Annotated in this window: 59 protein-coding genes and 1 riboswitch (2 of these 60 cut by a window edge); of the genes, 15 read left to right on the forward strand and 44 right to left on the reverse strand. The window is 47.0% G+C overall.

Going from position 1 to position 57671, the window contains the following annotated elements:
* On the forward strand, positions 1-119 hold the 3' portion of the coding sequence (locus FB479_RS23715; protein ID WP_106654140.1) for a hypothetical protein. The gene continues 61 nt to the left of window position 1, outside the view; 119 of the gene's 180 nt are visible here — the last part of the coding sequence; its start codon lies off the left edge, out of view; its stop codon occupies positions 117-119.
* A gap of 18 nt (positions 120-137) precedes the next feature.
* Here FB479_RS23715 and FB479_RS23720 read toward each other — a convergent pair whose 3' ends face one another.
* The 3 genes from FB479_RS23720 to FB479_RS23725 all read right to left on the reverse strand — a co-directional run bounded on the left by FB479_RS23720 (position 138) and on the right by FB479_RS23725 (position 1226).
* Entirely contained in the window at positions 138-455 is a 318-nt protein-coding gene (locus FB479_RS23720) for a hypothetical protein (RefSeq protein ID WP_142066921.1), read from the reverse strand.
* Between the two features lie 33 nt (positions 456-488).
* Positions 489-635 (reverse strand): hypothetical protein, encoded by a 147-nt coding sequence (locus FB479_RS30630; RefSeq protein WP_185746407.1) that lies wholly within the window; start codon positions 633-635, stop codon positions 489-491.
* A gap of 282 nt (positions 636-917) precedes the next feature.
* The gene (locus FB479_RS23725; protein WP_106654138.1) at positions 918-1226 is read right to left on the reverse strand and encodes a DUF3139 domain-containing protein; all 309 of its coding nucleotides are present in this window, start codon (positions 1224-1226) and stop codon (positions 918-920) included.
* A gap of 114 nt (positions 1227-1340) precedes the next feature.
* On the opposite strand from FB479_RS23725, the gene FB479_RS23730 reads away from it, so the two are divergent.
* The 6 genes from FB479_RS23730 to FB479_RS23750 all read left to right on the forward strand — a co-directional run bounded on the left by FB479_RS23730 (position 1341) and on the right by FB479_RS23750 (position 6204).
* Positions 1341-1823, forward strand: a complete 483-nt coding sequence (locus FB479_RS23730) for a C40 family peptidase (RefSeq protein WP_106654137.1) — start codon at positions 1341-1343, stop codon at positions 1821-1823.
* A 479-nt stretch (positions 1824-2302) separates the two neighbouring features.
* The gene (locus FB479_RS30635) at positions 2303-2479 is read left to right on the forward strand and encodes a hypothetical protein (RefSeq protein WP_164724526.1); all 177 of its coding nucleotides are present in this window, start codon (positions 2303-2305) and stop codon (positions 2477-2479) included.
* 188 nt (positions 2480-2667) lie between these two features.
* Entirely contained in the window at positions 2668-3024 is a 357-nt protein-coding gene (locus tag FB479_RS23735; RefSeq protein ID WP_142066964.1) for a DUF3905 domain-containing protein, read from the forward strand.
* A gap of 141 nt (positions 3025-3165) precedes the next feature.
* Positions 3166-3468 (forward strand): iron-sulfur cluster biosynthesis family protein, encoded by a 303-nt coding sequence (locus FB479_RS23740; RefSeq protein WP_007724750.1) that lies wholly within the window; start codon positions 3166-3168, stop codon positions 3466-3468.
* Between the two features lie 68 nt (positions 3469-3536).
* Positions 3537-4649, forward strand: a complete 1113-nt coding sequence (locus FB479_RS23745; RefSeq protein ID WP_142066922.1) for a site-2 protease family protein — start codon at positions 3537-3539, stop codon at positions 4647-4649.
* Positions 4650-4866: 217 nt separating this feature from the next.
* Positions 4867-6204, forward strand: coding sequence for a hemolysin family protein (locus FB479_RS23750; protein ID WP_142066923.1), 1338 nt, complete (start codon positions 4867-4869; stop codon positions 6202-6204).
* A gap of 84 nt (positions 6205-6288) precedes the next feature.
* On the opposite strand, the gene FB479_RS23755 is transcribed toward FB479_RS23750, so the two are convergent.
* The 6 genes from FB479_RS23755 to atoS all read right to left on the reverse strand — a co-directional run bounded on the left by FB479_RS23755 (position 6289) and on the right by atoS (position 13123).
* Positions 6289-7266 (reverse strand): cation diffusion facilitator family transporter, encoded by a 978-nt coding sequence (locus FB479_RS23755; RefSeq protein ID WP_106654133.1) that lies wholly within the window; start codon positions 7264-7266, stop codon positions 6289-6291.
* 146 nt (positions 7267-7412) lie between these two features.
* Positions 7413-7727: a DMT family transporter gene (locus tag FB479_RS23760; RefSeq protein ID WP_142066924.1), complete on the reverse strand. Its 315-nt coding sequence runs from the start codon at positions 7725-7727 to the stop codon at positions 7413-7415.
* Positions 7724-8077, reverse strand: a complete 354-nt coding sequence (locus tag FB479_RS23765; protein WP_142066925.1) for a DMT family transporter — start codon at positions 8075-8077, stop codon at positions 7724-7726. The genes FB479_RS23760 and FB479_RS23765 overlap by 4 nt, the downstream gene beginning before the upstream one ends.
* Before the next feature lie 143 nt (positions 8078-8220).
* Positions 8221-8324, reverse strand: a riboswitch (guanidine-I (ykkC/yxkD leader).
* Between the two features lie 80 nt (positions 8325-8404).
* Positions 8405-9730, reverse strand: coding sequence for a short-chain fatty acid transporter (locus FB479_RS23770; protein ID WP_142066926.1), 1326 nt, complete (start codon positions 9728-9730; stop codon positions 8405-8407).
* 166 nt (positions 9731-9896) lie between these two features.
* Positions 9897-11300 (reverse strand): sigma-54-dependent transcriptional regulator, encoded by a 1404-nt coding sequence (locus FB479_RS23775; protein WP_142066927.1) that lies wholly within the window; start codon positions 11298-11300, stop codon positions 9897-9899.
* Positions 11300-13123, reverse strand: coding sequence for a two-component system sensor histidine kinase AtoS (atoS, locus tag FB479_RS23780; RefSeq protein ID WP_142066928.1), 1824 nt, complete (start codon positions 13121-13123; stop codon positions 11300-11302). The genes FB479_RS23775 and atoS overlap by 1 nt, the downstream gene beginning before the upstream one ends.
* Positions 13124-13191: 68 nt before the next feature.
* On the opposite strand from atoS, the gene FB479_RS23785 reads away from it, so the two are divergent.
* Positions 13192-13662 carry a low molecular weight protein-tyrosine-phosphatase gene (locus FB479_RS23785; protein ID WP_106654128.1) on the forward strand — a complete coding sequence of 157 codons (471 nt, stop codon included), beginning with the start codon at positions 13192-13194 and terminating at the stop codon, positions 13660-13662.
* A 27-nt stretch (positions 13663-13689) separates the two neighbouring features.
* Here the strand turns inward: FB479_RS23785 and FB479_RS23790 are convergent, their stop codons facing one another.
* Positions 13690-14508, reverse strand: a complete 819-nt coding sequence (locus FB479_RS23790; RefSeq protein WP_142066929.1) for an alpha/beta hydrolase family protein — start codon at positions 14506-14508, stop codon at positions 13690-13692.
* 204 nt (positions 14509-14712) lie between these two features.
* On the opposite strand from FB479_RS23790, the gene FB479_RS23795 reads away from it, so the two are divergent.
* On the forward strand, positions 14713-15093 hold the full coding sequence (locus tag FB479_RS23795; RefSeq protein ID WP_142066930.1) for a winged helix-turn-helix transcriptional regulator: 381 nt from the start codon (positions 14713-14715) through the stop codon (positions 15091-15093).
* A gap of 579 nt (positions 15094-15672) precedes the next feature.
* On the opposite strand, the gene motB is transcribed toward FB479_RS23795, so the two are convergent.
* The 11 genes from motB to FB479_RS23855 all read right to left on the reverse strand — a co-directional run bounded on the left by motB (position 15673) and on the right by FB479_RS23855 (position 26260).
* Positions 15673-16482 carry a flagellar motor protein MotB gene (gene motB, locus FB479_RS23805; protein WP_106654125.1) on the reverse strand — a complete coding sequence of 270 codons (810 nt, stop codon included), beginning with the start codon at positions 16480-16482 and terminating at the stop codon, positions 15673-15675.
* Complete coding sequence (gene motA / locus FB479_RS23810; protein ID WP_106654124.1) at positions 16475-17290, reverse strand: flagellar motor stator protein MotA; 816 nt, start codon at positions 17288-17290, stop codon at positions 16475-16477. The genes motB and motA overlap by 8 nt, the downstream gene beginning before the upstream one ends.
* 91 nt (positions 17291-17381) lie before the next feature.
* On the reverse strand, positions 17382-18113 hold the full coding sequence (locus FB479_RS23815; protein WP_048031286.1) for a ZIP family metal transporter: 732 nt from the start codon (positions 18111-18113) through the stop codon (positions 17382-17384).
* A 123-nt stretch (positions 18114-18236) separates the two neighbouring features.
* Positions 18237-18752, reverse strand: coding sequence for a peptide deformylase (gene def / locus FB479_RS23820; RefSeq protein WP_142066931.1), 516 nt, complete (start codon positions 18750-18752; stop codon positions 18237-18239).
* 4 nt (positions 18753-18756) lie between these two features.
* Entirely contained in the window at positions 18757-18999 is a 243-nt protein-coding gene (locus FB479_RS23825; RefSeq protein ID WP_007722000.1) for a helix-turn-helix domain-containing protein, read from the reverse strand.
* Positions 19000-19313: 314 nt separating this feature from the next.
* Positions 19314-19901 carry a hypothetical protein gene (locus tag FB479_RS23830; RefSeq protein ID WP_142066932.1) on the reverse strand — a complete coding sequence of 196 codons (588 nt, stop codon included), beginning with the start codon at positions 19899-19901 and terminating at the stop codon, positions 19314-19316.
* A 25-nt stretch (positions 19902-19926) separates the two neighbouring features.
* Positions 19927-20196, reverse strand: a complete 270-nt coding sequence (locus FB479_RS31045; RefSeq protein ID WP_255438583.1) for a M43 family zinc metalloprotease — start codon at positions 20194-20196, stop codon at positions 19927-19929.
* A 535-nt stretch (positions 20197-20731) separates the two neighbouring features.
* On the reverse strand, positions 20732-21334 hold the full coding sequence (locus tag FB479_RS23840; RefSeq protein WP_106654121.1) for a flavin reductase family protein: 603 nt from the start codon (positions 21332-21334) through the stop codon (positions 20732-20734).
* 103 nt (positions 21335-21437) lie between these two features.
* A complete protein-coding gene (locus FB479_RS23845) occupies positions 21438-22226 on the reverse strand; it encodes an ankyrin repeat domain-containing protein (protein ID WP_142066933.1) in 789 nt (262 codons plus the stop codon).
* An 89-nt stretch (positions 22227-22315) separates the two neighbouring features.
* Positions 22316-24334 carry a hypothetical protein gene (locus FB479_RS23850; RefSeq protein ID WP_142066934.1) on the reverse strand — a complete coding sequence of 673 codons (2019 nt, stop codon included), beginning with the start codon at positions 24332-24334 and terminating at the stop codon, positions 22316-22318.
* Positions 24335-24532: 198 nt separating this feature from the next.
* The gene (locus tag FB479_RS23855; protein WP_142066935.1) at positions 24533-26260 is read right to left on the reverse strand and encodes a methyl-accepting chemotaxis protein; all 1728 of its coding nucleotides are present in this window, start codon (positions 26258-26260) and stop codon (positions 24533-24535) included.
* A gap of 176 nt (positions 26261-26436) precedes the next feature.
* Here FB479_RS23855 and solA point away from each other — a divergent pair, with 176 nt between their 5' ends.
* Positions 26437-27579 carry an N-methyl-L-tryptophan oxidase gene (gene solA, locus FB479_RS23860; protein ID WP_142066965.1) on the forward strand — a complete coding sequence of 381 codons (1143 nt, stop codon included), beginning with the start codon at positions 26437-26439 and terminating at the stop codon, positions 27577-27579.
* 89 nt (positions 27580-27668) lie between these two features.
* Here the strand turns inward: solA and FB479_RS23865 are convergent, their stop codons facing one another.
* The 10 genes from FB479_RS23865 to FB479_RS23915 form a co-directional block, all read right to left on the reverse strand.
* Positions 27669-28499 carry a protein-glutamine gamma-glutamyltransferase gene (locus FB479_RS23865; protein WP_106654116.1) on the reverse strand — a complete coding sequence of 277 codons (831 nt, stop codon included), beginning with the start codon at positions 28497-28499 and terminating at the stop codon, positions 27669-27671.
* Between the two features lie 382 nt (positions 28500-28881).
* Complete coding sequence (locus FB479_RS23875; protein WP_164724527.1) at positions 28882-29793, reverse strand: DMT family transporter; 912 nt, start codon at positions 29791-29793, stop codon at positions 28882-28884.
* A 124-nt stretch (positions 29794-29917) separates the two neighbouring features.
* On the reverse strand, positions 29918-30616 hold the full coding sequence (locus FB479_RS23880; protein ID WP_048031276.1) for an LrgB family protein: 699 nt from the start codon (positions 30614-30616) through the stop codon (positions 29918-29920).
* Complete coding sequence (locus tag FB479_RS23885; protein ID WP_106654108.1) at positions 30594-30983, reverse strand: CidA/LrgA family protein; 390 nt, start codon at positions 30981-30983, stop codon at positions 30594-30596. The genes FB479_RS23880 and FB479_RS23885 overlap by 23 nt, the downstream gene beginning before the upstream one ends.
* Positions 30984-31097: 114 nt before the next feature.
* The gene (locus tag FB479_RS23890) at positions 31098-31994 is read right to left on the reverse strand and encodes a LysR family transcriptional regulator (RefSeq protein WP_106654107.1); all 897 of its coding nucleotides are present in this window, start codon (positions 31992-31994) and stop codon (positions 31098-31100) included.
* Positions 31995-32105: 111 nt separating this feature from the next.
* Positions 32106-33218: an Ig-like domain-containing protein gene (locus FB479_RS23895; RefSeq protein WP_142066937.1), complete on the reverse strand. Its 1113-nt coding sequence runs from the start codon at positions 33216-33218 to the stop codon at positions 32106-32108.
* Positions 33219-33304: 86 nt separating this feature from the next.
* Complete coding sequence (locus FB479_RS23900) at positions 33305-34492, reverse strand: ROK family transcriptional regulator (protein WP_106654105.1); 1188 nt, start codon at positions 34490-34492, stop codon at positions 33305-33307.
* 135 nt (positions 34493-34627) lie between these two features.
* A complete protein-coding gene (gene metA / locus FB479_RS23905) occupies positions 34628-35548 on the reverse strand; it encodes a homoserine O-acetyltransferase MetA (RefSeq protein ID WP_142066938.1) in 921 nt (306 codons plus the stop codon).
* Positions 35549-35690: 142 nt separating this feature from the next.
* A complete protein-coding gene (locus tag FB479_RS23910; RefSeq protein ID WP_142066939.1) occupies positions 35691-36935 on the reverse strand; it encodes a Glu/Leu/Phe/Val family dehydrogenase in 1245 nt (414 codons plus the stop codon).
* Between the two features lie 198 nt (positions 36936-37133).
* Positions 37134-38582: a nicotinate phosphoribosyltransferase gene (locus FB479_RS23915; protein WP_106654102.1), complete on the reverse strand. Its 1449-nt coding sequence runs from the start codon at positions 38580-38582 to the stop codon at positions 37134-37136.
* 145 nt (positions 38583-38727) lie between these two features.
* On the opposite strand from FB479_RS23915, the gene FB479_RS23920 reads away from it, so the two are divergent.
* The 3 genes from FB479_RS23920 (at position 38728) to FB479_RS23930 (ending at position 40495) form a co-directional block, all read left to right on the forward strand.
* Entirely contained in the window at positions 38728-39378 is a 651-nt protein-coding gene (locus tag FB479_RS23920; protein ID WP_142066940.1) for an MOSC domain-containing protein, read from the forward strand.
* A gap of 15 nt (positions 39379-39393) precedes the next feature.
* Positions 39394-40080: a 23S rRNA pseudouridine(2604) synthase RluF gene (rluF, locus tag FB479_RS23925; protein WP_142066941.1), complete on the forward strand. Its 687-nt coding sequence runs from the start codon at positions 39394-39396 to the stop codon at positions 40078-40080.
* Between the two features lie 214 nt (positions 40081-40294).
* Positions 40295-40495 (forward strand): cold-shock protein, encoded by a 201-nt coding sequence (locus FB479_RS23930; RefSeq protein ID WP_048031267.1) that lies wholly within the window; start codon positions 40295-40297, stop codon positions 40493-40495.
* 199 nt (positions 40496-40694) lie between these two features.
* Here the strand turns inward: FB479_RS23930 and FB479_RS31305 are convergent, their stop codons facing one another.
* The 5 genes from FB479_RS31305 to FB479_RS23955 all read right to left on the reverse strand — a co-directional run bounded on the left by FB479_RS31305 (position 40695) and on the right by FB479_RS23955 (position 47043).
* Entirely contained in the window at positions 40695-40901 is a 207-nt protein-coding gene (locus tag FB479_RS31305; protein ID WP_370511700.1) for a cyclic nucleotide-binding domain-containing protein, read from the reverse strand.
* 246 nt (positions 40902-41147) lie between these two features.
* Positions 41148-42734: a SagB family peptide dehydrogenase gene (locus FB479_RS23940; RefSeq protein WP_142066942.1), complete on the reverse strand. Its 1587-nt coding sequence runs from the start codon at positions 42732-42734 to the stop codon at positions 41148-41150.
* Between the two features lie 23 nt (positions 42735-42757).
* Complete coding sequence (locus FB479_RS23945; RefSeq protein ID WP_142066943.1) at positions 42758-44701, reverse strand: TOMM precursor leader peptide-binding protein; 1944 nt, start codon at positions 44699-44701, stop codon at positions 42758-42760.
* Positions 44701-46617 carry a putative thiazole-containing bacteriocin maturation protein gene (locus tag FB479_RS23950; protein ID WP_142066944.1) on the reverse strand — a complete coding sequence of 639 codons (1917 nt, stop codon included), beginning with the start codon at positions 46615-46617 and terminating at the stop codon, positions 44701-44703. Before FB479_RS23950 ends, FB479_RS23945 begins: the two co-directional genes overlap by 1 nt.
* A gap of 171 nt (positions 46618-46788) precedes the next feature.
* Positions 46789-47043, reverse strand: a complete 255-nt coding sequence (locus FB479_RS23955; protein WP_164724529.1) for a hypothetical protein — start codon at positions 47041-47043, stop codon at positions 46789-46791.
* Between the two features lie 266 nt (positions 47044-47309).
* Here FB479_RS23955 and FB479_RS23960 point away from each other — a divergent pair, with 266 nt between their 5' ends.
* Entirely contained in the window at positions 47310-48017 is a 708-nt protein-coding gene (locus FB479_RS23960) for a matrixin family metalloprotease (RefSeq protein ID WP_142066945.1), read from the forward strand.
* 79 nt (positions 48018-48096) lie between these two features.
* Here the strand turns inward: FB479_RS23960 and FB479_RS23965 are convergent, their stop codons facing one another.
* Complete coding sequence (locus tag FB479_RS23965; protein ID WP_142066946.1) at positions 48097-49524, reverse strand: aminotransferase-like domain-containing protein; 1428 nt, start codon at positions 49522-49524, stop codon at positions 48097-48099.
* 111 nt (positions 49525-49635) lie between these two features.
* Here FB479_RS23965 and FB479_RS23970 point away from each other — a divergent pair, with 111 nt between their 5' ends.
* Complete coding sequence (locus FB479_RS23970; protein ID WP_142066947.1) at positions 49636-50559, forward strand: DMT family transporter; 924 nt, start codon at positions 49636-49638, stop codon at positions 50557-50559.
* 64 nt (positions 50560-50623) lie between these two features.
* On the opposite strand, the gene FB479_RS23975 is transcribed toward FB479_RS23970, so the two are convergent.
* The 7 genes from FB479_RS23975 to FB479_RS24005 form a co-directional block, all read right to left on the reverse strand.
* Entirely contained in the window at positions 50624-51616 is a 993-nt protein-coding gene (locus FB479_RS23975) for a hypothetical protein (RefSeq protein WP_142066948.1), read from the reverse strand.
* Complete coding sequence (locus FB479_RS23980; protein ID WP_142066949.1) at positions 51597-52163, reverse strand: RNA polymerase sigma factor; 567 nt, start codon at positions 52161-52163, stop codon at positions 51597-51599. The genes FB479_RS23975 and FB479_RS23980 overlap by 20 nt, the downstream gene beginning before the upstream one ends.
* 104 nt (positions 52164-52267) lie before the next feature.
* Positions 52268-53245: a DUF4367 domain-containing protein gene (locus FB479_RS23985; protein ID WP_142066950.1), complete on the reverse strand. Its 978-nt coding sequence runs from the start codon at positions 53243-53245 to the stop codon at positions 52268-52270.
* Complete coding sequence (locus FB479_RS23990) at positions 53223-53795, reverse strand: RNA polymerase sigma factor (protein ID WP_142066951.1); 573 nt, start codon at positions 53793-53795, stop codon at positions 53223-53225. The genes FB479_RS23985 and FB479_RS23990 overlap by 23 nt, the downstream gene beginning before the upstream one ends.
* A gap of 232 nt (positions 53796-54027) precedes the next feature.
* Entirely contained in the window at positions 54028-54354 is a 327-nt protein-coding gene (locus FB479_RS23995) for a DUF1904 family protein (protein ID WP_047073417.1), read from the reverse strand.
* Between the two features lie 67 nt (positions 54355-54421).
* Complete coding sequence (locus tag FB479_RS24000; protein ID WP_142066952.1) at positions 54422-56479, reverse strand: ABC transporter ATP-binding protein; 2058 nt, start codon at positions 56477-56479, stop codon at positions 54422-54424.
* Between the two features lie 4 nt (positions 56480-56483).
* Positions 56484-57671, reverse strand: partial view of an ABC transporter ATP-binding protein gene (locus FB479_RS24005; RefSeq protein ID WP_142066953.1) — the 3' portion only. The gene runs 564 nt beyond the window's last position; only the last 1188 of its 1752 coding nucleotides appear in the window; its start codon lies beyond the right edge, outside the window; the stop codon is at positions 56484-56486.

Genomic DNA, 57671 nt, shown 5'->3' on the forward strand with positions numbered 1-57671 from the left:
TTTTCCGATCAATCAAGGAGAAAAGACTACTAAATCCGCCTAACTATACCCCTTACGATGATGTAATGTCTGGAAAAGTACGCTCGGATGAAACCCGTGAAACAAATAAGGAAAACTAGACGGGTTTCCACTTTCATTTATTCAATCGATTTTAGATCGATTGAATATGTCTTTGTTAATGTTTTTACAAATTCTTCCCAAGCTTCGTTTCTCTTAGTCTGATCCTCAATGCCTTCTAAAACCTCACTACGGAGCTTGCTGATCGTATTTTGCTTCATGTATCCTTCAACGACATAGTCAGTCCAATATTCCTCTTCAGAGATTCCCAGACCTTGAATCAGACCATCAATTGCCTTTTGGATTTCTTCGGCATTTGAGCTTTTGTCTATTTCCTCTCGTTGCTTTTTAGCAAATTCCCTAGCCCTCGATGTGCTCATAAAACATCTGTAAAGCATGAACCTCTTTCGCGTTAATGACTTCATCATTTGCTAAACCGGTGACTTTTGCACTTCTTTATCATAGGCCGAGATGCTTTGCCCAAATTTGTAAAAGGAATTGTCTTCACTGGCGAAACCTACTATTGCACTAGACAAAATTGCAATGGTCATAAATCCCAAGCCAACTAACTTCTTCATAGTCTAAGCCTCCTTTGTACTACTCAGCGAAAAAAACTGTTATACAATATGGTTGGCCAGAAACGGGTTGGTAATGAAAATTAACCCCATGGAGACGTTCAGATGATTGGGCAGTCCACTAAAAAAGAACCCGATCACGACCTGATTATAAACAAGAGCCCCAACTAAAAAGTTGAGGCTCTTGTTTATAAAAGCAGTAACCGAAGTTTTACATAAAACCTATTATCGGGACCCAATAAAGCTGAGGTGACAGGGGATGGGGTAGTACCAGCGTCCAGGGACTCATTTATGTTTGTATTCGTATTCTTTGGGTTTAAGCGTTGAATGTAAAGTTATTATTTTTCCTTTTTTTTCAGTATAAAAGTATTTTACATCGGGTTCATCAGCAAAAATAACTTCTACACTAAAGAGCGGAAGCTTCCCAAAAACGCCATCTACACTAACTATTGTTTTCTCATCAATATTTTTCTCGGTAATGAGATGTTGGCGTACCTGATTCTCTAAGCTTAACAAAGTTCCTTGAACATATATAACGGGAACAGAGATAAGGATTAAGCCTAGGAAAACTATAATCATTATTTTTTTGTTCATTTTCGTTATCCCCCCAAAAAAGTGGTTGTAAAATGATGCTTTTTTTTCCGTAAAGAGTGAAAGCGATAATGGGCGCCCTACTATCGTTAATCAACTTTATAGGAGGAATTTTATATGGCATCTGATAAACCACAATATCCTGGTACTAACACGGATATGAAGCCAGGAGACGTATTGTACTCGAAAAAAAGCCTTTCGACTTTTTTTGTTGGACACGTGGCAATTGTAGGGCCGGACTACGATATAATTCACGTTCATCCAAAAGGACCCGGGATCGTTGAAGATATCGATTCCTATGTATCTCGATTTAGTGACGGCGATAAGATCAAAGTTCTCCGTCCCAGGAAAGGAGCTTCTAAAGCTGCTAAATGGGCAATCAACCATATTAATGACGTAGAGAAATACTACTTCAATATGGATTTGGATAATATCGAGCTTAGTTATTGTTCTAAGTTCATCTGGCACGCATTTTACTATGGTTATGATCTCGATATTACCGGCAGAGGTCTTACCGATCGTAGTAGAGCAACCCATATCTATCCAAATGATGTTCGAGATTCAGAGGACTTTGCATCAACAGTAACTATCAACGTTTAGAATTAAGAAGGTCGAATAAAACCTCGCATTAGCGGGGTTTTATTCTTTGCTCTGATTTCCGACCTCTGTAATTTAGACTGACTTTATGGGGTTCAGCCAAGATATACACGCCGTATCTCGATTATACCCCAAGTGAAGAGGAGAAGCCTGATTTTTTCCATCAAACGAGAAAAATGTAATAATTTATTAAAATAAGTTGCTTTTTACCTTATGTTGGCGTTCTCCTTAATTGGACGAGGTTATTGGAAAAATAAGGAGAAACATATTAGAGAAAAATGAGAAAGACTCCCAAGAACTTGAGCAACTCCCAAATGGTGTACACAGAGAACTATCTAAACGAAGTACGTAATGATATTAGCGGACCACAATAAAAAATGCAGCCCACTCTCCCTTGAGAGGCTGCCTGGGCAACCGCCAACATGATTTTGTACGCTAAGAATTGATAGAACAAGCGAAACAGTTAATAAGGAGGTCATTGCATGTTTTTGGGAATAATATTGGCTTTTATTGTACCAGTGCTTGTTCTTGGATATGTGGCTGATAGACAACGTAAAAAGAAAGTACACTTAAATGAAATTAATTATGCCGGAAAAGGAAATATAAACCATACATCCGAGGCAGAAGCTGTAAGTAAAACTTTCATGGATAGACCATAAAAAGGGTAACACGGAATTACTCTCATACTTTCTCTGACGGGAATGATCACACTCGTTACCATCGGATCTTCCCCCTTTTTTTAGCATATGCGGCTGTGTCTCATTTGGGCTGGGCGCGGGCTCCCCTCCGAAACCGAATAAGGGGTCAATGACTGATGCATGCTATGGGATAAAAGGAGGTCCAGATGATGGATAACGATAAGCAAAAGAACGACAAGACGAAGGATATTTCCCTCGATGGGACGCTGCCGCATCAAATCAGTGCTCCTGACTTCAAAAACTCGTCCCGTACGATTCAAAAGCCATTCGTCAATGAGTTCGGAGTCGTCATCGGTGACAGCTTGTACGAGTCCAAGGAATCTCCCTTACACAACTGGAGTACGGAAACCGATCCCTTCTTCATGGCAGGAGACCAGTGGGTTCACCCGACTAACGACATTGGCTGGAACTCGATAGAAAATCGTGAGCTCCTCGAGGATCAAGAAGAACCAGATAAAGCGCGTTTTATGCACCCTACCCTCGATTCGAGCAAAGGCAAGGACTAATGCCAGCTTTTTCATGCAGCCCGTTCGGCAGAAGCACTTCTGACCGGACGGGTGTTTTTGGTTGCGCTTGCACTTCGAGCTTCAGGACACTACTCTGACTTGTGTTACAATGGGAGACAAGTAGCAGAAAGGAGCTAGTACATGAGTATCACACTTGCGATAGAGCCAGCGTTTTCCCTTGCCTATCAACGTTATGCCGGCTTTGTACCGGGAGATACGCTTCGATTGTATGTACGAACAAGCGGCCCCGGGACCGGTGGTATGTTTTATGCGATTGAAAAAGATGAGGCCCTCACCGATGATGCTGTGTTTGAAGTAGAGGGGTTGCGATTTGTCATTCGTCCAACTGATTTCTGGTATTTCGACGGGGGACATCTGAGCTACAATCCGCTCTATGGCGAGTACGGCTTTCACTTCACCAACCCTCGTCTGGATGGCAACTAGAACAGAAACTTCTCTCGGCTTGATTCGTAAGAAGGAATATCTGCCTATATCTTCTGGGAGGAAAAACAATGAAAAAAAGCCGTTCAGTCCTTTTGGCGATCGGTGCTTTCTTACTTGCCAATTTAAAATGGATACTTAGCATACTGAAGTTTTCGAAATTCGGGACCACCATTATATCCATGGGAATTACCTTGTGGGCGTATGCCGCTTTTTACGGATGGAAATTCGCCGTGGCTCTCGTCTATCTGATCTTCGTCCACGAAATGGGCCATGTGATTGCCGCCAAGCGAAAAGGAATCGCGACCTCACCCGCTGTCTTTATACCTTTTGCCGGGGCCTTCATTGCCATGAAAGACATGCCGCGTGATGCAAAAACAGAGGCGTACTTAGCCTATGGGGGACCCTTGGCAGGGATGATTGCTTTCTTGCCTGCACTCCCGCTGTATTGGTATACACAGGACCCCTTCTGGGGGTTGGTTATCTACTTGGGCGCCATGCTCAATTTATTTAACCTGCTCCCCATCTCCCCGCTCGATGGCGGCCGCATCGTTTCGGTATTGTCGACGAAAATTTGGTTGATCGGGTTAGTCGGGCTGGGTGTTATGCTGTTCGCCAACCCTGGACCGATTACTGTGTTCATTTTCATCATCGGCTTGATTACGTGGTACAACCGCCTACGTGGCAGCTATCAACAAAAGCTCCTGAAATACGAGCGCGAAAGGATTGCAGACTTCCAGCAAAGCATAGCCAAGTGGCCCGCATTGGAATCGACATGGGATATTCGCATGCAAATGAATGCCGAAGTAAATGCGATCAATCAGGAAGATTTGAAGAAATTTTATGTTCCATTTTTGCAGGACAAAAAACGTCTTCAGCGAGACTTTAAAAGACTCGATAAAGTGTATGTGAACAGAAAATGGGAACTGTTCAAACTGTGGGAACGAGAACCCGTTTTGTATTACGACTCGGATCCGAATCGACCAGTCCCTTCGGATACGCTTCGTGATGGGGAACGTGCGGCGCAAGAGAGATTAGCCGAACTGGATGAGCAAATGCACCAGCTCACAACGTACTACGATGCACCTGCCTCTACGAAGTGGAAAGTGTTAGTAGCCTATCTCGGTCTAGCTGCCGTTCTGTCAGGTTTTTTTGTCTACGCCCAACAAATTCTGCACAGGTAACCGCTTGCACTTTGCGTTGCTTGACAGAAACGGATGCCTATCTGCGGCCTTCTCCGGACGCAAAAACGTGCGCTACGGTTATCTGAGGGTCGCTCTTCCCGACCCAAAGGGCGTAAAACGCCCCCTACGGTGGTATATCGCTTTTGTGCGTTCCACCCGATCAGAGTAAAATAGAAAATAGTACTTTCATAAAATTCCAGAGAGGATGACTTTTTACTTGGACACCGTCCCGATAGTGCTCAACCTACTGCTTGTTATATTTCTTGTTTTTCTCAACGGCTTTTTCGTAGCCGCAGAGTTCTCACTCGTGAAGGTGCGGCAAACGCGCCTGACACAGATGGTGAATGAAGGTAACAGACGTGCAGTCTATGCCCAAAAAGTAACGCATAAGCTAGACGCCTACCTATCTGCCTGCCAGGTCGGGATTACTCTCGCCTCGCTGGGACTGGGTTGGGTCGGGGAACCGGCCATTGCCCATATGATTGTGGAGCCTTTGCTTGGATCTTCCGGATTGCCTGATTATGCGATCTCCGCGATTTCTTTTGGTGTAGCCTTTGCGATTATTACGTTCCTCCACATTGTCTTGGGTGAGTTGGCTCCGAAATCATTGGCCATTCAAAAAGCAGAAATAACCTCGTTGTGGGTTGCCGCGCCATTGATGTTTTTCTATAAATTGCTTTACCCTGCAATCTGGTTCTTGAACGGAACCGCCAACGCCCTTTTGAGACGTCTGGGACTCGAAGCCATCTCAGAACATGAAGCGGCGCATACAGAAGAAGAAATTCGTCTTCTGGTCAACCAAAGTCACCAAAGTGGCCATATTGACCAAACCGAATTGGCTCTTGTGGAACAAGTTTTTGACTTCTCCGAAACCGTTGCTCGGGAAACGATGATCCCGCGCATTGACATGGTTTGCTTATATACGACGAATACCTTTGAAGAAAACCTGGAGATTATCCGCTCGCAGCGCCATACGCGTTTTCCGGTTGCAGCTGAGGACAAGGACGACATCATCGGTTTTGTCCATGCGACAGACTTCTACCTTTCTGCCCTGCAAGACGGAAGCGTTGAGCTGGATTCGTTGGTCCGCCCTGTCCTGACCGTGCCAGAGACCATGGAAATCAGCACAGTATTGCGCCTGATGCAGAAAAACCGTTCGCAGCTCGCGATTGTCATCGACGAATACGGCGGAACAGCTGGTCTCGTGACGATGGAGGATATTCTGGAAGAAATCGTTGGGGATATCCAAGACGAGTTTGACGAGGAAAGACCAGAGATTGAGAAGCTGGACAATGGCCTCTCCGTATCCGGTATGCTCGTGTTGGCTGACCTGAATGACCATCTTCCGTTCGAGCTCGAATCCGAAGATGTAGACACAATCGGCGGTTGGTTGTACAGCCAGCTGGAAGAAGACATTGCTGTTGGCGCGACAGTAGAATGGGAAAACCACCTGTTCACCGTCAAGCAGATGGATCATCACCGTGTCACACGCGTCCTGATTACGCGTTTTGAAAAAGATGAATCGGAGCAACAAGAACTGTTGACCGTCTCCTAATCATCACACCTTGGCACAAACCAAAGCCCCACACCTGCTTACTTGGCTGGTGCGGGGCTTTTCTATTTCGCCGCTCTCTTTCGTCTATGTGGTTCCCTGTCCCGTGAGTTGCTTCCAGTCATCCATGCCGTTGTCCTCCAAAATCCCCATCGTCACATCGCTAATATCCGGGTCAGTGAGCAAGCTGTCGCGAATGCGGTATTTAATATCGTCCGCCACAGCAAGGCTTAAACCCGTCCGTAACTCTACGTAGCAATCCACATGGTAAAAACGCCCTTCCTGTACAATCCGCATCCGGTTGATGTCCGTCACATCCGGGTCAGCAAAAATGACTTTGGCAACCCGATCCTCGATTTCTTTGGGAGCTGCAATACCAATCAAACCGACCATGTTGTCGTACCCTACCTTAAATGCCACACCCACCATGAGAATCCCGATCAGAATGGTGGCAATCCCGTCCAGCAAAGCAAAAGAGGTAAACGCAGTAACAATGACTGCAATCAGCGCCAATAAGGCACCGAGCGTTGCCACGATGTCTTCGTAAAAGACAAGTCGTGTCGGTGGAGCCGCACGTCCTACATTCCGAAAGGCTGCAGGGATGACAGCAAAGCCTTTCGCTTCCACCCGAGCTTCATGAACGATTTCGAACATCACTTTTACCAGCACGTATCCATCCACGATGACCGCCAGAGACAAAATGATGAAATTCAACCAGAAATGACTGGATTCTGCTGGCTCGGAAATAAGGTGGAAGCCTTTTACAATGGTTTCGTAGGCCATGATGGTTACGACGATCACCGCGACCATACAGAAAATGTTAATGACACGACCAAAGCCTGTGGGGAATCTCGGTGTCGGTTTTTTCTCTGCGAGTACGCTGCCAAAGAAAACGAAGAACTGGTTGACCGCATCAGCTACCGAATGCATCGCCGACGCAAACATGGCTCCACTCCCGCTGTAGACAGCCGCAAAGCCTTTTGCGATAGCAAGCCCAGTGTTCCCCAAGGCCGCTGTCGCCGAGGACGTATTTCCCTTTTTTAGCGTTGCCCAGAAAGAGCCCATGGTGTTGCCATTCCCTCCTTGAACGAGACGATTTTCTTTACTATTCCCTATTCGTAAGGAGTGTTCCTTATGAGAAATGGAACATATACACAACGAAAAGGCAGACATCCGAAGTGGAATATCTGCCTTTCCTTATTACCGCTACTTTATGCTACTAATTTCAATCCTGCTACTGCTATAATCACCACGGCGATGCACAAGATCCGCAGCTTGTCTTTTGCTTCTCCATAAAACAGCATCCCGACAAGGGCGCTACCTACTGTACCAATCCCTGTCCAAACCGCATAGGCCGTTCCCATAGGGATTTCTCTCATGGCAAAGGACAAGAGAAAGAAGCTGAGGGAAAATCCACCGATCAGTACCGCAAAGGAACGGAACGAAGGCTTTTGGTTGACCTGTGTAATCCCCATTACGCCTACGACCTCAAACAACCCTGCAAAAATTAAGGATAACCATGTCATGCCACTTCACCCTCCCTCTTCGGCTTCTCTTCATGATCCGGTGTGACCAGCTTCAACCCAAGGATTCCGCCCAGAAGAAGCGCGATCAAGCCTACTTTCGTCCAGCTGAACGGTTCTCCAAACAGGACCATTTCGCTAATAACGGTACCGGCCGTACCCAAACCGACGAAGACCGCATAAACCGTACTCGTCGGCAACTTTTTCCCTGAATAGATCAAAACACCAAAGCTGATAATAATCGCTAAGACGGTCAATGCCCAGGACCAAAAGCTGTCGGCGTGCTTCAAGCCCGCTACCCACATGACTTCAAATACTGCTGCTACGACAACCATCAACCAATATTTCCCCATGTTCTGGCTCCCTCCTCTTTCTTTTACGCTTAGGAAAACGGACGAATCCGTTTTTATCGTTCCCCAAAATACATACTCATCCAAGATGGCTCAGGCTTTTTCCGAATGCAAAAAAAGCCTCGGGTGAATACCATCACAGATATTCCTCCCGGGCTTTTATCCCTCCGTGTACACGACCGTGGTCGTGGGTTTTCTCTCGGACCTGACCGGTCAGATGACTGACCGCGGAACCCTAGAAAACTCAGTACATATGCAGTTCTTTTCTTGGGGTAACTGCCCCCATCATATCAAAAAACGCTGCGTTTGGCAATGAACGTGCGCGCATCACTAAAAAAGCAAGAAGCCTAAGCTGATAATGGCACCTGTCACGATCAGCATCATCAAGCAGTAGCCCATAATATCCCTCGCACCCAATCCAGCAAGAGCCAGCACAGGTAATGCCCAGAATGGCTGAATCAAGTTCGTCCACGCATCCCCCCAAGCAATGGCCATCGCTACTTTTGCATGGGAAACGCCCAGCTCAGTCGCAACTGGCAGCATGATTGGTCCCTGTACTGCCCATTGCCCTCCACCAGAAGGAATGAATATGTTCAGTAAGCCTGCACTCCAAAACGTGAATAGCGGGAAGGTAGTAGGCGTCGAGATGCTGATAAACCATTGAGAGATACTCGCCGCCAGTCCAGAAGCCGTCATCATCCCGATGATACCTGCATAAAACGGGAACTGCACGACGATCCCTGTCGTGGTTTTCACTGCTTCATTCATGGCATCCAAAAACTTGCGCGGTGTCCCATGAAGGAGTATGCCCAGAAACAAGAAGCCCATAATAACGACATCCAAATTCAGCTTAAAGCCTTTATCAGCAAAATAGTAAATCAAATAAATAATTCCGAGTGTTGAGACAAGAACCGAGATCAAACGGCTGTTTTCCATTTTGGAAGCAGGAGTATTGTCGACTGCAGAATCAGTAGCAGCAGCCATTTCTTGTTGCGCTATCCCTTCGCCCTTGAATACAATCGTATCTTTTTCGGCAGGCATCATGAATCTGTTCACAATCGGGAGGACAATCATGATCGCGGCCACAATCGTCAGATTCATCGGTGAAAACATGGTTTCCGAGGTAGGAATGACCCCGATGATGTTTTCCAGACTGTGCTTTTCCGTAGCGATCGTCAAAGGAACAGAGCCAGCAAGCCCTCCGTGCCAGACGACAAATCCGCCATACGCACTGGCGACGAGCAATCGGTAGTCTACCTTTTCCACTTGATTGGCAAGAACACGCGCCAATAGCGCACTGATCACAAGCCCAAATCCCCAATTGATCCAGTTCGCCACACAGGAAACTAATGTGACGAGTACAATCGCTTGACCTGGCGTCTTTGCCAGTGATCCCAAAGCATTCAAACCACGCTTACAAATATTCGTACTGGCTAGCGTATGACCCGTAATCAAGATCAAGACCATTTGCATCGTAAAGCTGAGCAAGCTCCAAAAACCGCCTCCCCAGTAGTTGACCATTTCCATCGGCGTTTTGCCATTGACGATGATCCCAGCAACAAACACGAGGAAGGTCAAAATGACTGCAAATAAAAAGGCGTCTGGCAAGTAGCGTTGCACCATGCGGACAGAAGCATTCGTTACGGCTTGAAACACATTTTCATCCCCTTTTCCAAAAGCATTCGTGTACTTGTGCTTTACGATATAGCAAGAGGGATGCCAATCTGTTTTTCAAGGAAAATGAATGCGCTTTCAAAATAATTGCTCTGTTATGCTGACTACTTTTTGCACAGTATGACACTTGTTTGCGCACATCGGGCGATTAGTCTCTTTCATCTATCGCCGAATCCAATCCGTACATTTGCAGCTTGTAGAGCAGTGCCCGCCGTGATATGCCCAGCCTTTTCGCTGTCTGTAGCTTGTTGCCGCGTTCTTTGCGCAAGGCATGGGCAATGGCTTCCTGCTCAACCTGGGCAATGATTTCCCGCATGGTTCGTCCTTCATAGCTGATTTTGCCAAGGCCTGTGGTCGGTTCGCTCACCGTATTTTCCTGAATGGGGGATAAGATATGCTCTTGACCGATCACTGTCCCTCTTGTCAAAACAACAGCCCGTTCGATCGTATTCTCAAGCTGACGCACATTTCCTGGCCAGTGATAGGCGATCAGTGCTTCAGTGGCAGCAGCGGACAAGCAGAGGTCATGCTTCCCTGCCTCTTTTCCATATTTGGCTAGAAAGTGACGGATAAGCAGTGGAATGTCCTCTTTTCGCTCTCGAAGCGGCGGCATGCGAATCGGAACGACATTGAGCCGATAGTATAGATCTTCGCGGAAAAGCTCCTGGCGAATTCTTTCCTGCAAATCACGGTTGGTAGCAGCAATCACGCGAACGTCAACCGATACAGCCTCGATTCCCCCTACCCGAATAAATACGCGATCCTGCAAAACCCGCAGCAGTTTTACCTGCAAAGAAAGGCTCAGCTCTCCTACTTCGTCAAGGAACAACGTACCTCCATTCGCAAGCTCCAACAGTCCTTGCTTGCGATGAACGGCACCTGTAAATGCACCTCGTTCATATCCAAACAACTCGCTCTCCAGCAAATTTTCCGGAATCGCGCCGCAATTGACAGGAATGAGCGGCTTGTCTGCCCGAGGGCTATTGGCATGGATCGCTCTTGCAATAAGCTCTTTGCCTGTCCCGCTCTCCCCTTCAATCAAAACAGTGGCTTTGGACATCGCTACTTTTCCCACCAGCTTGTACACGTTTTGCATAACCGGACTTAGGCCAATCAAGCTGGTTCCGTTTGGATTCGCTTGCTCTTCCTCTAGGAATTGTTCGACTTCGCCTTGCTCAAACAGCTCTCCTTGTGTAAGTGCATGAGCAACGACTTGTTTGACCTGCCCCAAGTCGAATGGCTTTTGCACATAATCAAATGCTCCCAGCTTCATTGCCTCCATAACGTCACTGGCAGAACCGTAGGCAGTCATCATCACGACTCTCGGGAGCCTTCCCTTTCTCTCGTTCAAGCGGCGCAACGTATCCATACCATCTATATGAGGCATACGCAGATCCAAAAGCATGACTTGCGGGCAAAAGCGCTCGACCTGCTCCAAGGCCTCCGCCCCACTGCCAGCCTCCAGGAGCTCGTATCCCATTTTGCGCAGCGTAGTCGACAATGCCTTTCTCACATTAGCCTCGTCGTCTACGATCAGCACTCTGCTCGTCATCACAATCCTCCTTTTGCCCGAATCGGCAGTACGACAGTAAAACAGACTCCTTCGGGGGTATTTTGAGCAAAAATATGTCCGCCATACGCTTGCACAATCCGTTGTGAAATTGCCAATCCCAGTCCCGTACCTGTTTGCTTCGTCGTGAAAAACGGTTCGAATACAGCCAGCAGGTTTTCTTCCGCAATAGGCGGACCTTCATTTGTTACCTGGACATGCACAGCATTGTTTATGTTTTGGATTTGAATCCGGATACGACCTTCCATTGGTTTTGCTTGCACCGCATTGTGCAATATATTCAAAAACACCTGCTTTAACAACTCCGGTGAAGACATCATGACAGGAATCTCCTCGTCACATACGAGCTGTACAATCACCCCGCTATAGCCCTCGACAGGTTCCATCAGCTTGAGCGTGTGCTGGATTACCTCTTGCACGCGCACAGGTACGTTCGACTCTTCATTGGGACGAGAAAATAACAAGAGCTCGTCCGTAAAACGGTTCAGACGCTCGACTTCCTCCACAATAATCCCTGTGTATTCCCGAGAGTCATGATCTTTTGGCCATTCCTCCTCGATGATCTGGGCGAAGGCTTTGATGGCTGTCAACGGATTGCGTACCTCATGGGCAATACTGGTCGCCCACTCACCTATGACCGCCAGCCGCTCAGCCTGAGCCAGCCTTGACTCCATCCTCCGCCATTGCGTGCGATCCTCCAGCACGACGATAGCCCCCAGTACTTCATCCGTCGTCTTTTTCCAAATGGAAGAGCTGACCTTCAGCCAGAGCACGCCTCTGTCCGGATGCTGATGGCGCCACATAGCATCTCGGATGGATCGACCGTTTTGCAGTGTATCCAACAGGATATGAAGGAAAGCCTCGCTCTCTGTGAAAACTTCCGTGTAATGCATCCCCTTTGCTCGACTGACCGTGAAGCCAATCATATGGATCGCTGTCTCATTCCAAGCAATCAGGTGCCCGCTTTGATCCAACGCGAGGACCCCACTGTCCATGCTATTCATGATGGTCTCCGTACGGCTGCGGCTAGCCTGCAAATCACTCGCCAGACTGTTGATCGCACCTGTAATTTCTCCTGGCTCACCGTCCATTCTCCTCAAGCGAAAGGAAAGGTCTTGGCTAAGCCGCTTCAGCCCTGACTTGATCTCTGACAAAATCACTTCAAATCGATGAACGAACAAACCGCTTGCCGCTGCTGCGATCATACAGCCAATGCCCAAAATCGCATAAATGCTTTGTCGCATATCCGCGAGCTGTATATCAATCGTAGACATGAGCTCATTCGCCCATGCATAGCCGATCACTTGATCATTGCGAATGAGTGGAACCATGGCGTTCATGATGTTGCCGCGTACTTGTTCGCCGATTACAACATCAATCTGCCGCGTCTGCATGACACTGCGACCTGGATGGGTTTCGCCAATCGATTGTCCTATGTACAAGCTCATTTCATCGCTGGGTCCATACGTCACGATAGAATCGAGGGCTGCGGAATAATAACCTACCCCAATTCCCGGGTGGGCTAGAGCGATCCGATCTGTAAGCGGTTGCATTTTTTCGTTTAATTCTTGGAGCTTGTACTCTTTTTCCGCCTTTTCTAATCCAGCTTCCACGACAATCGTGTCAAAATCTTTTGACAGCGCAAAATCCAGCTGCTGCGTGATGGCGATCAGCTTTTGTTTCTTTTCCGCCAGTAAAGCCTGCTCTGCCGATTTTACCAATACGATTCCGGTAATGATGATCGGTAAAACGGTGACGACAATGACAGCCACGACAAAACGTATGCGGTACAGATATGTTTTCATTGCAAATGGCCTCCTTATGGTATTCTAACATACAGAAGCATCACACATAGGAAGAGAGGAACGTACATATGACAACAGTCTTGTTCGTTTGTCTGGGCAATATTTGCCGCTCGCCCATGGCCGAAGCTGTATTTCGCCATCTCGCAGAATCGGAGGGGCTGGCAGGGGATGTATCCATCGACTCAGCAGGGATTGGCGGTTGGCACGCAGGTGAACCTCCACACAAAGGTACGCAAAAGGTACTGACCGAGAATGGGATCGCGCATGACACACTGCGTGCTCGCCAAATTGTTACACAGGACTTCTCGGAGTACGACTATATCGTCTGCATGGATGAGGAAAATTTGTCCGCACTCAAGCAGATGGCACCGTCAGGGAAAAAGGTGTACCGCCTGCTCGACTTTGCCGATTCTGCCCAGGAACAAAATGTGGAGGACCCTTATTATACGGGGCGATTCACGTATGTGTATGACCTGGTGAATGCGGGTTGCCGCGGGCTGCTGAACGAAATCAAAGCCAATATCGCAAAAAAGGGATAGCCCCGTCACCAGGGCCATCCCTTTTTCTTATACGGCAACCGTCTCCTTCTCAAGCAGGCGATTCAACCAGCTCTTCGTACTCGCAATCAAGCGTTTGTAGCTGTCTGCCGAGGAAAAGGTATGATCTCCCCCTACAACTACTTCTGTTTCGCAGCTCCCCCGTCTCCGCAGATGCAGCTCTCGCTCATAGTGGAACATGGCATCTACCGCAATGACGTCATCCCGATTGCCATGCAGGATTAACACATCTCCTTCAAACTGCTTGGCTTGGCGCAGCGGAAGAGCGGTACCCAGCGACTGGAAAAATCGCTTCTCCAAACCGTAGCCCAAATGATCCGTTCTGCCGTATGAAAGTGCCTCCTTGTATTCCTTTTCCCCCACGATCCGAACGATATCGTCAAAAGGACGCGCTACCGGTGCCCACAGAATCAGCGAGTGTATTCGTTTATCCTGGCTCGCAGTCAGTATACTGACTGCTCCACCCAAGCTATGCCCTAACAGGCACACCCGCTCCTGATCTACCTGTTCCAGCGTGAAAACATGGTCGAGAACATCACGTGTTTGTTCAAGCAGGACGTCCAAACCACCTGCCCCATAATTGCCGTCGCTTTCCCCGCAGCCTCCGTAATCAAAGCGCAATACGCCAAAACCGTGTGAAGCCAGTTCTCTGGCAGCTTTTACAAACAAGCGGTTCACTCCAATCCGACTGCCGATAAAGCCATGGCAAATGACAACCAACGGGTATTTCACTCTGGTCTTGCCTGTTGTGCATGTAGGTTCATGCAAGGTAGCCGTCAACGAAATCGTGTCGCTAGGTATTTGCAAAATCTGTTCCAAAGAACTCACCTCTTTTATTTTTAGTATTCCGAGTTGTTTACTTAGTTATTGTGCTTATTATCTTCATTTTCATGAACGCTGTCAAGATGAACCGGAAAACTCAATGAAAAATCATCCCGCACCGTTTATGATGGAAGAGAACGAGGCGCAACATAAGAATGCTTGCTTTGCTAGAGCGGTTGCACCGAAGATAGGATTGTGAGGAGAAAAACTATGTCCGACTTGCGGAAAGAAACCTTGGAAAAAATAAAAAACGGTGATTTCACCTGTTCCAAGGAGCTGACCTTGTCTATGTTCAGCGGAAAATGGAAAGTCGTGATCCTGTGGCATTTAGGGGTAGAAGGCCCGCATCGCTTCAGCGAGCTGCAACGGCTGTTCCCAAAAATCACACACAAAATGCTGACGAATCAGTTAAAAGAGCTAATCGAAGACGGGATTGTTCACCGAGAAGTATACCCTGAGGTCCCCCCGCGCGTGGAGTATTCCATGACGGAGTTGGGGATGACTTTATTGCCTATAGTAGAAATGATGTATGAGTGGGGCGAAATGCGGATGGGGCAATTGAAGCTGGCGTTGGGGGAGAACTCTGTATAGCTGTTGTGGTGGGGAGGAAACAGGAGAAAACGCTCAGATTCTTGGAACACCTGCAGGGAAGTTGGGGGTGCCCGGCTCCGTAAAAAAAAGAGAAACCGCGTCCAAAGTAGTTCATCAGGATGTACCTCAGAGGTGGACGCTAAAGGCAGTTTCTCTTTTTTTCACTGCGCCTCGGTAGGTGTGTCCAAAGATCTTCGCTGTTTTCTCCTGTTTCCTCTGCGAACTTTTGTGATTCCACCCGCTTTTTAAAAAGAAAAATAGACCCCATGAATGCTGCTTTCAAAGATGTAAACAATAGCCGCTTGGGAAGAAGCACATTTCCAGTCCTAGCGCCTCTGGAGCCCTACTTAGCTCTGAAATAAATGGCGGGGGTTTTCAGCTTCAACCTCTGCGAATACATCCTCGAAACTCTACTTTTGAAGCGCTCCCGCTATTTATTTCGGAGCGGACAGTCTAACCCCTTGTGGGGCGTAGGCCGAAGCGTAGACTGGAAATGGGCTTCTTCCCCTCCACTACAGCTACTATATATAAACAAAAACAAAAAAGGATAGCCTCCCGAGGAAGCTATCCTTTTTGTTATTACGGATTCACAGTATTTTTCGGAGGAGAAGCCAGATCACGCAGGATCGCTACCTCTACCCGTCTGTTTTTTGCTCTGCCTTCTGCCGTCGTATTCGGCGCTACCGGATGGTATTCTCCCAAGCCTGTTGCGCTGAACTTCGTCGGGTCTAGGTTCTTGTTTTCCAGAAGCACCTTCAAGAAGTTAACTGAACGTTTGGCACTGAGATCCCAGTTGGACGGGAACTCTGCACGGCGAATCGGCACATTGTCCGTATGACCAGTTACGGTCACTTTTTTCGGGTGAGGCACCAGCATCGCTGCCATTTCAGACGCAAGCTTTCTCGCTTCCGGTTTCAGATCAGCTTTACCGGAGTCAAACAGCGCATTGTCCAAAATGGTGATCAGCAGTCCTTCTTCAGTCAGCTTGGTCTGGAGCTTGTCCTGCAGTTTGTTTTGCTGAATGTATCCGTCCAGCTTTGTCTGCAGCTTTTTCAAGTCCTCTGTCTCTTTGCGGACTGCTTCTTCCAGGCGCTTCTCTTCTTCTGTCTTCTGTTTTTCTGCTTCCTGTGCGCCTTTGTGCAAGGTTTGCTGCTGAAGTTCCGGGTCTAGCGGTACCGGACTCGGGTAGTTCATAACACCCACACCGCCGTTCATTGCAACGTTGAAGGACCGAACCATTTGGTCGAACTTCTTCGCATCCATCTCGCTAGAGGCGAACAACACGATAAACAAAGCAAGCAGAAGGGTGAGCAAGTCCGCGTATGGAATTAGCCAAGACTCGTCCATATGCTCTTCATGATGAGCATGTCTCTTTGGTCGCTTAGCCATTTACCGCAGCTCCTTCCTCCCTCTTCTCTTCCTTCATTTCTTCTTTCATTTCTGCACGCTCTTGGTACGGGATGTAAACCAGCAGCTTTTGTTCAATCGCAGTCGGGGATACACCCGCTTGAATGGAGAGCAATCCTTCGACCATGATTTTTTTGATTTCGATTTCTGCCTTTGATTTCCGTTTGAGCTTGGTTGCGAATGGATGCCACAGTACGTAACCCGTGAAAATACCGAGCAATGTCGCTACGAACGCCGCCGCAATGGATACACCCAATGCATCAATGTCACTCAAGTTACCCAGAGCCGCAATCAGACCGACAACCGCACCCAATACCCCGAGTGTCGGAGCGTAGCTTCCCGCTTGGCTAAAGACGAGCGCACCCGCCTGATGGCGCTCTTCAATGGCGTGAATTTCTTCGTTCAGAACATCGCGAACAAAATCCGGTTCCCCACCATCAATGATCATCTTCATGCCGTTACGCAGAAATGGGTCTTCAATCTCATCGGAAGTGTTTTCCAGTGCAAGCAATCCTTCGCGACGAGCGATGGAAGCCCAGTTCATAAACTGACCGATCAATTCTCTTTTTTCAGGGAGCTTTTCCTCTTTAAAAATTATCTTGAAAAGAGCAGGAATACGTTTGATTTCCGACATAGGAAATGCGTTAAAGATAGCAGCAACCGTACCTACGATGATGATCATAAATGCTGCTGGATTCAGTAATGCCATCGGACTCGCATGCTTCAAGATCATCCCGACCACTACTGCAACAATACCTAAAACTATACCTATCAAGGTAGACTTTTCCATCGTGACACTCCCTACTTCCATTATCGAAATCTATCTATATATGGTTTCGGAATTTTTGCTCTCACTTGTGAGGCTTTTCGAAAAAAACCGCTCATCCGAACGACTGAACTAGTCCAATCATGACCAAAAGTCCTAGGATGAATGAAAAAGTCGCGGAACGAGCATGACCATCTCCATGGCTTTCGGGGATGAGCTCCTTGTAAACGATAAACAACATCGCGCCTGCGGCAAAGGAGAGCCCGTATGGCACCAGCCCTTGAACCACAGAGGTCAGGTAATAGCCACAGATCCCAGAGACGATTTCGACTGCTCCGGTCATTGTAGCCAATATAAAGGCCTTTAAGCGACTGACCCTTTGATTGATCAGGAAGAGAGCCACCAGGAATCCTTCAGGTGCATTTTGCAGACCAATTGCAAAAGAAATCAGGCCACCCAAGCCAGACTGTTCACTCGAATAGCTCACGCCAACGGACAAGCCCTCTGGAATATTGTGCAAGGTAATCGCGGACAAGATCAGCAGCGATTGCGAATCCATGGAAATGTTGATTCTCGTATGCTCCAGATCGATATGCGGAACGATGCTTTCCAACACTGTAAGCATCAATGTTCCGGTAAGCACTCCCAAACAAACGATAATAAATGGCGCGCTCTGAAGTGCCTGTGGGATCAGACTGAATGTCGAGGCAGCCACCATAATTCCAGCCGTAAACGCCAGCAATATATCCCGCCATCGATGTGATACCGACTTAAAAAAAAGGATAGGCAAGGCGCCCACACCAGTAGCCATGGCAGAAAGAAAGCTACCTATCAGTAGTTGTTCCATGTATGTTCCTCCACGTAATAATGCCGCTCTTCAGATGATACCATTTAGGTTCACGTAAAAGATATCCGGAACAAACGGCCTTCTACTATCATATTTCCCTAATGGAGACGGTACGCCTTTTTGTTAGGCCTTTTTTGTTAAGCGGATCACATCCAGCAAATCGATTTTTTGCCTTGTTTTTTCATGATACAGCCATTTTTCCTGAACATGATCCACAAATAAAATTCCGTCTAAATGATCGATTTCATGCTGCATACAAACAGCAAGGAATCCGTCTCCCTCAAGGATCACTTCCTCGCCTTGTCTGTTCAACGTCTTTACCTTTACATGCTCGGCTCTCTTTACATTGCCATAGTAACCCGGAAAGGATAGGCAAGCTTCCATTCCGATTTGTTCGCCACTCCTTTCTATAATTTCCGGATTAATGAGCTCAATTAATCCATCTCCGCAATCCATGACAACCACTCTGCGAAGAATGCCTACTTGCGGTGCGGCAAGGCCAGCACGGCCGTCCGTGGCATATAAGGTTTCAGCCATCTCATCCAGTAGCTTGAACGTTTTGGCATTGAGCTCATCCACTGGCTTGGCTACTTTGCGCAAGATCGGGTCTCCAAAAGGCAAAATCTGTTTCACTGCCATATGATTATGCTCCCTTCACTCGATTAGGCGGTGTATATGCCCACAAGTCATTTGGTGTACACTCCAGAGCTGTACAGAGTGCATCTAGTGTCTCGGCTTTCATTTGTTTGGGTTGACTGGTTAGTAAAGCACTGATGGAGGCTGGAGACAGACTGTAATTTGCTTTCTCTTTCAACAGCCTTGCTAAAGCGGCTCCCGTCCAAACTCCTCTTTCTGCCATTACTTTTCGCAACATCCAGACAAGCATCTTTTCACCCCTCAAAATTTCGGCATTAACTTATTTTATTAGGCAATACCTAATATACCATATTTTAGGCATTGAAATCAGGTAAAATGACCTTCTCAGTCCTCTGTAGATTCACTCTATTACAACTACTATCCTTGCCACTCGGAACTTTAGCCTAAAAATAATGCCCATGCTTCTCAAATATAAAAAAGCAGGGAACATCCCTGCCTTTTCATACCAGAAAGTATAGTGAAAATAAATTTCAGATGTAGTCTGACATAAACTCTCCCTCTGTCAGACGAAAGCAAACTGCGACTCATACGATTACTGCACCACTACTTAATGGCATTTAGAAGTTCTTCTTCGTGAATGGAAGGAATTGCATCTGACTCAAAAACATTTTTATATTCTACCTTTGACGAATTCGTTGATGTTATACCTTTTGATGAGCTTGCCATAAAAAGCTGATTAGGCGTATTAGGTACTAAGATCTCTTTCCCAAGTGTTTCAACATAACCGCCATTTAAAAATAAGAGGTAATCACCTTTATCAATATCCTGATTTTTTTGTTCGACTATATTTACTATGTCCTTACCTTTCCCCATATCAATTCCTATCAGACGGTATAATTCTATGGTATCTCCATCTTCAATCTTTTGATTAGTAAGATTATTGTAGACTTTATTTACTTTTACCTGATAGACGAAGTATTTGAGCTCTCCAACCATTTCTTCCTTATATTCATTTGGAATTGTAGCATTGACAATTAGTTTAGAGTCATTGGCAATGTCCTCAGCAGATTTAAAAATTTTAGCCAAAGCAAAACTCTTGGAAGAAGGACGATCTCCTTCTTGATATATCCAAGCTGAACCGATACCTACAACTAATGCAGCTACGGTTACAATACCATATATTTTTTTCATGAGTTTTCACACCTCATTATAAAGTTTAGTTTCTATATAAGTATTGTAAGTTGTCTTTATCATATTTCGTTGGCCCATCCATATCCCAATCAAAAACGTCATCCTCATCCATAATCGAATCAGTACCACTTTTTGTGGTATGCGCAAGGCCAAGTATATGACCGAATTCATGAGCAATGGTGTTGATTGTGTCGTCATCATCTAAATCATCACATAAATAACGAACATTAATTACGTCTGCTGTTGCGTAAGGATTTACATCTACTTCACCATCACTATTATAAGGAATACCCAACCCATATGTTCCTTGCCAGCCAAGTTGATTATCTACATCTCTAGAAGGATGCTTTACTGTAACATGAACATCATCTCCAGAGTCTGCTGGATATAAATCAATGTTCGGCGATATGCCATTCCATTTATCAACAGACGTTCAAAGAAGGTTGGAATACTTTATTTCTAAATTATAATCTTCATAGTAGACGGTACTTATGTCCCACCTACCATTTAAATACTCTGCAAATGAACTTGTAGCAAAAAATGACAGGGATGTCATTACAGAAAATAAACAGACTGCGAATTTTTTAGATTTTCTTGACATGATGACTTAGTCCATCTTACATCATTTTACTGTAATTTAAATATAAGTAAATTTCAAATAATTTTAAACTTTCATTTTCCAAATTATTGTATTTAATTCATATGATACAAACGAATCCAACGCAAGCCAAACAAGTTGACATAGATAATGTATCGATGTCAACTTGTTTCTAAGAAGATTTTCAATTCTCGATTAAATGAAGTCTTGACGATAGAGAAATAAGATGGGTCTACGTTTCCGATCGATATGTTTTTCCCAACTGATCACCCAGACCAAAATAATGGCGGAAGTTGTAGATCAGCGGATTCCATGCTTGAGGGTTCACGTGATGAGCACTTTGGACAATCTGTTTGTCTGCATGGACGTGACGCACTTCTGTCTCCACGATTGCAAACATGTCGGCATATTCTGGAAAACGGATTGTGCGGACGACTGCTTCGAGTTGAAGCGGGCATTCTCCTACTCGCTTTGGACGAACGATAGCAGAGTCAACAGAAGTCAGCTTGGCGGCCTGAAACTTATCCGCTTCATAGCAGAAGCCCAGCTCCTTTTTGTAGTCGGGTACAGGATTGCGGCCTGTTAGCGGTGCTAATGCTTCTACCTGCTGCCACATGGAAGCATCCGGCAAATTGATGACACACTCCGGCCGCTGACGCAAATTTTCCAATCCTTGCGAGCCAAACCCGAGTCCCAGAATGACATAATTTCCTAACGCCCATGACGATGAAATGGGACTGATATTCGTTGTCCCATCTTCATTTTCAGTCGTCAACAGGACGACGGGAGTTCCGTAATACAAAATCTTCGGTTGGATGGTAGTATGGCTTGTCATGAACACAGCCTCCTTTGACTAGAATCACTCTTGCTACGACTCATTCTAGTCGAGGATTATTTCCATCGCGCTCGAAGTGTGATTGTATGCTTACCTCCGCAAATTAGCGTGCTCCTGCTTTTTGCAGGATTTGTACAATCTCGTGATAACCTCGTTCTTTTGCACGATACAGAGGGGTTTTTCCTTCGCTATCCGGGATGTTCACATCAGCACCGTGGTCGATTAACAGTTGAACCATCTCTTGTTGTTTTTTTCCCCCATCGTTCAATACGATTGCTTCCATCAATGCTGTCCAGCCCGGATTGTTCACATGGTTGACGTCTACATCCGTCCGGGTAAGAAGTTCCTTTGCTACTTCCACATACCCATGCTCTGCCGCTGGAATCAAAGGTGTTCCTCCGAAGCGGTTGTAAATCTTCGTATCTGGGCCAGCATCGATAACCAGCTTCAAGATTTCTAGGTATCCTTCTGCTCCCGCATACAAGAACGGATTATCTTGCCGGTCGTCCTGAATATTGATGTCAGCTCCTGCTTCAATGAGTACTTTCACTGTTTCCACATGATTGCCGTGTGTAGCCGCCATCGCCGCTGTTCTTCCACGATCATCCTGTGCATTTATCTCAGCCCCTGCTGCCAAGCTCACCTTGACTTCGTCGGTTTTGCCCTCGGCTGCGGCAGAGAGCAGTTTTTTGTTCAGTTCTTTCACTTCTTCTTGAGAGAGTGGGGTTTTTTTCCCTGGTTGAGTCTGTTGCTGCTGCGGTGGCTGTGGTGTTGCTGGTTGTTGTTGCTGCTGATGTGCAGTCGTTACAGCCGGTGCTGTTGTGGACGGTTCATCCATGCAACCAGTCAACAGCATTCCGAATGGGATTGCAGTGAGAATGAGTTTGTACATTTGGGCACCTTCCTCCTTGGTATGTCATTGAGATATAAGCCCGGTTGCGTACCGAGCTTAGATTGAATGTTAAGAGGTTTCGTTCGTGATTATTTTGTCGTGAAGGTCAGTCCTGCCCATTGCCCTACAGGAGTAACGGAATACATGGTGTTTGGTTCTAATTTGCCGCCGTTCATGATCTCAAAGATTCCCGTAGCGCCTTTGCGTGTTGTGACCTTGTATTGGGCAACAAGCTCTGCCCCGTCTGGTGCGGTAAGCGTTATTTGGCGGAATGCAAACAGTTCATCACGCGGATCCGTGCTCACTCTTACCTCCAGCGTGGTTTCGTTTACTTCTTTTACAGAGCGAATCGTAAGCGGGTTGATCGCTTTTGCCGTGAACGTGGCATCCTTAATATCGGCCCAATCAGATGTAACGTTGTATTCTACACCTGGAATCAGCGTCTCCCCTGCTGGCAAACGGAATTTTGGCTCCTGAAGGCCATCTGTGGCTTGTGTAAATGGAACGTACGTCGCTACGATTGGCTCGCCACCCTCTGGTGTGATGTATACTTGTGCTGTTCTCAGAGATGGAATGATCTCATAGCTCTTTCCACGGTAGCGATTGTTTTCATCCAATATAAAGTCCAGACCATTTCGTTTTCCGGCATAAGACGCAATCACATTTTCATAGTCCGTTACGCCAGCGCGCAGGCTTGATTCGATCTCAATCGTATCATACGCTACCTGACGGGCTTCGACCATGTCCAGCCTATCGCTGTTTGTTTCAAACGTGCCTGCCTCGTCGTCTTTGTATGTCAACGTGTAAGTCATGTCGGAAGCCTGAGGTGTCGTTGGAACAAAGTAGGTAGCTGTTGTCCCTGTTTTTAACTGCGGGATATTGCGAATCGTCAAACCATTATCAAATTGAAAATTTTCCTGTGCTTGCGCAAGCGCCAAATCTTCTGTTACGAGTGGAGCAGAGAAGGTAACTTCCAATGTAATCGGATTGAGCGACTTGATGCTCTGTACTTCTGCATTTTCATCTGGTTGGGCATCCGTTGTAACAGACACGTTTCTCGCTATAGCCCATTCGCCTACTGGTTCCACCTGATAGGTGACATTTGAAGCCAGCTCTTCGCCGTTCATGATTTCAAACGTACCCGTTGCTCCATTGCGCGTCGTGAATTTGTATTGGGCAACCAGCTCTGTTCCATCTGGAGCTGTCAACGTGATACGGCGGAGTGGAAAAATCTCTTCGCGCGGGTCGCGTCGCAGTGTGACATCGAGTGTTGTTTCACTTGTTGCTTCTACAGACTGGATGGTAAGTGGGTCGATATCTTTCGCCGTAAAGGTAGCGTCACGGAAATCAGCCCAATCAGCGGTAACCGTGTAAGTGACACCCGGCTCAAGCTGCTCTCCCTCTGGCAGACGGAATTTCGGTTCTTGACGACCATCCGTATTCTGGGTGAACGGAACGTAAGTAGCCATGATCGGCTCACCGTTTCTTGGTGTCAGAGTTACTTGTGTACCGCGCAAGGAAGAGATGATTTGGTATTCCTTTCCTTTGTAACGGTTGTCCTCATCCAGTTCAAAGTCTAGACCGCCTCGTTTGCCTGCGTACGCTTCGATTACATTCCCGTAATCCGTTACGCGGTCACTCAGGCGCGACTCTAGCTCAATCGTATCATTGTCTACTTGACGTGCCTCTCTCATATTGATTTGTTCTGTGTTGGCTGTGAAATTGCCTACTTCCTCGCCTTTGTAACGGAAGGTATACGTTGTTCCTTCCTCTTGCGGGGTAGTAGGTACGATGTAGGTAGATTTGAATCCAGTTTTTAGCTGTGGAACATTTCGAATGGTTAGGTCGTTATCAAATTTGAAGTTTTTCTGTGCGTTATTGAGTGCCACTTCTTCTGAGCTGAGCGGCTCTGCAAAGGTGATCTCTAGTGTAATGGAATTCAGAGACTTGATGCTCGATACCTCAACAGCTTCGCTTTCGTCCTGCTTATCATGAGAGGCTGCTCTCGCTACTGTATCCATGTTCAGAACGTTGAAAGGAACCGCTACCCCTGTTCCGAGCATCGACGCGAGTAAAAGTAGTGAGAGGTGCTTTTTCGTTTTCTTCATACGATCATCTCCTTGTCTACGATGGGGGATCAACCCTCTGAATCTATCGTAGTCGGTAGAGATAAACTCCTACTAAACCTGTTCTTAATGAACTATTTCCTAAAGATTAACTTTTTCTAAAAAAATGACAGTGGAAAAAAGAAAAAACAAAAACGCCAATCACGTTGGCGTTTTTGCGTTCGTTTGTACGGTATATGCCTACACCTTAAATCGGCGAATCATGTGCTGCAGCTCTTCTGCCATATTGGAAAGAGCTGTCGCTGACGAAGCGATTTCCTCCATAGAAGCGAGCTGCTGCTGTGTTGCAGCCGAAACGTTTTGCGTGCCATCAGCAGTCAAGTCGGAAACTTCGCTGACCAGCTCCATCGCTTGTACGACCTGTTCGGAATGGGCAGACACTTCCTGGGCAGATGCAGACACGTCGTGCATCTGGTCGGCTACTGTACCAATCGAGTTCTGAATTTGACCGAAAGTTTCGCCTGCACGATGAACGACGCGAATTCCTTCCTGTACTTCCCGGGTGCCTGTTTCCATCGATTCCACCGCGACTTTTGTATCTGTCTGGATCGTACTGATCAACTGCGCAATTTTTTGGGCGGACTGTGCTGACTGCTCTGCCAGCTTCCGTACTTCATCTGCAACAACCGCGAATCCACGACCGTGCTCTCCTGCACGTGCTGCTTCAATCGCTGCATTGAGGGCAAGCAGATTGGTCTGATCCGCAATACCTGTAATGACTTCGATGATCTCCCCAATTGCTTGAGAATGATTGCCCAAACCGTCTACCACGGATGCGAGCTCACGCATGGAATCGTGGATCGCATTCATTTGCTGAACGGCTGCCTGAATCGACTGGTTCCCTTCTCCTGCCATGTTGGCGACTTCGCTCACCATATTGGATGTTTGCTGTGCATTATTTGCAATTTGACGAATTCCTCGTGACATATCATCAATGGATTTCGCCCCATTCTCTACACTCGCTACCTGTCGATCAACGCCTGCTGCCACTTCTTGAACAGTAACAGCAATCTGTTCGGTGGCCCTGCTCGTCTGATCTGCACTTGCCGTCAATTGCTCAGCTGATGCGGCTACCTGCTCGGAAGTCCCGCCTACCTGACGAATGACAGTAGTTAAACTGCTGGTCATCTCATTGAACGAATTCGCCAGATCCAAAATCTCGTCACGACTTTTGACAACCACTGGCTCCACTCGCAAATCACCATCAGCGACTTTCTTCATCTCTTCCATCAAAAGCAAGATCGGTCGACGGATGCTCGCAGTCAGTACGACAGCCAGCGCTACACATGCGATGACAGAGATAACCATGACAATAATCAGGTCCCGCTTGACTGACTCATACAGTTGGGCACTTTCCGTGCCAGCGCGTTGTGCTCCCTCACTGTTGTACGTCATCATGGCATCCAAATATTTCTTGCGTTCTAAAAACAATTCACTGCCTTTTTTCTTTATGCGTTCCAGCTCGGCCATGTCTGCATCGGTAGCTGGCCTTCTGATATCGACCTTTTTGGCGATTGCCACGTATTGCGGATTGAATTCCTCGTATTTTTTCAGCGCCTGCTTCAATCCTTCAAAATTATTACGGTCCTCTTCACCAAAAGCCGTTTTTTCGTAGCTGGCCAATAAGCCGTCCATATAGGCAAATTGGTCTTCAATTTGCTGTGCGTACTTGTTCTTGTCCTCCATGCTCTCAGAAGTAAGCATGGTTTGCGTAACGCCGTAAACGGTTTCCAGTGTCATGTTGATCTTCAAAATATCTTCCAAACCTGGGCGCCAATTCGTATTCATTTCCACCATCTTCTGATTCATCTGCTGCATCTTGGTAATCGTCGTAATCCCCATAAACAGCATGATAACCAGGATCAGCGCGTACGCACTAGCCAATTTTTTTCCGATCGTCCATTTCATTTCGTAAACACCACTTTTCTTGACTTATGATGATAGCGTAATCACCTTTTCCCTCCCAACTGATGGAATAAACCTTATTGCGCACAAAAAAATGGATCTTAACACAAAAATTAAAATCCACAATTCAGAAAACTCCTGTAAGATAAATGAAAATAAAACGGAATGGAGGACTGATGATGCAAAACTACGACGTCATTATTGTTGGAGCAGGATCGATGGGAATGGCAGCCGGCTACTATCTGGCGAAGCAGGGCGTGCGTATACTCATGATCGATGCCTTTGATCCCCCACACACGCTGGGTAGCCACCATGGGGATACCCGTATCATTCGCCATGCGTACGGAGAAGGAAAACAATACGTCCCGCTTGCGTTGCGGGCGCAACAGTTGTGGTCAGAATTGGAACAGGCATCTGGTATACCGGTCTTCGCCAAAACAGGCGTTTTGAACGCTGGACCCCTGAATTGTACTTTCCTGAATGAAATTCGGGAGAGCGCCGAGCAGTACACCCTTCCCTTGGAGGTACTCAGTGCCGATGAGATCATGCAACGCTGGCCAGGAATAAACCTGCCTGCTGATTACTACGGTTGCCTGGAGCCTACTTCGGGTGTACTTTATTCCGAAAACGGCATTCGCACCTATCGAGACCTCGCCCTTGCCTTTGGAGCTACGCTGCTGACGAACACGCCAGTCACGCAGTTGGAGCCAACAGGAAATGGGTTCATTGTGCATACGGAATCTGCCAGCTACCGCGGCGATAAAGTCCTTCTATCCGCCGGTGCTTGGAATGGTTCACTCCTTGACTCATTGGGCTTGTCCATCCCGCTCACGCCTACACGCAAAACGGTCGCCTGGTTTGGTGCAGATGAGAGCAAGTACAGTGCGGATAGCTTTCCTGCCTTCATCTTTCGCCTCGATGACTCCATGTTCTACGGATTTCCCAGCTTTGATGGCAGCGGTGTAAAAATCGGACGCCATGACGGAGGACTAGCCACCGATCCCGATAAACTGGAACGTACCTTTGGCACCTATTTGTCAGACGAAGGAGATGTTCGTTCCTTTTTGGAAGCGTATATGCCTGGGGCAGCCGGACCATTGCGACAAGGCAAGGTATGCATCTACACCATGACACCGGATGAGCATTTCGTCATTGATCGTCATCCTGAACATCCACAGCTTGTATTTGCAGCAGGCTTTTCCGGACACGGTTATAAATTCGCCAGTGCGATCGGGGAAGCGACCAGCCAACTGCTGGTAGAGGGAGCATCTTCCCTTGACCTGTCTATGTTTTCTTGGAAGCGATTCTCCTGTCCATCATAGCGGTTGTTCAAAAAACCGCCTTTTTGAACTCGCACTTATGAGTGAAAAAAGCCTCTCGCCGCATTTATGGCAGGAGGCTTTCGTTCGTTTTACCACTCCCAAGACAAAGAACCGATCTGCGCTGTAATTCGACTGCTCACTTGTATGGGGTGGCCGGAAACTCGCATGATAGAACGACCGTTGTCGTAGGGAAACAGGTAGGCGAAACCAGGCCGAGTCGCCTGATTGACCAGATAGGCAGACCTCATTGCTCCCTGTCTTCGTTGTTCATTCAAAAAGGCAACCATCTCATTTGCTCGTTTGATCCCCGCACCATGCCCGTAATACAAGCCATTGCCGAGCACTACTGCATTTTCCCCTTGCCACTGCGGTGTCGCGCGATCGTAATCAGGATTGGCAAAATAGATTACATCACCAGGCAAGAAGGTATTTGTCCGTAATGTTTGCAAGTCCAGATCCTGATCGTACCGCCAGTCATAGAGCAAGATGTCCGCAAACATTCTCTCAAAGTCGGGTAAACGAATGGACTGTAGGACTGCATGATAAATAATAATGACCATCGCCGTAGCGCACTCCGTGGCGTATTTTTGGCCCTCACGAAAAATATTGATAATCCCGCTGGATGGCAGCACTCCCGGTCGCAAGCGGAATCCGCCCTGGTCTGTTCGAATCCAGTAAGCTGGATTGGCGCGAGATTCTTCAAAAGTAGAAAAGGCCAGGCCGCTTTCGTGCAGTGCCAAGGCAGACCTCACCAGATGATCGCGCATTTTCAGTTCAAATTGCAGAAGCTCCGGAGTCGGATATTCAAATACTTCATCACTTCGCGCCATACTCGCTACCGTTTCACGCTGTACCGGATTTAATCCCCATTCCGTTGCCAACGAGGCGGGATGAACCGGTCTCCCCGCTATGACGATCATATACAACCTCCCCTTCACACACTGTCCTTCTTATTTGTATGCGAATGCCTATGTCCACGTGATCGACTAAAAACCATGAGTCAACATAGTGGTGGAGAAGAAAAAGCACAGTTCTCTTCGACTCTGACACGCCAGCAGGGGGGATTCACTGGACGTCTCCACTTCAAAAAGGGGACCGTCGAGCCAAAGCCACCCTACGGGCGGAAGATTCTCAGGGGAGAAGTGTTCGACAAGCGTGGTCCCCTTTTTGTAGTGGAGACTGGGTAGGCGTTGTCAAGGTCTGCGAGCCCTGTGCTTTTTCTTCTCACTAGCCTTGTGCGGTAATCGGTACCTTTTAACTTAGAAATCCCCCGCCTGTTTAACCAGACGAGGGATTTCCTTTTTAGCCTTGTGCTTGCTTGACTGTATGTGGTGTCGGGGTCGGGACGTGCTTTAAACGTGAGAACATATAGCAGCCGACAATGACGATCACACTGCCGAGCAATTGGATGATGGTCATACGCTCCCCGAGCAATAGAAATGCGAGAATGGCCGTAAAAATAGGGTTGAAATTGAGGAACATACCAGCTGAGGTTGCGCCAACCTTTTGTACACCGATATTCCACAACACCATGCTGACGACAGTCGCCATTACACCAACGTAGAACAGCGATAGCCAGAACGTCCAGTCTGTGTTGCTGATCGTAAATGTGGTGACATTAAAGGGCAGCATCAGTGCAACACCGAAAATCCCCGAGTACAGTGTGGACATCATCGGCGAGACCGTCTTCATTGCCCAACGCGCGCATACGGAGTAAATCCCCCACATGGCGACAGCGGCGAGCATCCACAAATCGCCCGTGTTGAAATGCAACTGGGACAAGTGTGCGAAGTCTCCTTTGGTCATCACCACAAGCACGCCAGTAAACGAGACCAGCATCGCGACAATCTGCAACGGTCGAATTTTATCGCCCATGAGCAAAAAGGAAAAAATCGCGATCGAAACCGGATTCAGCGTGGACAATAGCCCGACATTGGTCGCGTCTGTCCGTTCGAGTGCCCAGAACATAAATAAATTAAAGAGGGCTACCCCAGTTACTCCCATTACTATCAAAGGAAGGAGTGCTTCTCGCGTTGGAAAAATCCGCTTTTCACGTATCCAAACAACTGGCAACAAGCAAACAACAGCAATAAGCCAGCGCAAATTGGTCAACGTCAAGGAAGACGCGTGCCCAACAAGAAATTTACCGACAACAAAATTTCCTCCCCAAAGGAAGCTGGTACAGAGTAATAGGACGATATATAGCGGTCTCATGTTGCCTCCTGCCAAGTTGAAAGAGTGTGGAGCTTTTATTTGCCCTCTATCATACACCTTTCGCCAGCATTTGGGCGGTCATGTTACACTTCCATTTTTATCCTTTTGCAATCCATGCCTTCCTTCACACAGCCAGCCACGACATAATCACCGGCAGCAAAGTAAATGCCCACACTACTGTGATCATCGCTCCTGCGATTACAGCCAAAGTCGCACTGCTTCCTTCTGTTTCCCCACGCTCAAACGCTTTTACCATCCCCAACGCATGTGCGCCCATTCCGTACATCAAACCGATGGAGACAGGATGACGGAGCCTCATCCTCTTGATGATTTTGGGTGCCAGAAAAACACCAGCAAAGCTGGTCAGCATGCCGAATACTGCCGTCATCGTAGGCATTCCGCCAATCGCCTCGGTTACGCTTACCGCAATCGGCAGGGTAATCGAGCGAGGAATAACGCTAATCGCCGCTTCTTTTCCCAACCCGACTAACATCGTCGTGGAGACACCTGCAATGATGGCAATGAGAGAACCTGTAGCAAGACTCGTCAAAATCATCCGGCGATGCGCCATTAACACCGACCAATTTCGGTACAGCGGAATCGCAAACGCCACTGTGACTACGCTCATCATCTCACTAATGAGCGACGTCGCTTCACTGTACACCTGATAAGGAATGCCTGCGAAAAGCAAAAACAGAATCAAACCAATTGGCGCCAGTATGGCAGGAGAAAACAGCAGAGACGGTCTTTTCTTGTTGAACCGTTTGGCTGCGTAGAAGAAAACGAGTGTCAGGAGCACGCTAGACGTTTTCCACAGGATCATGCTGTTTCACCTCTCCACGTTTGAACATGCGCTCAGCAACAACACCTGTCGAAATCATCACAAGCGCACAACCGCTCACGACGACCACAAGCACCAGCAATCCTTTTATACCTAATAACCATGGATACTGCATCATCCCGACCAACGATGGTACGAAAAACAGGATCATCTGCGAGAATAACAGAGTCGCTCCTGCTTCCACCCACTGTAGGCGAATCAAGCCAGTATATAGACAAATGAACAAAAGCGCGAGTCCGATCAGACTGCCGGGAACAGGAAGGTGAAAAAACGAGCTCACCCATTTCCCAAGCCAGGTGAAGCCGAACAATAGCAAAACTTGTGCTAGGATGGAGAACCATCTTTTCATCGAGACCACCTCGGTTCTTCTACAAAGGTTGTTCAAAAAGTCACTGTTTGAACGAGTTACCTTCATTCTAAGCTGTCTCGATTCCATTCGTACAATACATAAAAATCATCATTTCTATTCCATTTGGTTATGGCTGTACATTTTCTCTACAAACGATATGAATGCCTTTGTCGCATGCGATAAATACCCTTCTTTTCGATAAATCAAGGCATACTGCCAGTCAATCACCGGGTAGGAAATGTTGACGGTGTGCAATTGTCCGTTATTCAAGCGTCTCACGATGGAGCGTGGAATGAGTGATATCCCCAGTTGAGTAGCCACCATTTCTCCGACAAAATCCCATAAAGAGCTCATGTAAGCGACTTTCGGTTCAAAACCGGACAGCTTGCACGCTTGGCGCACCACATCATGCATCGCGTACTCTTCGGTAAACAAAATGAAAGCCTCGTCCTTGAGCTGTTCCAAGCTCACCTCATCGACTCCCGCGAGCCAATGCTCCCGATGAACGATCGCGACGAGGTCCTCTGCGAGCAAGGGGACTGCTACAAATTTCTCCTGATCTGTTGGAAGAACGGTTAATGCCACATCGATGCTTCCTTGCTCCATTTGGATTTCAAGCAGCTTGGCGCTGTATTCCTTCATCTCGATATCAATGCCTGGATACTGCTTTTTAAACAAGGCAATCACATTCGGCAAGAGAAAAGAACCCACGGTGGGCATCATGCCCAGCTTGACCCGACCACGCTCGATATTTCGCAATTCTGCAATCGACGACGACATGCCTTCCATCAGCTGCAACACTTTGGTCGCATAGCTGTAGACCATTTCCCCTGCGTCTGTCAGATCCATTTTCCGCTCCGTCCGATCCAGCAGAACTACCTCAAGCTCTTCTTCCAATGCCTTGATCATTTTGCTGATAGAAGGCTGAGAGACGTGAAGGGATTGCGCGGCCTTCGTAAAGTTTTTATGTTTGACTACTTCCACAAAGTAATGCAGCTGTCGAATATCCATGATGCCCTCCGTCTTCGTCCAATCAAAAGAGTTAGCTACAGATTACCACAGGCGAGAGTATGCGAAAAAGCCAGGTGCGCAGTCGCGCCCTGGCTTTTCCTCCAGCGTGAGTTACTTCACGGTTACCTGTATTTTTACGACTTTTCCATTATACGTAGCCGCAATCGTCGCACCACCTGCTTTTACAGCCGTGATCTTGCCATCCGCTACAGTCACAACGGAACTGTTCGTGGAGATCCAGTCTGCATCGGTTGTGACATCGACCTTGGTTTTGTCGGTATAGACAGCAGATACCTTCAAGTCTTTTGATTCGCCGACTTTGAGTGTAGCCTTCTTCGTGTCAAATTCCAGCTTGGAGATGACAGCAGATTCTACAGGGATTGAGACCGTCTTTCCACCGTACGTTGCTTTGATTCTCGTTTTGCCAGAGCCTACAGTTTTCACAACTCCGTTTTCAACTGTAGCGACCTTTTCATCGTCGGATGTCCACTTGGCTTTGCTTGTTACATCTACTTTTTCTTTGGTAGACAAGGTAGCCAACAGCGTTATCGACTGGGTAGTGTCTGGACGCAGATACAGCTTTTTCTTATCACTGTCCAGCTTGGAGACGACATCCACCTCTACTGGAATGGATACGCTTCTATCACCGTATTTCACTTTGAGCTTTGCTTTGCCCGAGCCTACTGCCGTAACCAAACCATTTGCTACCGTTACGATTTCCGTATCATCGCTTTCCCACTCTGCATGAGCCGTTACATCAGCGGTAGACTTGTCTGAGAAGGTTGCTGTTGCGTTTACCTGTTTCGTGCCTCCCACGCTGAGAGCCAGTTTCTTCTGGTCAGCAGCGAGCTTGGAAATCACATCGATCTCAACAGGGACATTCACACTTTTGCCCCCGAAGCTTGCTTTCACTCTTGTTTTACCGGAACTAACTGCTGTTACCAAGCCTTTTTCAACGCTAGCGATGTCACTGTCTGAGGAAGTCCACTCTGCTTGCTGTGTGACGTCTTCCGTTGTTTTATCCGTGTATTGCACGCGGACGTTCAATTGCTGCGTCCCCGCTTTTTTCAATTTTACTGTCTTTGTATCAACCACAAGCTTGGAAATCTTCTTCTGCGTACTTGTTGTCGCAGAATTTGCCAATGCCGGTACTTGGCCGACACTGGAAAAGATCAGCCCAACAGTAACAGCCGTAGCGAGCATACCTTTTTGCCAATTTTTCATGCTCACATCCCTCTCCTCTCTACTTTTCCACCATTTTCTATATCGGCTAAACAGCCGTACTTGTGAATACAAAATGGCAAAGAAAGTCATGATTCTTCTGCCCATGTCCCTGCCAAGGGAGCAAAGTGCTGCATCGCCAAAGCTCCTGCTCCCATCACGATTGCCTCCCCCTTCAATTCGGAAGGAATGACGCGAAATTTCCCCTTGAATGGCTCCCAGATCACTTGATCGCTATGCTCCTCGACCAAGTCAATGATTTCGCGGTAATTCTCTACCAAATCACCGCTTACAATCACCGTATCTGGATTGTACATGCATACAATATTGTTAATCGTGATTCCGAGGTACAACGCAGTACGAGAGACGATTTCCTTCGCCCAGCGCTCTTCGTTTCTCGCTGCCGCGAACACCTGACGGACATCACTGACATCCTTCACTCGACGCGCTTCTATGATCAAAGAATTTTCGTCTATGTATGTTTGCAGGCATCCGCGCTTTCCACATTCGCACAGATTCCCATTCGGATCGAGCGTCGTATGCCCCAGCTCTCCTGCGCTATTGGAGCCCCCGCGAAACACTTCGCCATTGATAATCAACGCAGAACCGATACCCGTGCCAATGCCGATCAAGGCTGTCTTGTTCGAGCCTTTAGCCGAGCCGTACAAGTACTCCGAGAGAATTTTCACCTTCAAATCGTTGTCGATAACGGTTTTGATTTTCAGCCTTTTTTCAATCAGGCTGGCAAACGCTACGTCCTTCCATTCCAGCGTAGTGGAAAGCTGAACAATCCCTTGCTCATAATTGATCACCCCTGGCATCCCAATACCGATCCCGACCACTTTTTCTATCGGAATGCCTGTCTGGTTGAGCATCCCTTCAATCTCGTTACAAATCAGTTCAGCCGTCTCTTCCGGTGTAGAATCCTGCGTCTTATGATCCATCCGGTGCTGTGCAATAATCGCTTCGCTAAAGTCCATGATTCCAAAGCTGATGCGCTTTTTTGCCATGTCCACGCCGATCGTATAAATGGCTCCCGGCTCGATGTCGAGCATGATTGCCTTCCTGCCCACACCTGATGAGGTAAGCTCTGTCTCTCGAATCAGTCCTTCTTCGCACAGCTCGCTGACAAATCTGCCAATCGAGGTAGCACTCATCCGGGTAATTTTGGCGATTTCTGCACGCGATATCGGTCTCTGCTTTTTGATAATGTCGAGGATCATTTGCTTGTTATGCTGCTTGGTGACGTCCTGATCTTGCTTCATGATTTTTTTCATCCTACAAAACTCCCATCTTGCTTGAATTCCCGGTAGTATTCCTGCGCGATTATTCTCACACTACCTGTCGCCATTTATTACGTCAACTGGGCCAAACAAAAACCATCCGAATCACCTCGGATGGTTGCTACGATGCTATCGCTTGTTGTTGTTCAAATCATACGGAGTCTCTTGGTAAACGTAATAGTTTAACCAGTTGGAAAACATCAAATTCGCATGTGCACGCCAAGTGACAATAGGCTCGCGACTTGGATCGTCCTTTGGATAGTAATTGCGCGGAACAGCAATGTCCAAGCCTTTGTTCACATCCCGCTGGTACTCATCTTGCAAGGTAGTCGGATCATACTCGGAATGTCCTGTCACAAAAATTTGTCTGCCATCCCTCGTCGCTACGATGTAAACCCCTGCTTCATCAGACTCGGACAAAATCTCCAGCTCTGACACTTGCTCGATGTCTTCCCTGCGATTTTCGGTATGCCTGGAATGCGGAATGTGGAAATAGTTGTCAAATCCGCGGAACAGCTTCACATTTTGCTTATTGAGTGTATGAGGGAAGATTCCGAACATTTTTTCTGGCAAAGGATGCTTCGGAACGCCAAAGTGGTGGTAAAGACCCGCTTGTGCTCCCCAACAAATATGCAGGGTCGAAGTGACGTTCTCCATTTTCCAATCGAGGATTTCTGTCAACTCCCGCCAGTACGTGACGTCTGTGAACTCGAGCTGTTCCACAGGCGCTCCGGTGATGATCATGCCATCAAATCGCTGGTCACGGATCTCCTCAAACGTTTTATAAAACATCGATAAATGTTCTTCCGACGTATTTTTGGACGTATGGCTGGACATGTGCAAAAGCACGATTTCCACCTGTAGCGGCGTATTCCCCAGGAGGCGGAGTAACTGTGTTTCCGTTGTTTCCTTCACTGGCATGAGGTTGAGAATGACGATCCTGAGCGGTCGTATGTCCTGTGTGAAGGCACGGCTATCCTTCATCACAAAAATATTTTCTTGGGCGAGTATTTCCGTTGCAGGCAATTCGTCGGGCAATTTGATTGGCATAAAGATCCCCCTTTCCATCCTTTGAACACAGGTAGAAAAACATTAATCCGACAAATTCGACAAAAATACTAGCCTTCCTGCTAATCACACAGGGGAAAACGAAAAAATCCCCTTGCAAGCAAGTTGCAAGAGGTCTCTTCCCTTAAATCCAGCCGCGCGCTTCCATCGCCTCGGTAATTCGCAAAAGCGAGATCATATAGGCTCCCGTGCGCAAGTCCACCTTGTATTGATCAGAGAGTTCTTTCACGGCGCGATAGGCGTTAATCATTGTCGTTTGCAGCTTTTCGTTTACCTCCTGCTCGGACCAATAGTAATTCATCAGGTTTTGCACCCATTCAAAATAAGAAACCGTCACGCCGCCTGCATTGGCGAGAATATCGGGAATAACGATAATTCCTTTTTCTCGCAAAATGGCGTCAGCATCCGGTGTAGTAGGTCCGTTTGCTGCTTCTGCAATCCACTTGGCTTGAATACTGTGGGCATTCGCTGCTGTGATGACATTTTCCAACGCGGCCGGGATTAGAATATCCACTTCGAGCTTCAACAGCTGTTCATTAGAGATGACCGTACCACCTACATACTCCAAAATGGTAGCATTGTCTTTTAACTGTCCTACCTTTTCTATGTCCAAGCCAGCAGCATCATAAATGCCTCCGCGTGAGTCACTGACCGCCACGATTTTGAAGCCCAGCTCCGTCAAAAGTCTGGCAGCAATTCTTCCCGCGTTGCCAAAGCCTTGAATCGCAACGGTTGTTTGTTCCGGCTTTCGTCCAGAATCTTTTAATGCCTCGAGTATGGTAAAGACACATCCGCGGGCAGTTGCTTCGTTTCTTCCTTTGGAACCGCCGACACTCAGCGGTTTTCCCGTGATGACTCCCGGAGAATAGGTGCCTCTTAATCGACTGTACGTATCCATCATCCAGCCCATGATCTGCGGGGTCGTATACACATCGGGTGCAGGTATGTCTGTCTCAGGTCCGACAATATCAGCGATGGCTTCCATGAAGCCGCGGCTGACTCGTTCCAGCTCGCTTTTGCTGAATTCGTGGGGATCACATATGACGCCGCCTTTTCGACCAACCACGCCACATTTGAATGACATCCACATGGAGAGCGCCTTGACTTCATCCATCGTTACATCCGGATGAAAGCGAATCCCTCCCTTGGTCGGTCCTACCGCATCATTATGCTGAGATCGGTAGCCTTCAAAGACACGCACGCTGCCATCGTCCATCTTGACAGGAAAGCTGACAGCCAATACTCGTTTGGGTCGCTTTAAAATTTCTACAGCATCGGTCCGCAATCCCAACAATGCCGCTGCAGCGTCAATCTGTTTCTGCACAATTTCGTATGGATTCAGGTTTTCTTTCTCTACAGTATGTAGCATCTCTCTTCCTCCCCAATACTTTTCACATGCGTTTTCTACATCACCTTGGCGCAGAGCTAAAGGATGAATGGAGTAATTATATACGATTCAAGTAAATTCAGACAATTTATTTTCGTTGTTTTCACATTATTGTGTTATTTTTGGTAAACAAATAAAAAACGCCCGATGCATCCTCACGACACATCAGACGTTTTTCTCTTATTTTTTCAAATACGCCTTCATCAGCTTCGTTTTTGTCTCCCACATCTCTTCGCTGATGTGCAGACGGTAATGCTCCGGATTCAGCATGCGCAAGTATTCAGGCCAGAACAGCTTGAGTTGCTCACGATGGTAGTTGCGAATCTCTTGGAGAGTCGGCAATTCATAAACCAGTTCCCCATCCACAAAAACCGGAACGAGCAGCGACTCTGCCTGGTAGTTCTCCAAATGCTTGCTCAAATACGTATGGCTCGGATGGAACAAATGGAGAGGTGCTCCCTCTTCGACTGTTGTCTCATGCGGGAAGCACATGTAGTCAGCAATCGCTTTGCCTGTTTCCGGATCAATCAATCGGTACATGTCTTTGATGCCCGGCGTCGTGACTTTTTCGGGATTCCCGGAGATTTTGATGGTCGGCTGATATTTTCCGTCGGCGCCTTCGCGCGCTACCAGCTTGTATACGCCACCGAGCGTCGGCTGATCCGCTGCCGTGATGAGCTGCGTTCCTACTCCCCAGCTGTCCACGCGTGCTCCCTGTACTTTCAGGTTCATAATCGTGTGCTCATCGAGATCGTTGGAAGCAACAATTTTCACATCGGGCAGCCCGGCCTTATCAAGCATTTCACGCGTTTTGATGGACAAATAGGCCAAGTCGCCACTGTCCAGTCTGACGGCAGCCAGCTTCTTGCCTTCCTTCTCCATTTGCTTTCCTAGCTTAATCGCATTCGGCACGCCGCTTTTCAGCGTATCGTAGGTGTCTACCAACAGAGTGACCTGCCCTGGGAGTGCTTTTGCAAACCGCTCAAAAGCCTCCGCTTCGCTCTCGAAGCTCTGTACCCAAGCGTGGGCGTGCGTGCCTTTGGTCGGAATACCAAACATTTTCCCTGCCAGCATGTTCGAGGTCGCATCGAAGCCTGCCAAATAAGCTGCCCGCGTCCCCCACAGCGCAGCATCTGCCTCCTGCGCCCTTCTTGTTCCGAATTCCATGAGAACATCATTGCCTGCTACGTTTTTAATCCGCGAAGCTTTGGTCGCAATCAGCGTCTGGTAGTTCATGTAGTTCAACAGGGCCGTCTCAACCAGCTGTGCCTCCATGACACGCCCCTCTACGCGAATCAGCGGCTCGTTCGGGAAAACCACGGTTCCTTCCTTCACAGAGTAGAGCGAGCCCTTAAAACGAAGCTGGCGCAGCTCTTCCAAAAACTTTGGATCGTAGTTCTCCTCTTGCTCACTCAAATACTTGAGATCGCTTTCTTCAAAGCGCAAATTTTTTATATAGGAAATAATTCGTTCCAATCCGGCAGATACAGCGTATCCGTTTCCAAAAGGCAGCTTGCGGAAAAATGCTTCAAAAACGACCTTCTGATTGTGTGTTCCGTTCACCCAATGGGCGTACATCATGTTTATTTGATATTTATCTGTGTGTAGTGCCACACCAAATGATTGCATGTCACTGAGGCCTCCTGTGTTTTCCTTTCCATCATCATACCAGAAGCTACGGCTGGTGCCCATCCGCTGTGGAGGATATTAGGGAATGTGGTATAGTATGGGGATAAAAAGAGAAGCAATCGTACAGGCTGGGAGTGAGCATTAGTTGAACAGAAAAATCGTTACGATTAGTAAAGGATTGCCTAAAAGTAATATGTACAACGGCAAAGAATATCTCTCCGGCATTTGGAAGGAGGAAGCAGGCGAGCTCGTTGTCCGTTCCGAGAAAATTGATGAAGACGATATTGCGAATCCAGAGTACCACGGCGGCCCAGACCGCGTCGTCTGTGCGTATCCTTTTGAACATTATGCCCATTGGGAGAAGTTATTCGGCCAACCTCTGACCAATGCAGCATTCGGAGAAAATCTCACGCTCGTTGGCATGACTGAAGAGCAGGTCTGCATCGGGGATGTGTATCAATTCGGTGATACCATCCTGCAAGTGACCCAGGGCAGATATCCTTGCGCGACCATCAACAAGCGCAACAACAATAACCAGCTGCTCAAAGCGGTGGTGGAAATGGGCTATACGGGCTATTTCTTCCGTGTCTTGCAGGAAGGGACGATTAAGCCAGACTCGAAGATTACCCTCGTCACTGCGCATCCAAAACAAGTAACGGTAGCGTCAATTCACCACTTATACTTCCACGACAAGTCACCATCCCAAGAGACGATACAGCGTATGCTCGAGGTAGAGGAATTGGCCCAGCCTTGGCGAAAAAAACTACTGGAAAAACTGGAAAAGCAGCAGCAATAGCGAAAGGAACGTCTCATGAGAATTAATAAGTTCATCAGTGAAACCGGCATTTGCTCGCGAAGAGAAGCCGATAAATTAATCGAGGCCAAGCGCGTGACGATCAATGGTCAACTCGCGGAATTGGGAAGTACGGCTGCGCCAGGAGATGATGTGCGCATCGATGGACAGCCGCTCGGCGCCAAAAAGAAAGATGTCTACATCGCCTTGAACAAGCCTGTCGGAATTACGTGTACAACTGAACTGCACATCAAAGGCAACATCATCGATTTCGTGAATCACCCGGAGCGGATTTTTCCTATCGGGCGTCTGGATAAGGATTCGCAAGGCCTCATCCTGTTGACAAATGACGGGGATATCGTAAACAAAATTTTGCGTGCCGAGAACAATCATGACAAAGAGTACATCGTCACCGTAGATAAGCCCATCACGGCGAATTTCTTGCACGGAATGGCAAACGGCGTACGTATTCTCGGAACGACCACAAAGCCTTGCAAAGTAACCAAAGTCAGCGACCGTGTCTTCAATATCGTGCTGACGCAAGGACTGAATCGGCAAATCAGACGGATGTGTCAGGCTTTTGGTTATCAGGTGCGAAAGCTTGAACGGGTACGCATCATGAACATCACACTAGGGAATTTGAAATTAGGGCAATGGCGCAATCTGACGGCCAAGGAATTGACTGATCTGAATAAAAGCTTGTGAAATAAGGACAGATTGGAGTTAGGATAGTGGCTCCTCTGTATTTTCTTTCGTCAACATACGTGAATCATTTGCTATCCGTTCAATATCCTGTTATGCTAGTAAAGAATTATTTTTGTTCGAAGCAACGGATAGCGTAGATAACAAATTATCGTCTTGATGATCCTGAGAGCAAGGATAGTAATATATGTGTGCTACACACTAGGAGGCAACAACAATGGAACAAGGTACAGTAAAATGGTTTAACGCAGAAAAAGGTTTTGGTTTTATTGAGCGCGAAGGTAAAGAAGACGTATTTGTTCACTTCTCTGCTATCCAAGGCGAAGGTTTCAAATCCCTTGACGAAGGTCAAAAAGTTACTTTTGACGTAGAACAAGGCCAACGCGGACCACAAGCTACTAACGTTCAAAAAGTTTAATATAGCCATACACAAAAAACAGACTCCTGTAAGGGGTCTGTTTTTTGGTTTTCTGAAACACAAATAAAAAACCCTACTCGCGTAAATGGAGTAGGGAATGCTACAGGAACAGTAAATGGTAGACTCAGTATAACACAGTACTTATCTCTTCCTACAAATTTTTGTATTTTCAAATACGGATTATTCAACCGTAGGTAGTTTAGAACGTTGAATATGCGTAATTTGCCGCACAAGCAGAGGCTTCATACACCGTTTCTCCCAAAATGCTAGACGCGATGAGTGGGCAGCACTCGCCAGCCGATAGCCTGTACAATGTAACCTCTCTCCCATCGCTGCTCAGTTTGAAAATGCGAACCAGCCCATCCAAGATCAATGGCGCATTCTCAAAAAACTCGCCTTCATCAATCGTAAAGTTGGCTGGAACCGTAGAGCTGGTGAATCATCTCGATCAAGTAAGCAAATCGAAATAAGTTCGTGGTAATATCCCCTTACAGTAGACAACGTAAAAAAGACATCGGCTGAAGATGGATTTACACGTTGTGATCGGAGGGGGATTTTTTCATGGGGAAAACGAAACGACCGCTCCCCAGTGAAATATCGGGAAATGGTCGCTGCGTAATTGATGTCTGTTTACGTGTGCTTCAGCTCCTTCCTATACGTACAAATGTCCGGTTAACGTATTGGGTAAACGATAGGGCCCAACAGGTACTTGTATTAAACAGCTTTGGTTTACATTCGTGATTTTGTAGATTTTATCGCATGTTTTTGCATCATAATCGAGAAGCGGATGGCCTGCCAATCCGATCGAAGAAGCTACCAACAGTAATTTTTGTACAAGTATACCCGCTTCCATTTGTTGAATACGATATCCTCTGTATCCGAGTTTATGTCTGTAGTAATGATAGTCCCCTACCACATGCAGGCAGATCGGAACATCGAAGTCGCTCATAGTCATTGCCTGTTTTAATATGGGGCGATGGTCTCCAAGACGAATGAGCCTTAATTTATGAGAAAGATAATCATAATAATAGGCGCCAGCGGGAATACCCTCCACAGAATAGAGACAGCAGTACAACGAAACTCGAGACCTCGGTTGTTCTTGGATTTCGGGGATATCTATTCGATCCAGATCATTTCGGTAGAAGAAAGCATTTGTCGCCTCACGCAAAAGAGTGGCTAATTGCTGTTGACTCACTTCGCGTAAAATGAAGCGCTCACCAGGTGAAAACCTCTTTCGGCTCGCCTCCATAAGATCCCAGTTTAAAGGTTTTACGTTTGGTAATGCCAGAGAAGGACCTCCAAAGACAGGCTTTTTTTCTCCCCGTACCCGATGAAAGCAGTCCGTTGATTCGAACTTTGATGCCTCATTCAACTTTATCAGCATGGGATATTTTCTAATCCTTCGAGAACGGATATAGGAATGATGCTGAACAGCGGGTAACTTCTGATACAATTCTTTATCCCAGACAATTGCCATTCCTTCACGCTTATGGGCAAACCAATTGATATCTGATTTTATCGAGAGAGGAATCACTGCATATACGCTTTCTTCCCATTGGTTCAGCCCCAGCAGATGATTGACGGCTCGATCGAGAAATTGATAGTAAACACCTGTTGTAAAACCAAACCTTTTCGCTGCTTCAAGCAGCTGGCCAATCAGTACCCCTGCATCCAAACCTTGGAGGCGGTACGATAAATTATGATACTTAAAGAAATTTTTCCAAAACATTGTCGATACAAATACGGCAGCAAAACACTCTGACATGTCGCAATAGCCACCCAGAGCCATTGCCAGATATGAATCGCAATTTCCTTTGCGCAGCAACACCAAACGATGATGGGCAGCGTCGTAATGGTACACTCCCTCGGGCAAGTCATCTATGTTTACATACACGTATAATTCGCTTGGATACAAAGCCCCTCCAGACGGAACAAATCTTCGGAATAACTCCTCTGATCTTTGGTCGAAGAAATCCCAGTCATTACCTGGATCAGACACTCGGGTAAGACCAAATGTGACCCAGAGAAAATGGCCAATATCACGAATGGTTGGCTTCGATGATTGTTTATTTCTGCCGTGTTCAAGAGACAGCGGAACTTCTAACGAAAGCGGCACGACAGGCAGTTCGCGATAGATCTTATAAACCAGAGGGGAATCTTCCCAATCTACTGTCCAGTCGGCGGGGATAATTTTTTCGATGTCATACAGCAGATTGTGCAAAAATACATCCCTGCGCATACTTTTTCCTCCTACTTCAAGACCTATGGAAATGGATGCGGATGCGGATTCAGTTGTTCATATGTCAGGGGATGTTTGGTATAGCCAAGCTGCATGGGTACGTTCAAGACACGATCCAGTCCTGTTACGCGGGTTAAGTGATAGCCAAACGTCATCGGCAGCATCCCAGGGATCAGAACTTTCACGCTGTACAGTTCATTCCTGATCATTTCTGGTGTCGTCTGGTTAACGACTATCACTTCGAGGTTTAATTGCTTAAAAATCTGCAGAATGCCTTTCAAATCATCCGTCAGGTCATGATGACCTGCCTGCAGCTTAAACTCCTCGTCAAATGTTCGCATGGGCCGATCATCATGAAGCAAAAAGTGCAGTCGCTCTTCCGCTTCAGGCAGACTGTACAGCATACCATGGTCTTCCATGCTTTGCACCCGGAAGGGATCGTGCAGCATTTGCAGAAACTCTTCCCGATGCGTTTCATATTTTTCATCCAGTGTTAACAGCATGTCGGCCAGTTCATGCACCGCAGTTTTTACAGCTCGCAACGGATCCGGATGAGACCCGGCGGCACAGACGAGATTGACTCCCTTCTGTTTCCTGTTTTTCGTAATGGCCCAAACACTTGGTATCCCATTCTCCATTGTCGCGTTATACAAATACAAATCGTAACCTGCCACTGCTTTTATTCGCTCTATCATCAAGAGCAATTCTTTGTCTTTCGCAGATTCAGGATCAAGCCGCGGTAAAGGCAGTTGTGCATACCATGTCAAAAGAAATGCGTCTCGTTCCACCACTTCCAATATACCGTAGAAAATGGCCTCCTCTAGACACCTGCCTAACGCGCAGCCATTGGAGTTTTCATAGACGAAGTCATCTTTCAGGTCGTAGTAGGCAATCGATTCTGGTACCAAGATTGGCTTCTCCTTAAAAAATGAATAACCCCATACCCAATTCATGGGCCGTTTTGGATCAAATCTTTGGAAAGGATAATCAGGACTTGCATATTGCTCCTCCGAATGCAGCCCGATCTTCAGCGGGTTGAGCGCGTGGTCTTTCACCTTCTCATAACTGTCGCAGATGACCGTTCTTTTGCCTCGTGGATGCAGACCTGCGTATCGCTCCAATGCCTCCAGGATGGCTGTCAGTTCACTCTGCTCATAAGAAAGAGTTCGCCCGGCTGCTCCTTCATTAGACGTTATCATCGGTAGATTCACGCTCATGACGGCAAATGGGGTCAGGTGGTCTTTGGTTTTTTGGTTGATCATGCCAGTTCGAAAATCGAGATACTCCTGAATGAGGACTTCCTTAAAAACATCTAGCGAACAGATTCGATAACTGTTGGGATTTGCCTTTGGTCTTGGTTGAAGAGTAATACGTGCGGCCTCAGGTGTATCCTCAGGCAATTCCCCACATACCTCACATATTGGATTTGGCAAAAAGAAGTGCTCTGAGGTCGCCAGAGTTTGCAAGTTTACCAAATGGATTCTTGTTCTTTGTTCTGTATATGGGCGACTGCCCTGTAACACTCTTTGCGCTTCCGCTGTGATCATGTTCGCCAATTGGTACATTCCCGTATTTGATGCCCATGCATCACGCTGTCGTTTCTTTTGATTTTTTATCTGGAGTTGAATTTCTCTCAGATCTCTCCGGTTTTTGCGGGTCATCAGTCTTCGGAAGTCGGCACACTGCGGACATCCTTGCATACGTGGTCCCACGAGTGGTCCTACTACGCCCTCTCCAAATGAAACAAAGCCCCTTAACCAAGGAATGCCAGCCTTCTTGAACACCTCTTCAGCCTGCAGATGAATGGAAGGATGCCAGAAATCATGCAGTACTAAAGCCAATTCCACCTCTTTGGGTATATCAGCCTTACAATCAGGCTGCTGCACGACACTGTATTGACTGGACAGGTTTCGATATACGAAATCCGCTAACAATCCCTCTCCGACAATCATCAGGACTGTGCTCATCAGGATTCATCCTTTCGCAACAGCACACCAAATACCCCTGCCAATTCCTCTTTAAAGACTTGCTCCAATTCCAATTCACAAACGAACAGCTCTTTATTGTTTCGTCGCAAAGAGGACAAGGCGGCTTGCAACATTTCGGAGTGTGCTGCCTCTTCAACTGTGGGGATGACCAAACTGTGTGGAAGCTTTTCTTTTACTACAATGGAGGACGGATTAATCCCATATGTCGTTGTTTGGCTAAGAGATGGGTTATGGTTTACCCATAACGCCTGCTGCAATACGGTGCGCAATCCCATAGTCAGATGTAAGCATACGCTGTAATACCAGCGATCATTTGTGCCTATCCAGACTACCGGGAATCCTGATATTTCCTCCCCCAGGCATACCGTCGGTGGGCCGTTCATGATTGTCAGAGCCTGCAAGTAAAAAAGAGAATGTTTATCTTCTATTGAGCTCAGCTCAACTGGATAAACAGCAGTTTGGTGGTTTTCGAGCTGTTTACGCAGCTCTGCTGTCAAACTCTTTTGCAATCCTCGGGTAACGGCTTCCGGAACTGTCTCACCCGCGCCTATTCCAATAAATTCCTCAGTCCCAAATAGCGGTTTAGCCATTCTCGATGCATACGTTTCAATTCCCGCCAATCCCGCTTCACGCCTAGCTCCATCATGCGTCAAAGCTGAACAAACGATGTCTGCAAGTAACTCTACCGGACCTTCGGATAAGGGATCAACTACTACCACTCGGCATTGCGCCAATGGGAGTTGTTCCAAATCCCCCTCGTCCCAAGTATGAAAAATTCCTGTTTGCTCCGATGTTAACGAACCAAAGAATGCTGGCAAATCATATGAGCCATTTTGAGGAAGACGTTGTTCAAAAAGTAGATTCGTGTCCTTCACCCATTTCACACGTGCACCACCAGTCACCAGAGGGTGAGGGGTAAACGGATGCCACTCTCCTTCCATCGTCTCCAAATTCATGAGAAAGATTTTATTTTCCTGCCCAGATGTCCCTGTAATGGTCTTCAGCAATTCAAACACAACGATGTTTGCTAACATGGCAGCGGAAATGGGGGAATAAGCACTGAAACAAGAGCCGTTCTTGAATGAAGATCGGTGGATTCGGCGCCTGGCCGATTCAAAACATCCATCTGCATCTGGACGTAAAACTGGCCCCGCAATTCCCACTTGGTCGTGGTAAATAGCTGGAATAAAGATTTTGTTTTGTTCCTTGCAAATCGAATAAAGCACCCGCAATTCCTCAAGGTCGCCTTCTTGTTGTACATATAAGACAACTTGAAAAGTCTGCACAGCCTTCTGCCAACCATCCCGATCATTTTTTTGCAGGTAAATTTCCTCCAGCTTTACCTCGGAGTCCTCTTTTCGAGCATGTGCTGCCAATTCCCACAAACGTTCCCGATTGGTCTCCATGGAATGGGTAGTGGCTATGTATATGGCAGGCAATCCTGATTCCAACAATGCTGCAACCAAAGCAGAAAGTAGGGGACCAGAGCCTACGGCCAGCACTTTGGTTTGACGGTACAACTGAAAACGATAAGCAGCGGAATCAGTGAAGCTGTTCAAAAATTCTATCTGAGGAGCGTATTTCTCCATAATTTCCTTAGATAACTGGTGTGAAAGCTGACTGCTCCAATCGTGGACAAAGCCGTTTTGGTACAGCATGTCTGCAATGTGATATATGTGATTTCTACGCTGGTCAGACAGCCCAGTTGTCAATTCTTCCAATGTATGTTCCCCGTTAAACAAGGGCATCAGTTTTTCAATCCACTTGTCAATTCCCTTCCCTTCCATCTGAAATGATCCTAGATTGTTTTGAAAATACACACGGCCGTCTGGATCTGGAACGTAATACGTATCCCCTTTTACTTTTAGTCGCATGGATGGGTTGACAGACGTCATTTTATGCCTCCTCCCGTGCCCTGATTTCGGAAATATGTCTTTCACAACTATTTTGATCTTATGCTCTGCAATTTGTCCTTCTTGTCAAAAAATGATGGGGAAGAAAAAAAGCCATAACCCACGATAATCATGGATTATGGCCCTTCTATCAGCATTTCTATATCTTACCCTTTAGACGCCTATCGCAACATCAGTCCCAACATCTGGATCTGCATCTATCATAACATCTGCATCTGTCATAACATCTGCATCTGTCATAACATCTACATCTGTCATAACATCTGCATCTGTCTCTACAACCGCATCTGTCTCTGCAACCGCATCTGTCTCTACAACCGCATCTGTCTCTACAACCGCATCTATCTCCACATCGATATTGGTATAAATCCCCAGAATCACTACTATTATAAAACATGCTGCTTGCATCGATCCTGCTTACTTCCATACTTTCAAAATCTCTCCTGAAATCACTGCTCACTTGTTTTCCTCCCTTTTTCATGTCCTAGGACATGACTTAATAACCCTAACTCTCCCAACGTATGATCAACAAAACCTACTACCAGGGGAGTTAGAGTACTTCAATTCGTCTTGCTGCAAGATATTCTCGACACAACTTGTTCGTCACTTCATTTCCTCAATTTGGGTATTTGCCAAGCGCACAAAAAAGTCCAGGAAGAAAAGAGTGATCAACAATGTCTAACTCTCTAACGAGGAGAAAAACCGCACATTTCTCATTAAATGTTATTGTACAGAAAGGTGCATTTGAGGATATGGAAATAGCCAAGTCTACGGTGAAACAAAACGTTGTCTATGCGCAACGTTATTTTGATAGGAACGCTGAAGTGAATGGTTTTCCATGGATGAATCTCGTGTTCCATGAAGAAAATGATATCTTCGAAAATGACAGGCTTCAGCATAGCTTCAACTCATCCCACGACTTGCGGGATTTTTTTATTGAAACCGCTCGTGCAGGAGGTTGGAGAAAAACAAAACAACGACTACCTTGTATTAACATCTACTACCTTACTTCAATCCCTCCTGATGGTATATCTGCTGGCGTTCATATACCCGGTGCTGCAACATTCTGCAATCAACGGACAGTCGAAAAACTATCTTTGCTGCTGCGGAAATGGAAGAGGGCCAGCCCTTCAGAACACCTTGCCTTGTACGGGATTATTAAGCATCGCCCTTCCGTTTTTCTTAATGCAAATGCTATTGCGCCATCTACATTGGCCCATGAGATAGGTCACATCTTGGGGTTAGGCCACAGTTCAGAACCGAGTAACCTTATGTACCCCATAGCTAATCAACGAATTCGATGTGAACTAACCTATGAACAGAGCATTTGTTTGAGAGATGGAATATGGAAGTACAGCCACGGGTATTTTCCGTTCCTATGACAATCACAAAACAAGAAAAAAGCCCACCCGTTATACGAGTGGGCTACAGGCTGTCGACCATCATGTCAGCAGCCTTTCTTCATTCCTTTATATCCAACTGGCGAACCGTACTAACGAGCCTTTGCAAACCATCCCGCAGCTGTTGTTCATTCAAATAAGAATAACTGAGGCGTATCCAAGAGCTCAGCTCTCGCAGCGGGTCACAGATCGCACCGGGAACAAACGTAATGGATTGCTCTATGCATTTGCCCAGAAGACTTTCCATTGGGACGGAATCAGGCAGCTTTACCCATAAATTAAAGCCTCCTGGTGGGCTGGACCACTCCCAGTCGGTCACTGACAGCTCATCCTCCATGATATCCCGGCGAATAGCCAATGCAATCCGCAACTTTGCCAAATGCTGCTGCATCCGTTCGGAGAAGAAATAATGCAAAAAAATCTTTTGATTCAACAGGGGTGCTCCGCTGTCTGACAGTGATTTCGCTTGAATCAAATAGTTCATCATAGATGGACGACATGCCACAGTGGCAATACTGAGCCCCGGCGCGATGTACTTGCTAAAGCTGCGCAAATAAATGACATACCCCTCCGTATCGTAAGAAAAAAACGGCAGTGGAGGTTCATCGCCAAAGTACATATCGCGGCACGGATCATCCTCTACGATCAGACACTGATATTTCGCAGCCAGCTCTACCAGTCTCTTCCGTTGTTCGGCGGGAACGGTATAGCCCGTTGGATTATGAAAGGTCGGATTGAGATAAAACAGGCGCGGTTTTTCTTTTTGCAGCAACCGTTCAACCTGCTCCAAATCATAACCATGCGGATGAATCTCAACCGGAATTATTTTGGCGCCCTGTCTTCTGAATACATCGATGGCAGGACTGTAAGTGGGTCTCTCCAGCAACACGACATCACGTGGCTTTACGAGGACTCTGGCAACCAAATCAATCGCTTCCTGCGAACCGGATGTGATCATCAGCTCATCGGGTGACAGGTGGAAATGATAACGGCTGATATAATAGCTGCACAGTGCTTCCCGCAGCTCCTGATCTCCTTGTGTGGTTGAATAGGTACCTAGCACTTTTGGATACAGATCAAACACTTTCTTCACGTACTCGGAAAAGTAATGATTTGGCAATAAATTCGGCTCGATCAATGCTTTGGAAAATTGATAGGTCGCCTGCACCTGATGAATTTCAGAAAGGTGACTCTTATGCACATAGGCAGAAACGATTGGATCATCCATCGACTCTACTGGCAGCAGGCTGCTCGGTTGTACATAATACCCCGACTTATCCTTCACATACACATGGCGGTTTTGTTTTAATAATTGAAATGCTTTAAAAACCGTCAGGCGATGCACATTCAATTCCAACGCCAACGTTCGAACAGAAGGAAGCTTCTCGTGTGCCCTCCACTCTTCGCGTCTGATCCGGTCCAGAAGATATTCATACACTTGCTCGAACAGCTTATCAGAATGACTATTTGAAAGAGCCTCCCTTTTCATGCAAGCTCCCCCCTTTCCCCCATGATAAATCACTGACCTTCACATCTGTTCTATTCCATATTATCTGTTCTATTCCCTTCCCTTTATGATGAGGAAAAGGGAGGAATCATAATGGTACTGCTTAATTATGTGATCATGTGCTTGATATTCGGAACGACTTTTCTGGCAATCAAAGTCGGGATTGATGCGGGGGCGCCGCCGTTTTTCTCAGGAGGACTTCGGTTCTTTCTGGCAGGTGTCATTTTGTTTTCGTTTATGCTCTGGAAAAAACAGGCGCGACTATCGCTGCTGCTTCATAAAGAAATGTTCCTTACTGGTATCGGTTTGACATTTGGGACATTTGCCACCTTGTATTGGGCGGAGCAGCATATAAGCTCAGGAATCGCCGCGATTTTATCGGCAACAGCACCGCTTATGGTCATGCTGCTTCAAACAGGCATTTCTCGGCAAAAGCTCCCCAGTATTTCGTGGGCGGGTTGCTTGGTTGCCTTTGTTGGTGTCTTTTTGCTGATTTTACCCGGTGTGACCATCTCATTCAGTCTGCTTTGGCTTACAGGGTGCATGGCAGTCATATTCGGGCAAATCTTTTATTCTGCTGGTACCGTTTACTCCCGTAGCGTCATCCAACGGTTTCAAGATACTTCACCCATCGCTTTGAATGCAGCACAGATGATGTATGGAGGAGCCATGCTGCTTGTATTATCTCTGTTCACCGAACAAGTGCATGTCGAATCGATGCTCACGGCAAATGCGATCCTCTCGCTCCTGTACTTGATCGTCGTGGGTTCCATGATGGGGCACACCATATTCTATTGGCTCGTTGCCAAAACCAACCCTGTGTTTCCATCCACGTGGCTCTATATCTCTCCGTTGATTGCCTTAAGCTTGGGCGTCATCCTGTACAATGAGCCGCTTTATCTCCTGTCGTTCGTAGGGGGAATCACGATTATTGTCGGGATTATCCTGATTAATATGGATGGGTTGAAGCAGTTGATGGGAAAAAAGGCAAACAAGCTACGTGACATAAGCAATTAGAGATAGAAAAGGAGTACCACAAGCCAAACTGGCGCTTTGTGGTACTCCTCTTTTGGGAATATGGTTATTTCGTATCGTTGATCTGCTCGGCGATTTTGATCAACTCGTCTTTGGATGCCACTTTCTCGGTAGCACGCACAGAGTACTTCAGTTTTGTTCCATTTTTCACCCAGGTGATCCAATTCAGATTATCGCTATTTTTTGAAGCGTGCGTCGTGAGAACCGCTTCATTGTTGCCAATCATGATTTTTTCCAGTGCCTCTGCGTTTGTTCCTGTTTTGCCTTCATGAGCTATTCGTACCTCTACCCTTACACTACCTTTCTCAGACTTATAGGCGACACTGGTAAAATCGTACTTGTTGCTTGACGGAATTTCTGTGAAGGCGTATTCTTTGTTTTCTTTGATGGCTTTTGCCTTAAGTGCTTCGAGGTCCACCATGTACTCGTAGTTTTCTTCATAGTGTACGTCACCTTCATCGAAACGGAAGCCTCCAGCAAGCTCGGCTGGAAGCGTGAACATCTTCCCTACAGCCGCCTCCATTTCCTTCCAAGTTTTATAAGTCATCGGCTTAGATACCATTGTGATATACGGTTGTTTATATATTGACCAGGTTATGTTCTTTTGGATTTCTTCCTCTTCTTTTGTCGGCTTCCAGTATATAGCGACTGAGGTTCCAGGCTTCAAGCCATTAATAATTTCATTATTGACCTCATCCCGATGCTCATACATTTTCCCCCTCGCCTCCATTTTCGCCTGTTCCTCTGGAGGCATTTGCTGAATCAATCGCTGTTGTTCTTGATCGGTATGCTGCCTTATCTCGTAAACTACTTCGCCCTTCTCATTTTTCAACTGGATCATTTCTACTCCCGCCCATACGGAAGACGCTCCTACCAGCATACCTACAGTGACTAGCAAGCCAATTTTCTTTTTCACGACTTTTTCCTCCTTGTTTTCCTTGGCACGAATCGCTGCCATGACTTTATGTTTGACATCGACTTTCGGGACTGGCTTCGCTCTCAGCATGTCTTGCATGCGATTAAACGGATTTTTGTCCATTAGCGGCCACCCCTTCCATCGTTGGCAAATAACGTTTGCACTTTTTTAAGATACGTTCGAATTGTTTGTGCAGGGCCTCAGGTGGTTTATCCAGCAGCTCTGCGATTTCCTCGTACGCTTTTTCCTCCAGCACCCTCCAAAAAACGAGTGACCGTTCCTCAGCAGACAGCCGATTCCAGATACGCTCCACAACCTCTTCTCTATTAGGGAGATCGATATGCTCTTTTACACTTCCACCGTGATCCTGTTTGTACAGAAAGGGGAACCAACGGCTTAGCTTTCTGCGCTTTAACACATTCACACAATAGTTGTGAGCAATTCGACAGATCCATGTCGAGAAGGATACGGCGGTCGTATATTGTTCCAGATGCTCGTAAGCGTGAAGCAGAACTTCCTGTACAGCCACTTCCGCTTCTTGGTGATGGGAGAGCATATGGTAGCAGTATGTAAAGATCGGTTGCTGATAGTGATCAATGATGATTTCGAACTGTTCGAGAGAGCCGTTTTTTATTGCTTGCAGCAAGGGCTCTATCTCTTTTTTTTCCACGTTTTGCCCTCCTTTCACTGTGAATAACAATCGGGATTCCCTGAATGTGACATATATTTCAAAACCCCCATCATGGCATAGCACCCACGATGAGGGAATTTCCATTATTTCGCTTGATTGATTTGTTCCGCCATTTTCAGCAGCTCTTCTTTCGTGCTTACACTCATCTTGGCTCTCAGGCTATAGTTTACATTTGTCCCATTTTTCACCCATTCCAAAGAGTGAACGGTGTCCCCATTTTCAGGTGCGAAAGTGGAGTACACGGCTTCATTGTCGCCAATCATGACTTTCTCCAAATTCTCCGCAAGTGTACCTCCACTTTTATTCTTGTCACCCAGGATGGAAACTTGTAAGAAAGCACTCCCTTTTTGGCCCTTGTACTCAATCTCTGCATCACGAAGCTTGTCTGATAATGGAATTGTTTGTACCACGTATTCTTTTTTCGTTCTTTCTTGTTCCTCTTTCATCGCTTTCTCATCATACTTGTCACTTGGAAGATAGATCGCTTCACCTGCTACAAACTTGAAATCGGTCCCCATCTCTGTCGGCACCTTGAACAGATGGCCAACCTTTTGTTCCATGTCCTTCCACGTTGTATAGGTAAAAGGCTTGGATCGTACATCTACGAACGGAGTACTGTTTGGATTTGATTCCAACTGAAGTTTTGTCAGCTGCCAATAAATGGCAACCGCTTCGCCAGGTTTTAATCCATTGACGATTTGTTCCCCCGTATCCAACTGTTTAAAAATCTCTGCATTTCGATTTTTGATCTGATCCTTTATGTCAGGGGGTAGCTGTTGCATCTTTTGTTGCTGTTCTTGCATACTCATTTGTTTAAGCTTTAGCACTACTTCGCCCTTCTCATTTTTCAACTGAATCATTTCCATCCCCGCCCATACGGAAGACGCTCCTACCAGCATACCTACGGTGACTAGCAAGCCAATTTTCTTTTTCACGACTTTTTCCTCCTTGTTTTCCTTGGCACGAATTGCTGCCATGACTTTATGTTTGACATCGACCTTCGGGACTGGCTTCGCTACCAGCATATCTCGCATGTGCTTAAACGGATTTTTGTCCATCATTCAGCACCCCTCCCGTCGTTGGCAGATAACGTTTGCACTTTTTTAAGATGCGTTCGAATTGCTTACGCAGCGCCGCAGGCTTTTTGTCCAGCAGCTCCGCGATTTCCTCGTACTCTCTTTCCTCTAGCACACGTAGGAACATGAGTGTTCGTTCCTCGGCAGACAGCCGTTTCCAAATACGCTCGAGCGGCTCCCCGAAATAATTGCTGTCGATGCTCTCCTCGACATAATTGCGTCCATCCTGATCACGGTTGTACAAAAAGGGCAATACGCGGCTTAATTTCCTGCGCTTTAGCACATTCGCACAATGGTTGTAAGCGATCCGGTACAGCCATGCAGAAAATGACAGTGAGTACGTATACTGGTCAAGATGCTCGTAGGCACGAAACAGGACTTCCTGGACAGCGTCTTCCGCATCTTGGCGATGACCGAGCATGTGATAGCAGTATGTAAAGATCGGTTGTTGATAGTGATCGATAATGAGTTCGTATTGCTCAAGAGAACCTGCTTTTATCTCAATCAGCAGGCGCTCTATCTCTGTTTTTTCCACTGTTTGCCCTCCTCTCACTATGAATAACAACTGGCATCTTTTGTTTGTGACACCTATTTTAGAAATTTTTGGCTATACAAATAAAAAGGGTGTTCCACCCGTTTCGTACGAAAAATCTCGTACTTCTGGAAGGAACACCCTTATTCCATGCTTGCATTCATTTGTTTGTTCGTACTCTTGTCGAATGTCTTGATTCTTTCCCGGGAAATCGACAGCACCTGTCGGCTTCGCTTTAGAAATGCTCTCCGTTGGCATAATAGCTTTCTTTTTGATAAGCGACAAATGCCATCTCTACTTCTGGAATGCCAAGAGATAGGACATGCTTCGTTACAATCTGGGCAAACTGGTCACGAACTTCTTGCCCACGCTCGAACCACGCTACTTCGATAAAAGGAAACGACTCCACGATTTTCCCGCCAAAAACGCCTGTCGTCTGTAAGCATTCGATCGTGAAATTGTCCGTGCCGCATTGGCATAGTGCAGCAAGCTCCACTGCAAGCGGTTCGCTAATCGTTGCCATTTGTTCGGCTTGAATGCCTCGAACGATAAGATGTGGCATGATGATCCCTCCTGAAAAGTCCATATGCTCTATCTTACCGTTCAGCAGGCAAAAAGAGTAGAAAAAACTAGGTCAGAGCTGGGGCGTTTCCGTGCTTTCCTACTGCCTCTTGCACCCGCGCTTCTTTGTTCCCTTGCTGCAATTGATACATCTGATAGTACCTGCCTTGCTTCTCCATCAAGTCCTCATGCTTTCCACGCTCTACAATTCTGCCTCGATCCAGTACGAGAATTTGATCTGCATTTTTGATCGTAGACAGGCGATGAGCAATGATGAAGGTCGTTCTCCCTTTTTTCAACACCTCAAGTGCATTTTGAATAATGCCCTCTGTTTCCGTGTCGATGCTGGCAGTCGCTTCATCCAGAATGAGGATAGCCGGATCAAACGCGAGAGCACGCGCAAACGAAATTAACTGACGCTGTCCGAGTGAAAGCGTGCTGCCCTTCTCGATAACAGGTTCATCAAATCCTTGCGGAAGACTGCGGAACAGTTGGTCTGCCCCTACATCACACAAGGCTTTCTCCACTTTTTCCGGTGAAATCGACGGATCATCCAGACTGACATTGGAACGAATCGTTCCTGTAAACAAAAACGGGTCCTGCAAAACAATAGCCATATGCTGACGAAGCTGCTGTTTGGAAAACTCCTGCACATTGCGCCCATCAATCATAATCGCTCCATTGTTTACATCATAGAAACGGAGTAACAGATTGATAATCGAGCTTTTTCCCGAGCCTGTGTGACCAACCAGTGCCACTGTCTCTCCAGGCCAAGCTTCAAACGAAATGTTTTTCAGCACGTATTGGTCGTCTTTGTAGGCAAAAGAAACATCATCAAAGCGGACATTCCCCTGATAGCAAGGAACCTTTGCAGGATCAACGTCAACACCCTCTTCATCAAGCAGCTCAAACACACGCGACGCCGCGACGAGCGATTGCTCCAGGTTCGCCAATTGGTTGACGATCTGCGTCATCGGCTGGAATAAGCGATTGAGATAATCGACGAATGCGTAGAGGACACCAAGGGAGAGCAGTGTACCTATCCCGAGGGAGGCACCGCCGAAATACCAGATGAACAACACAAACGCGATATTGCGGATGAACTGAACCAGGTTAAACGAAGCGGTCGCATTGAGCCGCAGCATTTTATTTTGATAGGTGAACAGCTCTTCGTTCAGTTCGCCGAATTCCCGCATCGTCTCCTTTTCTCTGCGAAATGCCTGAATGATCGGCATCCCTTGGATCGACTCGTTAATCATCCCGTTGATGTCGCTAATGCGTGCCCGAATCACATGGTTGAATGCAGAAGCGTACTTGCGGTACAAGTAAATCCACACGACCATGATTGGCAAAATGACCAGACAAACGAGCGCGAGTCGTACATCAAGCAAGAACAGCGCCGCGAAAATACCGATTAAATAAATCCCGCTCGTAATGAAGTTGCCGAGCACATTCGTAAACAGCTCACGGATTGCCTCTGTATCGTTTGTGACACGAGCAACCACCTTCCCGGCAGGGAGATGATCGAAATATTGGATGGGCAATCGCTGAATATGCGCGAACACATCAATACGCAGTCTCTCGATGACCTGATTCGCTGATTTTTGCCATAAAAACTTTTGTCCATAGTGGAAAAGCGAAGCAACTACCAATAATCCGAAATAAAGAGCAGCCAGCGTGAACAAGCCCCTTGTCTCTGGCCGGAAAAATTCGAATATCTCCTGATTGCTTAAGAGAGTGACCTGATACTCTGCTCGATCCGCACCTTTGACAATGACGAGCTTTCCATTCTCAATGGAGCGCTGCCCATCATACGAAATCGCCTGATTCAAGAAATAATAGTCGCGTCCCACCTGCAAAACACGAACTTCCCCACCTGTGCTCTCCCCTGCTGCCAAGTGGTCCTGTCTCGTGTAATACTTCCCTTTGTACAGCACGGAATTCTCATGCTGTGCCGTTTCATACCAAGGGAATTCAATACCCAATATGTGCGTATCGATCATTTTTTTTGCCAAAAACGGACCCGTCAGCTCTGCCCCAACGGATATGGAGAGCATCAGGATCGCCAGAAGAATCGTCTTTTTAAAAATGGCTGCATAGTGGACTAGCCTTTTCCCCGTCGTCATTCATTCACCCGCTTTCTGTCAGCGTCGCTTCAATCTGCTGTTTCTCGAATTGTTCTTTATACCATCCGCCCAGCTCCAATAGCTGAGCATGTGTACCTTCCTCAACGATTCGTCCTTCGTCTATGACGAGAATCCACTCTGCATGCTGGACGGCCGATAAGCGATGTGTGGTGATCAGTGTTGTTTTGCCTGCACGCTCCCGGCGAATATTCGCGATCATCTCCGCTTCGGTTTTGCCATCCACCGCTGACATGGCATCATCGAGAATCAAGATTTCCGGATTGACCAAAAGAGCTCGGGCAATCGACACCCGCTGTTTTTGTCCGCCTGAAAGGGCTACGCCTTTTTCACCAACGAGTGTTTGCAAGCCTTCGGGCAATAATTGCACATCCCGAGCAAATGCTGCCTGCTTCAACACTTCCTGTAATTGTTCTTCTGTTGCCTCGTTGTTCCCGAACAAGATGTTTTCGCGGACTGTCTTCGAGAACAGAATCTGCTCCTGCGGTACATAGCCGATCCAGCTCTTGATGTTATCCAGACTGATCTGTTCTAACGCCTCTCCCGAAACACTGATGGCTCCCCGTCCTACCGGATATTCGCGAAGCAGCTGCCGCACCAGCGTGGATTTCCCGCTTCCCGTACGCCCGACGATTCCTAGCGTCTGACCCCGCCCAAGAGTAAAGGAGACATCCACTAGCTGGTCAACCTGCGCAGATGGATAGCGGAATGTCACGGAATCAAACCGAATGACTTCTGGTACCGCCACATGAACCGGTCTGTCGTGATCCGTCACATCGGCTTCGTAAGCCAAGGTTTCATTGACCCGATCCAGCGAGGCACTTCCTCTTTGCATCACATTGATCAATTCACCAATCGCAAACATCGGCCAAATGAGCATCCCGAGATAGACGTTGAACGAGACCAGCTCTCCCAAGGTCAGTTCTCTTTGGAACACGAGGTATCCACCGTAGATCAAGCCGATCATATAACTGATTCCAACCAATATTTTGACGGTCGGCTCAATCAACGAATCGATTCTCGCCACATCGATATTTTTTTGATACACTTCATGTGTTTTTTGGCGAAAGCGTTCCTGATCCGCCATCTCCTGTACGTAAGCTCGAATCACGCGAACCCCAGAGACGGATTCCAGCACGCGGTCGTTCAGCTCGCCGAACGATGTTTGTGCGGT

The sequence above is a fragment of the Brevibacillus sp. AG162 genome, from assembly GCF_006715575.1.
Taxonomy (GTDB): domain Bacteria; phylum Bacillota; class Bacilli; order Brevibacillales; family Brevibacillaceae; genus Brevibacillus; species Brevibacillus brevis.

Coding starts and splice junctions, on each gene's coding strand:
- rluF (WP_142066941.1), top strand. CDS start 39,394: ATGAGAATTAATAAGTTCATCAGTGAAACCGGCATTTGCTCGCGAAGA.
- FB479_RS23725 (WP_106654138.1), bottom strand. CDS start 1,226: ATGAACAAAAAAATAATGATTATAGTTTTCCTAGGCTTAATCCTTATC.
- FB479_RS23765 (WP_142066925.1), bottom strand. CDS start 8,077: ATGGGGAAATATTGGTTGATGGTTGTCGTAGCAGCAGTATTTGAAGTC.
- FB479_RS23865 (WP_106654116.1), bottom strand. CDS start 28,499: ATGATCGTCATAGCGGGGAGACCGGTTCATCCCGCCTCGTTGGCAACG.
- FB479_RS23975 (WP_142066948.1), bottom strand. CDS start 51,616: ATGGACAAAAATCCGTTTAATCGCATGCAAGACATGCTGAGAGCGAAG.
- FB479_RS23775 (WP_142066927.1), bottom strand. CDS start 11,300: ATGACGAGCAGAGTGCTGATCGTAGACGACGAGGCTAATGTGAGAAAG.
- FB479_RS23825 (WP_007722000.1), bottom strand. CDS start 18,999: ATGCTTGTCTGGATGTTGCGAAAAGTAATGGCAGAAAGAGGAGTTTGG.
- FB479_RS24000 (WP_142066952.1), bottom strand. CDS start 56,479: ATGACGACGGGGAAAAGGCTAGTCCACTATGCAGCCATTTTTAAAAAG.
- FB479_RS23940 (WP_142066942.1), bottom strand. CDS start 42,734: ATGCGCAGGGATGTATTTTTGCACAATCTGCTGTATGACATCGAAAAA.
- FB479_RS23720 (WP_142066921.1), bottom strand. CDS start 455: ATGCTTTACAGATGTTTTATGAGCACATCGAGGGCTAGGGAATTTGCT.
- FB479_RS23830 (WP_142066932.1), bottom strand. CDS start 19,901: ATGAAAAAAATATATGGTATTGTAACCGTAGCTGCATTAGTTGTAGGT.
- FB479_RS30635 (WP_164724526.1), top strand. CDS start 2,303: ATGTTTTTGGGAATAATATTGGCTTTTATTGTACCAGTGCTTGTTCTT.
- FB479_RS23890 (WP_106654107.1), bottom strand. CDS start 31,994: ATGGATATTCGACAGCTGCATTACTTTGTGGAAGTAGTCAAACATAAA.
- FB479_RS23995 (WP_047073417.1), bottom strand. CDS start 54,354: ATGCCACATCTTATCGTTCGAGGCATTCAAGCCGAACAAATGGCAACG.
- FB479_RS23915 (WP_106654102.1), bottom strand. CDS start 38,582: ATGCAATCATTTGGTGTGGCACTACACACAGATAAATATCAAATAAAC.
- FB479_RS23880 (WP_048031276.1), bottom strand. CDS start 30,616: ATGATCCTGTGGAAAACGTCTAGCGTGCTCCTGACACTCGTTTTCTTC.
- FB479_RS23985 (WP_142066950.1), bottom strand. CDS start 53,245: ATGATGGACAAAAATCCGTTTAAGCACATGCGAGATATGCTGGTAGCG.
- def (WP_142066931.1), bottom strand. CDS start 18,752: ATGGCAGTGAAACAGATTTTGCCTTTTGGAGACCCGATCTTGCGCAAA.
- FB479_RS30630 (WP_185746407.1), bottom strand. CDS start 635: ATGAAGAAGTTAGTTGGCTTGGGATTTATGACCATTGCAATTTTGTCT.
- FB479_RS23930 (WP_048031267.1), top strand. CDS start 40,295: ATGGAACAAGGTACAGTAAAATGGTTTAACGCAGAAAAAGGTTTTGGT.
- FB479_RS23970 (WP_142066947.1), top strand. CDS start 49,636: ATGGTACTGCTTAATTATGTGATCATGTGCTTGATATTCGGAACGACT.
- FB479_RS23950 (WP_142066944.1), bottom strand. CDS start 46,617: ATGACGTCTGTCAACCCATCCATGCGACTAAAAGTAAAAGGGGATACG.
- FB479_RS23795 (WP_142066930.1), top strand. CDS start 14,713: ATGTCCGACTTGCGGAAAGAAACCTTGGAAAAAATAAAAAACGGTGAT.
- FB479_RS23845 (WP_142066933.1), bottom strand. CDS start 22,226: ATGTACAAACTCATTCTCACTGCAATCCCATTCGGAATGCTGTTGACT.
- FB479_RS23735 (WP_142066964.1), top strand. CDS start 2,668: ATGGATAACGATAAGCAAAAGAACGACAAGACGAAGGATATTTCCCTC.
- FB479_RS23740 (WP_007724750.1), top strand. CDS start 3,166: ATGAGTATCACACTTGCGATAGAGCCAGCGTTTTCCCTTGCCTATCAA.
- FB479_RS23840 (WP_106654121.1), bottom strand. CDS start 21,334: ATGACAAGCCATACTACCATCCAACCGAAGATTTTGTATTACGGAACT.
- metA (WP_142066938.1), bottom strand. CDS start 35,548: ATGCCAATCAAATTGCCCGACGAATTGCCTGCAACGGAAATACTCGCC.
- FB479_RS23730 (WP_106654137.1), top strand. CDS start 1,341: ATGGCATCTGATAAACCACAATATCCTGGTACTAACACGGATATGAAG.
- atoS (WP_142066928.1), bottom strand. CDS start 13,123: ATGAAAACATATCTGTACCGCATACGTTTTGTCGTGGCTGTCATTGTC.
- FB479_RS23885 (WP_106654108.1), bottom strand. CDS start 30,983: ATGAAAAGATGGTTCTCCATCCTAGCACAAGTTTTGCTATTGTTCGGC.
- FB479_RS23875 (WP_164724527.1), bottom strand. CDS start 29,793: ATGAGACCGCTATATATCGTCCTATTACTCTGTACCAGCTTCCTTTGG.
- FB479_RS23955 (WP_164724529.1), bottom strand. CDS start 47,043: ATGCAAGCAGCATGTTTTATAATAGTAGTGATTCTGGGGATTTATACC.
- FB479_RS23785 (WP_106654128.1), top strand. CDS start 13,192: ATGACAACAGTCTTGTTCGTTTGTCTGGGCAATATTTGCCGCTCGCCC.
- motA (WP_106654124.1), bottom strand. CDS start 17,290: ATGGAAAAGTCTACCTTGATAGGTATAGTTTTAGGTATTGTTGCAGTA.
- FB479_RS23895 (WP_142066937.1), bottom strand. CDS start 33,218: ATGAAAAATTGGCAAAAAGGTATGCTCGCTACGGCTGTTACTGTTGGG.
- FB479_RS23760 (WP_142066924.1), bottom strand. CDS start 7,727: ATGACATGGTTATCCTTAATTTTTGCAGGGTTGTTTGAGGTCGTAGGC.
- FB479_RS23945 (WP_142066943.1), bottom strand. CDS start 44,701: ATGAGCACAGTCCTGATGATTGTCGGAGAGGGATTGTTAGCGGATTTC.
- FB479_RS23855 (WP_142066935.1), bottom strand. CDS start 26,260: ATGAAATGGACGATCGGAAAAAAATTGGCTAGTGCGTACGCGCTGATC.
- FB479_RS23900 (WP_106654105.1), bottom strand. CDS start 34,492: ATGAAAAAAATCATGAAGCAAGATCAGGACGTCACCAAGCAGCATAAC.
- FB479_RS23745 (WP_142066922.1), top strand. CDS start 3,537: ATGAAAAAAAGCCGTTCAGTCCTTTTGGCGATCGGTGCTTTCTTACTT.
- FB479_RS23850 (WP_142066934.1), bottom strand. CDS start 24,334: ATGAAGAAAACGAAAAAGCACCTCTCACTACTTTTACTCGCGTCGATG.
- FB479_RS23960 (WP_142066945.1), top strand. CDS start 47,310: ATGTCTAACTCTCTAACGAGGAGAAAAACCGCACATTTCTCATTAAAT.
- FB479_RS23815 (WP_048031286.1), bottom strand. CDS start 18,113: ATGGAACAACTACTGATAGGTAGCTTTCTTTCTGCCATGGCTACTGGT.
- FB479_RS23910 (WP_142066939.1), bottom strand. CDS start 36,935: ATGCTACATACTGTAGAGAAAGAAAACCTGAATCCATACGAAATTGTG.
- FB479_RS23965 (WP_142066946.1), bottom strand. CDS start 49,524: ATGAAAAGGGAGGCTCTTTCAAATAGTCATTCTGATAAGCTGTTCGAG.
- FB479_RS23755 (WP_106654133.1), bottom strand. CDS start 7,266: ATGGGCTCTTTCTGGGCAACGCTAAAAAAGGGAAATACGTCCTCGGCG.
- solA (WP_142066965.1), top strand. CDS start 26,437: ATGCAAAACTACGACGTCATTATTGTTGGAGCAGGATCGATGGGAATG.
- motB (WP_106654125.1), bottom strand. CDS start 16,482: ATGGCTAAGCGACCAAAGAGACATGCTCATCATGAAGAGCATATGGAC.